54 protein-coding genes and 2 riboswitches (2 of these 56 running past the window's edge) are annotated in these 57,671 nt (G+C 33.7%); of the genes, 45 read left to right on the top strand and 9 right to left on the bottom strand.

From position 1 onward, the window contains the following. Nucleotides 1-675, bottom strand: the start of a protein-coding gene (locus ID741_RS04365; RefSeq protein WP_218327346.1) for a helix-turn-helix domain-containing protein. The gene continues 837 nt to the left of window position 1, outside the view; the window shows 675 of its 1,512 coding nt (coding positions 1-675); its start codon is at nt 673-675; the stop codon falls past the left edge of the window. Nucleotides 676-833: 158 nt separating this feature from the next. Here ID741_RS04365 and ID741_RS04370 point away from each other — a divergent pair, with 158 nt between their 5' ends. Further along, on the top strand, nt 834-1,490 hold the full coding sequence (locus ID741_RS04370; RefSeq protein ID WP_438719173.1) for an HAD family hydrolase: 657 nt from the start codon (nt 834-836) through the stop codon (nt 1,488-1,490). Between the two features lie 42 nt (nt 1,491-1,532). Here ID741_RS04370 and ID741_RS04375 read toward each other — a convergent pair whose 3' ends face one another. After that, entirely contained in the window at nt 1,533-3,896 is a 2,364-nt protein-coding gene (locus ID741_RS04375; RefSeq protein WP_438719174.1) for a phosphoketolase family protein, read from the bottom strand. Nucleotides 3,897-4,391: 495 nt separating this feature from the next. Between ID741_RS04375 and ID741_RS04380 the strand changes: the two genes are divergently transcribed. The 18 genes from ID741_RS04380 to ID741_RS04465 all read left to right on the top strand — a co-directional run bounded on the left by ID741_RS04380 (nt 4,392) and on the right by ID741_RS04465 (nt 22,496). Beyond that, nucleotides 4,392-6,473, top strand: coding sequence for a BglG family transcription antiterminator (locus ID741_RS04380; RefSeq protein ID WP_438720447.1), 2,082 nt, complete (start codon nt 4,392-4,394; stop codon nt 6,471-6,473). Continuing rightward, nucleotides 6,466-6,942 (top strand): PTS sugar transporter subunit IIA, encoded by a 477-nt coding sequence (locus ID741_RS04385; RefSeq protein ID WP_438719175.1) that lies wholly within the window; start codon nt 6,466-6,468, stop codon nt 6,940-6,942. The genes ID741_RS04380 and ID741_RS04385 overlap by 8 nt, the downstream gene beginning before the upstream one ends. A gap of 15 nt (nt 6,943-6,957) precedes the next feature. Beyond that, nucleotides 6,958-7,254, top strand: a complete 297-nt coding sequence (locus tag ID741_RS04390; RefSeq protein ID WP_218327342.1) for a PTS sugar transporter subunit IIB — start codon at nt 6,958-6,960, stop codon at nt 7,252-7,254. 45 nt (nt 7,255-7,299) lie between these two features. Beyond that, complete coding sequence (locus ID741_RS04395) at nt 7,300-8,571, top strand: PTS galactitol transporter subunit IIC (RefSeq protein WP_218327341.1); 1,272 nt, start codon at nt 7,300-7,302, stop codon at nt 8,569-8,571. Between the two features lie 69 nt (nt 8,572-8,640). Further along, nucleotides 8,641-9,702: a galactitol-1-phosphate 5-dehydrogenase gene (locus ID741_RS04400; RefSeq protein ID WP_438719178.1), complete on the top strand. Its 1,062-nt coding sequence runs from the start codon at nt 8,641-8,643 to the stop codon at nt 9,700-9,702. Then, nucleotides 9,699-10,757 carry a zinc-binding dehydrogenase gene (locus ID741_RS04405; RefSeq protein WP_438719179.1) on the top strand — a complete coding sequence of 353 codons (1,059 nt, stop codon included), beginning with the start codon at nt 9,699-9,701 and terminating at the stop codon, nt 10,755-10,757. Before ID741_RS04400 ends, ID741_RS04405 begins: the two co-directional genes overlap by 4 nt. A gap of 38 nt (nt 10,758-10,795) precedes the next feature. After that, the gene (locus tag ID741_RS04410; RefSeq protein WP_438719180.1) at nt 10,796-11,593 is read left to right on the top strand and encodes a sorbitol-6-phosphate dehydrogenase subunit; all 798 of its coding nucleotides are present in this window, start codon (nt 10,796-10,798) and stop codon (nt 11,591-11,593) included. A gap of 16 nt (nt 11,594-11,609) precedes the next feature. Then, a complete protein-coding gene (locus ID741_RS04415; RefSeq protein WP_438719181.1) occupies nt 11,610-12,284 on the top strand; it encodes a fructose-6-phosphate aldolase in 675 nt (224 codons plus the stop codon). A gap of 479 nt (nt 12,285-12,763) precedes the next feature. Next, nucleotides 12,764-13,303, top strand: coding sequence for a YagU family protein (locus tag ID741_RS04420; RefSeq protein WP_218327336.1), 540 nt, complete (start codon nt 12,764-12,766; stop codon nt 13,301-13,303). Between the two features lie 438 nt (nt 13,304-13,741). Next, the gene (locus ID741_RS04425) at nt 13,742-13,870 is read left to right on the top strand and encodes a hypothetical protein (protein WP_438719182.1); all 129 of its coding nucleotides are present in this window, start codon (nt 13,742-13,744) and stop codon (nt 13,868-13,870) included. Nucleotides 13,871-14,738: 868 nt separating this feature from the next. Continuing rightward, entirely contained in the window at nt 14,739-15,845 is a 1,107-nt protein-coding gene (locus ID741_RS04430) for a tyrosine-type recombinase/integrase (RefSeq protein ID WP_438719183.1), read from the top strand. A gap of 469 nt (nt 15,846-16,314) precedes the next feature. Beyond that, nucleotides 16,315-16,542, top strand: coding sequence for a hypothetical protein (locus ID741_RS04435; protein ID WP_438719184.1), 228 nt, complete (start codon nt 16,315-16,317; stop codon nt 16,540-16,542). A 50-nt stretch (nt 16,543-16,592) separates the two neighbouring features. Then, on the top strand, nt 16,593-16,844 hold the full coding sequence (locus tag ID741_RS04440) for a helix-turn-helix domain-containing protein (RefSeq protein ID WP_218327734.1): 252 nt from the start codon (nt 16,593-16,595) through the stop codon (nt 16,842-16,844). An 86-nt stretch (nt 16,845-16,930) separates the two neighbouring features. After that, the gene (locus ID741_RS04445) at nt 16,931-19,114 is read left to right on the top strand and encodes a hypothetical protein (RefSeq protein WP_438719185.1); all 2,184 of its coding nucleotides are present in this window, start codon (nt 16,931-16,933) and stop codon (nt 19,112-19,114) included. A gap of 311 nt (nt 19,115-19,425) precedes the next feature. Continuing rightward, entirely contained in the window at nt 19,426-20,043 is a 618-nt protein-coding gene (locus ID741_RS04450; RefSeq protein ID WP_438720448.1) for a recombinase family protein, read from the top strand. A 299-nt stretch (nt 20,044-20,342) separates the two neighbouring features. Then, the gene (locus ID741_RS04455) at nt 20,343-20,900 is read left to right on the top strand and encodes a 5-bromo-4-chloroindolyl phosphate hydrolysis family protein (RefSeq protein WP_438719186.1); all 558 of its coding nucleotides are present in this window, start codon (nt 20,343-20,345) and stop codon (nt 20,898-20,900) included. Then, nucleotides 20,897-21,694 (top strand): hypothetical protein, encoded by a 798-nt coding sequence (locus ID741_RS04460; RefSeq protein WP_438719187.1) that lies wholly within the window; start codon nt 20,897-20,899, stop codon nt 21,692-21,694. The genes ID741_RS04455 and ID741_RS04460 overlap by 4 nt, the downstream gene beginning before the upstream one ends. Further along, nucleotides 21,687-22,496 (top strand): hypothetical protein, encoded by an 810-nt coding sequence (locus ID741_RS04465; protein WP_438719188.1) that lies wholly within the window; start codon nt 21,687-21,689, stop codon nt 22,494-22,496. The genes ID741_RS04460 and ID741_RS04465 overlap by 8 nt, the downstream gene beginning before the upstream one ends. 415 nt (nt 22,497-22,911) lie before the next feature. On the opposite strand, the gene ID741_RS04470 is transcribed toward ID741_RS04465, so the two are convergent. From ID741_RS04470 to ID741_RS04480, 3 genes are all read right to left on the bottom strand, one after another. Further along, nucleotides 22,912-24,006 (bottom strand): ABC transporter permease, encoded by a 1,095-nt coding sequence (locus ID741_RS04470; protein ID WP_438719189.1) that lies wholly within the window; start codon nt 24,004-24,006, stop codon nt 22,912-22,914. Then, a complete protein-coding gene (locus ID741_RS04475; RefSeq protein WP_438719190.1) occupies nt 24,003-24,731 on the bottom strand; it encodes an ABC transporter ATP-binding protein in 729 nt (242 codons plus the stop codon). Before ID741_RS04475 ends, ID741_RS04470 begins: the two co-directional genes overlap by 4 nt. 155 nt (nt 24,732-24,886) lie before the next feature. Beyond that, a complete protein-coding gene (locus ID741_RS04480) occupies nt 24,887-25,450 on the bottom strand; it encodes a TetR/AcrR family transcriptional regulator (RefSeq protein ID WP_438719192.1) in 564 nt (187 codons plus the stop codon). A 541-nt stretch (nt 25,451-25,991) separates the two neighbouring features. On the opposite strand from ID741_RS04480, the gene ID741_RS04485 reads away from it, so the two are divergent. Both ID741_RS04485 and ID741_RS04490 read left to right on the top strand, forming a co-directional pair. Further along, a complete protein-coding gene (locus tag ID741_RS04485; RefSeq protein WP_438719193.1) occupies nt 25,992-27,008 on the top strand; it encodes a linear amide C-N hydrolase in 1,017 nt (338 codons plus the stop codon). A 306-nt stretch (nt 27,009-27,314) separates the two neighbouring features. Further along, complete coding sequence (locus ID741_RS04490) at nt 27,315-28,031, top strand: hypothetical protein (protein WP_438719194.1); 717 nt, start codon at nt 27,315-27,317, stop codon at nt 28,029-28,031. Nucleotides 28,032-28,286: 255 nt separating this feature from the next. On the opposite strand, the gene ID741_RS04495 is transcribed toward ID741_RS04490, so the two are convergent. Next, a complete protein-coding gene (locus ID741_RS04495; protein WP_438719195.1) occupies nt 28,287-29,315 on the bottom strand; it encodes a hypothetical protein in 1,029 nt (342 codons plus the stop codon). A 752-nt stretch (nt 29,316-30,067) separates the two neighbouring features. Here ID741_RS04495 and ID741_RS04500 point away from each other — a divergent pair. The 5 genes from ID741_RS04500 to ID741_RS04520 all read left to right on the top strand — a co-directional run bounded on the left by ID741_RS04500 (nt 30,068) and on the right by ID741_RS04520 (nt 35,984). Beyond that, the gene (locus tag ID741_RS04500; RefSeq protein WP_438719196.1) at nt 30,068-30,769 is read left to right on the top strand and encodes a potassium channel family protein; all 702 of its coding nucleotides are present in this window, start codon (nt 30,068-30,070) and stop codon (nt 30,767-30,769) included. 846 nt (nt 30,770-31,615) lie between these two features. Continuing rightward, the gene (locus ID741_RS04505) at nt 31,616-31,870 is read left to right on the top strand and encodes a hypothetical protein (protein WP_438719197.1); all 255 of its coding nucleotides are present in this window, start codon (nt 31,616-31,618) and stop codon (nt 31,868-31,870) included. A 62-nt stretch (nt 31,871-31,932) separates the two neighbouring features. Further along, a complete protein-coding gene (locus ID741_RS04510) occupies nt 31,933-32,235 on the top strand; it encodes a hypothetical protein (protein WP_218326705.1) in 303 nt (100 codons plus the stop codon). A gap of 266 nt (nt 32,236-32,501) precedes the next feature. Further along, entirely contained in the window at nt 32,502-33,845 is a 1,344-nt protein-coding gene (locus ID741_RS04515) for a hypothetical protein (RefSeq protein WP_438719198.1), read from the top strand. A 363-nt stretch (nt 33,846-34,208) separates the two neighbouring features. Then, nucleotides 34,209-35,984, top strand: coding sequence for an oleate hydratase (locus ID741_RS04520; protein ID WP_438719199.1), 1,776 nt, complete (start codon nt 34,209-34,211; stop codon nt 35,982-35,984). A 554-nt stretch (nt 35,985-36,538) separates the two neighbouring features. Here the strand turns inward: ID741_RS04520 and ID741_RS04525 are convergent. Further along, the gene (locus ID741_RS04525; protein WP_438719200.1) at nt 36,539-37,681 is read right to left on the bottom strand and encodes an FtsW/RodA/SpoVE family cell cycle protein; all 1,143 of its coding nucleotides are present in this window, start codon (nt 37,679-37,681) and stop codon (nt 36,539-36,541) included. A gap of 109 nt (nt 37,682-37,790) precedes the next feature. Then, a riboswitch (M-box (ykoK) riboswitch) is annotated at nt 37,791-37,958 on the bottom strand. Nucleotides 37,959-38,566: 608 nt separating this feature from the next. Next, nucleotides 38,567-38,733, top strand: a riboswitch (M-box (ykoK) riboswitch). Nucleotides 38,734-38,829: 96 nt separating this feature from the next. On the opposite strand from ID741_RS04525, the gene ID741_RS04530 reads away from it, so the two are divergent. The 7 genes from ID741_RS04530 (at nt 38,830) to ID741_RS04560 (ending at nt 46,102) form a co-directional block, all read left to right on the top strand. Further along, complete coding sequence (locus ID741_RS04530; RefSeq protein WP_438719201.1) at nt 38,830-40,440, top strand: phosphatase PAP2/LCP family protein; 1,611 nt, start codon at nt 38,830-38,832, stop codon at nt 40,438-40,440. A 915-nt stretch (nt 40,441-41,355) separates the two neighbouring features. Beyond that, nucleotides 41,356-42,606 carry an NAD(P)H-dependent oxidoreductase gene (locus ID741_RS04535; protein ID WP_438719202.1) on the top strand — a complete coding sequence of 417 codons (1,251 nt, stop codon included), beginning with the start codon at nt 41,356-41,358 and terminating at the stop codon, nt 42,604-42,606. A gap of 75 nt (nt 42,607-42,681) precedes the next feature. After that, nucleotides 42,682-43,071 (top strand): transcriptional regulator GutM, encoded by a 390-nt coding sequence (locus ID741_RS04540; RefSeq protein ID WP_438719203.1) that lies wholly within the window; start codon nt 42,682-42,684, stop codon nt 43,069-43,071. Between the two features lie 12 nt (nt 43,072-43,083). Beyond that, a complete protein-coding gene (gene srlA, locus ID741_RS04545; protein ID WP_218326698.1) occupies nt 43,084-43,632 on the top strand; it encodes a PTS glucitol/sorbitol transporter subunit IIC in 549 nt (182 codons plus the stop codon). A gap of 12 nt (nt 43,633-43,644) precedes the next feature. Beyond that, the gene (gene srlE, locus ID741_RS04550) at nt 43,645-44,688 is read left to right on the top strand and encodes a PTS glucitol/sorbitol transporter subunit IIB (RefSeq protein WP_438719204.1); all 1,044 of its coding nucleotides are present in this window, start codon (nt 43,645-43,647) and stop codon (nt 44,686-44,688) included. Between the two features lie 27 nt (nt 44,689-44,715). Beyond that, a complete protein-coding gene (locus tag ID741_RS04555) occupies nt 44,716-45,072 on the top strand; it encodes a PTS glucitol/sorbitol transporter subunit IIA (RefSeq protein ID WP_438719205.1) in 357 nt (118 codons plus the stop codon). 67 nt (nt 45,073-45,139) lie between these two features. Then, the gene (locus tag ID741_RS04560) at nt 45,140-46,102 is read left to right on the top strand and encodes a sugar-binding transcriptional regulator (RefSeq protein ID WP_218326695.1); all 963 of its coding nucleotides are present in this window, start codon (nt 45,140-45,142) and stop codon (nt 46,100-46,102) included. A gap of 63 nt (nt 46,103-46,165) precedes the next feature. Here ID741_RS04560 and ID741_RS04565 read toward each other — a convergent pair whose 3' ends face one another. Continuing rightward, nucleotides 46,166-47,083 carry an alpha/beta hydrolase gene (locus ID741_RS04565; protein ID WP_438719206.1) on the bottom strand — a complete coding sequence of 306 codons (918 nt, stop codon included), beginning with the start codon at nt 47,081-47,083 and terminating at the stop codon, nt 46,166-46,168. Between the two features lie 110 nt (nt 47,084-47,193). Here ID741_RS04565 and rbsR point away from each other — a divergent pair, with 110 nt between their 5' ends. From rbsR to ID741_RS04625, 12 genes are all read left to right on the top strand, one after another. Continuing rightward, complete coding sequence (gene rbsR / locus ID741_RS04570) at nt 47,194-48,198, top strand: ribose utilization transcriptional repressor RbsR (RefSeq protein WP_438719207.1); 1,005 nt, start codon at nt 47,194-47,196, stop codon at nt 48,196-48,198. A 94-nt stretch (nt 48,199-48,292) separates the two neighbouring features. Continuing rightward, the gene (rbsK, locus tag ID741_RS04575) at nt 48,293-49,201 is read left to right on the top strand and encodes a ribokinase (RefSeq protein WP_438719208.1); all 909 of its coding nucleotides are present in this window, start codon (nt 48,293-48,295) and stop codon (nt 49,199-49,201) included. Nucleotides 49,202-49,212: 11 nt separating this feature from the next. Next, entirely contained in the window at nt 49,213-49,608 is a 396-nt protein-coding gene (gene rbsD / locus ID741_RS04580; protein ID WP_438719209.1) for a D-ribose pyranase, read from the top strand. Nucleotides 49,609-49,626: 18 nt separating this feature from the next. Next, nucleotides 49,627-50,508 (top strand): ribose/proton symporter RbsU, encoded by an 882-nt coding sequence (gene rbsU, locus ID741_RS04585; RefSeq protein WP_218326688.1) that lies wholly within the window; start codon nt 49,627-49,629, stop codon nt 50,506-50,508. 57 nt (nt 50,509-50,565) lie between these two features. Further along, complete coding sequence (locus ID741_RS04590; RefSeq protein ID WP_438719211.1) at nt 50,566-50,721, top strand: hypothetical protein; 156 nt, start codon at nt 50,566-50,568, stop codon at nt 50,719-50,721. 3 nt (nt 50,722-50,724) lie between these two features. Then, entirely contained in the window at nt 50,725-50,964 is a 240-nt protein-coding gene (locus ID741_RS04595; protein ID WP_438719213.1) for a hypothetical protein, read from the top strand. A 23-nt stretch (nt 50,965-50,987) separates the two neighbouring features. After that, nucleotides 50,988-51,296, top strand: coding sequence for a DUF5960 family protein (locus tag ID741_RS04600; protein WP_218326685.1), 309 nt, complete (start codon nt 50,988-50,990; stop codon nt 51,294-51,296). 262 nt (nt 51,297-51,558) lie between these two features. Continuing rightward, nucleotides 51,559-53,574: a BglG family transcription antiterminator gene (locus tag ID741_RS04605; RefSeq protein WP_438719215.1), complete on the top strand. Its 2,016-nt coding sequence runs from the start codon at nt 51,559-51,561 to the stop codon at nt 53,572-53,574. Continuing rightward, a complete protein-coding gene (locus ID741_RS04610; RefSeq protein WP_218326683.1) occupies nt 53,574-53,855 on the top strand; it encodes a PTS sugar transporter subunit IIB in 282 nt (93 codons plus the stop codon). Before ID741_RS04605 ends, ID741_RS04610 begins: the two co-directional genes overlap by 1 nt. 77 nt (nt 53,856-53,932) lie before the next feature. After that, nucleotides 53,933-55,297 carry a PTS ascorbate transporter subunit IIC gene (locus tag ID741_RS04615; RefSeq protein WP_218326682.1) on the top strand — a complete coding sequence of 455 codons (1,365 nt, stop codon included), beginning with the start codon at nt 53,933-53,935 and terminating at the stop codon, nt 55,295-55,297. A 17-nt stretch (nt 55,298-55,314) separates the two neighbouring features. Further along, nucleotides 55,315-56,160 carry a transketolase gene (locus ID741_RS04620; RefSeq protein WP_218326681.1) on the top strand — a complete coding sequence of 282 codons (846 nt, stop codon included), beginning with the start codon at nt 55,315-55,317 and terminating at the stop codon, nt 56,158-56,160. Further along, entirely contained in the window at nt 56,161-57,117 is a 957-nt protein-coding gene (locus tag ID741_RS04625) for a transketolase family protein (RefSeq protein WP_438719216.1), read from the top strand. An 80-nt stretch (nt 57,118-57,197) separates the two neighbouring features. On the opposite strand, the gene ID741_RS04630 is transcribed toward ID741_RS04625, so the two are convergent. Beyond that, a protein-coding gene (locus tag ID741_RS04630; RefSeq protein ID WP_281419034.1) for a CatB-related O-acetyltransferase crosses the window boundary here: on the bottom strand, nt 57,198-57,671 show its 3' portion. Its footprint extends 303 nt past the window's final position; only the last 474 of its 777 coding nucleotides appear in the window; the start codon falls outside the window, past its right edge; the stop codon is at nt 57,198-57,200.

The following is a 57,671-nucleotide window of genomic DNA, read 5'->3' on the forward strand; positions in this document are numbered from 1 at the left end:
TAGGTCGTCTAACAAATCATCTTCAATCAAGTGACCTTGCAAATAACGAATCCGTGAAATCGTCAGTACCATCCATTTTTCTTTGAAGACAATGTGGTCTAACCACTCGTTATTTAGTTTTTCTAAGAAAAGTTTTTCGTTCTCTGGGTTTTCATATGTTGTTATTAAATCAAGACCAAATTTTCCAGTCCATAAGAAACAAAAATACAGCATTCGGATACGAACTTCAGAACCAATTAAAGTCATTTTTGAAAGATTCATCCGAACGCCAAATTTCCGCACATAGCTACCAAATTTAGTTAAGCGTCGAGCTAGTGTAGCACGGCTAATCTGATGTTTTTTACAAAACTGATCGGTAGTTAATTTTGGTTCGATTAAAGTCGAAAGTAAAAATTGATAAGGCATCGAATGATGAACCAACAATTGTAAATAATTGTTGGGATTATAATTTTTAGGTTCCCAAAGAATTTTGTTTTGAGGGCTTAAGAAGGCACCGTATCCTAGTTCTTTAAAATCGCGGTGGACCCCATTGACTAACAATAAAGTTGCATCATAAGAAAAATTTAAGGCAGCGCTTAATTTATGAATCGTATATTGGCCCTCCGGCAATGTGCTTAAATAACCTACTAGAACCACTTTTTTTTGGGTGTTTTTATCAAATAAAATAGTGTTCAAAACGATCCCCTCCTTTTAATCAATATTATCAAAATATATTGCGTAAAGCGATAAATAATTTCAAAAAAATGCAATTTTATTTTTAATGAATTTAATTTTTTTACAATTAATTGCGTAATTTATATGGTAAAGTGAGATAAAGGTGAAGGAGGAAATAAATGATAACAACTGTAATCTTTGATATGGATGGTGTTTTGATTGATTCTGAATATATTTATTTTGCTAGTAAGACACAGGTTTTAAAAAATGCCGGAATAACCGTGACTGAAAGCTATCACTATCAGTTTATGGGAACCACTAAGACATTTATGTGGCAAAAGATGAAAGAAGAGTTCAATTTACCAAAAGAGATCGACTTTTATATTACCGAAATGGATAAATTACGAACAGAATTTACGGAAAAAGATGGTGTACGACCGATTCCTGGTGCGCAAGATTTGGTTCGTAACTTACATCAAGCAGGGCTAAAACTTGCAGTTGCCTCTTCTTCTTCACTCCATGAAATTAAAAGTAGTTTATCCGCGCTTCAGTTAACAGATCTTTTTCAAGAAGTTGTCAGTACCGAAGAAGTACCTCACTCAAAACCTGCACCCGATGTTTATCAAGAAGCAATGAAACGTTTAGGTGTGACACCAGAAGAAACGGTTGGGATAGAAGATACTTTAAATGGTAGTCGAGCTGTCAAAGCTGCTGAGATGTTTTGTATCGGTTATGCTAATCCTAGTTTCCCAACGCAGGATTTAAGTGCAGCAGATGTGGTGATTAATGATTTAGCGATTTTAAGTCGCGAAAAAATTGAAGAATTAAGTAAGTAAAAAAAGCGTCGCAGATTTTTTTCTGCGGCGCTTTTCATATGCTTATTTTTGTAAATCTTCCCATTTCCAGTCTAGAACTTCTGGTGTATCCATTCCGTTTTGACGGATGTAATCATGGTGGAAGTTTAATTTGTCAGTCATTTGTTGATCGAAATCACTTGCTTTATCGCCAAGAACAGCATTTGCAGCAGCTTGAGCTAAGTGGAAGCGATCAAGTTCACTGAAAACACGCATATCAAACGGTGTAGTAATGTCGCCTTCTTCACGGTAGCCATGAATTAAAACATTATGATTATGACGGTCAAAGAAGATGTCACGAATCATTCCTTCGTAGCCGTGGAATGCGAATAATACAGGTTTGTCAGTTGTAAATAAAGCATCGAATTGCTCATCTGTTAAGCCACGAGGGTCTACATTTGGATGACGCAATTTCAATAAATCTACGACATTGATGAAACGAATCTTCATGTCAGGAAAAGCTTTATTTAATAAAGTGACCGCAGCTAAGGCTTCCAAGTTTGGTTCAGTACCAGCAGCAGCAATAACTAAATCTGGTTCTTCACCATTATCGGTACTTGCCCAATCGATCACTTTTAATCCTTCGTTTACTAAAGTTTCTGCTTCATCAGCAGAATAAAATTGAGGACGAGGATGTTTAGATGAAACGATTAAGTTAATCACTTCTTCATCTTGCAATGCTTTGTCCATGACAGCCATCAAACTATTTGCATCAGCTGGTAAATATTCACGAATGAATTCAGGTTTCTTTTCAGCTAAGTGAGTTAAGATACCTGGATCTTGGTGAGTATAACCATTGTGATCTTGTTGGAACACGGTAGATGTTGAAATAATATTTAATGATGGATAATCTTTACGCCATGCTTCATTTTTAGCTTTGCGCATCCATTTGAAATGTTGTGTCAACATTGAATCTACTACCCGCAAGAATGATTCATAGCTGGCGAAGAAACCATGACGACCAGTTAAAACGTAACCTTCTAAGAAACCTTCAGCTTGATGTTCAGATAATTGGCCATCAATTACGCGACCCACTGAATTTTGCCATTCATCATATGAACGTTTTGGTTCTAACCATTGACGATTGGTTGCTTCAAATACTTTGTTCAAACGGTTTGATTTGGTTTCATCAGGACCGAAAATACGGAAATTATTTGGATTTTCCTTGACTAAATCACGGGCTTGTTCGCCAAAGATAATCATATCTTGCGCTTCAACAGCACCTGGTTTAGAAGTGTCAATCGCATATTGTTTCCAGTTTGGCATGTTTAAAGGTTTTGGATCAATCCCACCATTGGTAATTGGGTTCGTAGACATCCGACGATCGCCTTTTGGTGCCATTTCTTTTAATTCATCAATTAGTTTTCCATCAGCAGTAAATAATTCTTCAGGACGATAAGATTTCATCCAAGAAACCAATTTGTCGATGTGTTCCATATGATCTGCATCTACTGGAATTGGCACTTGGTGGGCACGGAAAGTACCTTCAATTTTTTCATTATCCCAAACTTCTGGACCAGTCCAGCCTTTTGGTGTACGGAAAAGAATCACTGGCCAATGAGGCATTTCTGCATCTTCAGCTTTACCTGCACGTGCTTTTGCTTGAATATCTTTAATTTCTTCAATTACTTTATCAAGAGTTTCTGCCATGATTGGATGAACTTTTTCAGGATCAGTACCTTCTACAAAATAAGGTTTCCAGCCCATACCTTCAAAGTATTTAGTCAAGTCTTCATCAGATTTACGTGAAAGAATCGTTGGGTTAGAAATTTTTCCGCCGTTTAAATAAAGAATTGGTAGCACTGCACCATCATTTACAGGATTGATAAATGTATTTGAGAACCAACCTGCTGATAATGGACCAGTTTCAGATTCACCATCACCAATTACAGTGGCTGCGATCACGTCAGGATTATCTAAAATCGCACCTGTTGCATGAGATAAAGAATAACCTAATTCGCCGCCTTCATGAATTGAACCTGGTGTTTCTGGAGCTGCGTGAGAAGCAATTCCGCCTGGGAATGAAAATTGTTTGAACAAGTTTTTCATTCCTGCTTTGTCCGCCGAGATATTTGGATAAATTTCTGAGTAGCTGCCATCTAAATATGAATTTGAGACCATAACTTGTCCGCCATGACCAGGACCAGAAATGTAGAACATATTTAAACCGTATTTATTAATTACTCGGTTTAAATGAGCATAGACAAAGTTTTGTCCCGCAATTGTGCCCCAATGGCCGATTGGATGATGTTTTACATCACTTGCTTCAATATCGCGGTCCAATAAGGGATTATCTTTTAAGTATAATTGTCCAACAGAAAGGTAGTTAGCTGCACGCCAATACGCGTCAACTTTGTTTAAATATTCTTTTGATGAAAAGTCTGTCATGATAGAAAACTCCTTTTAAGTAATTTTTACTTTTAAAAGTACGCACTCATATTATACTGAAATGAAAAATTTGTAAACTAATTTAGGTATTTTCTACAAAAAAGATTTTTACAAAATCAAGCAAAAGCTCCATAGAACGCTTTCAAAACAAGGTTAATCAATTTTTTTATAGTTGTTTATTTTTTGAGCGGAAAAAGTGACAGATTGATGGAGAAATTCAATCTGTCTTTTCATTTGTGAAAAATGAAAAAATCAAATATTTCCATTTTTTTCGATAACACCATGTTGCAAAAATAAGTGCAAAAATTTTGGACTTAAGGTTTTTTAAATGCCTAAAAACAGCTATTTTTTGTTACTGTGATAAAATTATAGATTAGATTCAATTACATATTGAGTCTCATGTTGCAGAAAATGTATTGAATAATTTGTGAACAATGATAGTAGAATTGAAAGCGATTTCCAACTAAACTAAAGGAGTCAAAGGGAATGAAAAAAATGAATTTAACTGAGAGAACCAATCAAATTTTTGTAGAACTAATGACTGATCCACAAATTGCTAGTCGTGAATTATGTAATAAATATCAGCTAACTCGTGGACAGTTAAATTATGCATTGCAAAAAATCAATGATTCTTTACAAGCAGAAAATTTACCAAGTATTCAACGAACCAAAAATGGTCATTTTATCATTGCGCCAGCGGTCTTTAATTTTTTCAGAGGAGGACAGACTGAGACGCCTACTAAACGAGATGACTATGTTTTTTCCACTAAGGAAAGGGCTGATTTGATTCAGTTGATGTTGTTAAGTAAAGAGGAATATTTATCTTTAAATCATTTTATTGATGATTTGCAAGTCAGTCGTAATACCATCTTAAGAGATTTGAAAACAGTTGATAATCAGCTTCAGCATTATGATTTGACATTAAAATATACCCGTCAAAAGGGCTATTTTGTTAAAGGGGATGAATGGAATAAACGACAACTGTTGGCAGACTTATTAAGTAATTTAGCTGACATGCATCACGGCATCCAATTCATTGTTCAATTTGCAAATCTAGACAGGCAGCAAATTGAAATTTTTAAAAATCGGGTGGAGTTGGTGGAAGAGGAATTAAATGTGCGTTTCACTGGTGAGCGCTTAAAAGTTTTACCGTTGCTCATGATTCTGCTCATTCGTAGAGCGCAAAAAGGCAAGCTGATTTCTTACAACTACAAGATTAATTATCGCGAATTGGCCGATACCAAAGAATATTTAGCAGCTGATCGGATGATTTGGGATGTAGATGGTTTGACGGAAAATGAGCGAGTGTATATGACATTGCTGTTGTTGACTACCAATCTTTCGCGAGGCGATATTTTATCGGCAAAAGAGATCAATAAATTGAAAGAAGCATTAGAGGCAGTGATTTCGAATTTTGAAAAGAGTGCTGGTGTCATTCTAGAGGAAAAATCTAAATTGTTAGATCGTTTGCTGATTCATATGCGTCCGGCTTATTACCGAATTAAATATCATTTGAATTTGCAGTCTAAGTTTTTTCAAGAAAATAAAGATGCCAGTCTCTTCTCTTTATTTTATTTAGTAAAAGAAGCCAGTGGTCCATTAGAAACCTTTTTTGAGAAGAAAGTACCAGATGCTGAATTATTTTTAATTTCTTTGTTTATTGGTAGCCATATTGTTGAAAGTACCGAAATTATTCATCCGGAAAATCGTAAAAAAGCGATCATTGTCTGTCCAAATGGTGTTTCAATCGCTGTTTTACTGGAAAATACTTTAAGTAATCTATTTCCAGAGCTTGATTTCACTTTATTAGTTTCAGAAAAAGATTTCTATAAAAGTGATTATCCAGCCGATTTGATTTTTTCGGCAGTTCCGTTAAAGACCGATCGAAAAGTTTTCGTAGTCAAAAGCTTCTTATCAGAAAAAGAAAAAAGGCAATTACGAGAAAAGGTGATTCGTTCAACAGCGCTTATTCAGCAAGACCATATCACACCAGAAAAAATCATGGCGATTGTCAAAAAAAATGTTGATGTATCAGATGAAGCCAAACTTTACGATGATTTATTAGGTCTATTTAAAACCAAAGAAAATAAATTATTGGAAAAGAAGAAGCTGCGTTTGTTTGACGCATTGTCAGAAGATACGATTCAGATTTTTAATGAAGAGATTTCTTGGGCTGACTTACTAGATCAATTAGCCAAACCGCTGGAAGAAAAAAATATCGTTACAGCTAATTATGTACAAGCACTAAAAGAAGAAATGCCATTAATTCCAGCATACAGTGTTTTGAGAAATAAGATTGCTTTGCCGCATACTGTTCCAGAAGCTGGTGCCAAAGGTGTTGGGCTTAGCCTAGGGGTAGTCAAAAAAGGGGTAACTTCTGCAGATGGCATCAAGATTAAGACAGTCATTCTACTGGCGTCTAATGATAAAGAAGAACATATCGATTTGATATTTGAAATGATGAGTTTAACTGGTTCGGAAAAATTGGCAGATCTGGAAGCTGCTACTAGTTCTACTGACATTCGAAAGATATTACTAGCATTTAATCAAGAATATTGGGGGGAAAGCCATGAGTGAAAAAAATAGTTTATTAGATTACATCAAAGAACCATTGGTATTTGTAAATGCAACATTTGATTCTCATGGAGAGTTGTTTGAAGAGGTATATCAACAAGCAGTCAAAAGAGATTGGGTAACAACAAATTTTATCGACAAGATTAATGAACGAGAAACAACTTTTCCGACAGGTATCCAGTTAGAAAAAAGAGGAGCCGCCATCCCTCATACGGATCCTGAATGTGTCAAACAGGAGTTTATTGCGATTGTCACCAACCAAAAACCGGTCTCCTTTATGCGAATGGATGATGCCAACCAAAGTGTTGCCGCTGAGATAGTTTTTGTCTTAGGTCTAAATCAGCCTCATGCGCAATTAGAAATGTTGCAGTCGTTAATGGGTTTATTACAAAACGAGACTGTTTTAACCCAGCTAATCAATAGTCAGGATGTTCCATCATTAATTCAAATTGTTAAACAATATAGTTTGTAGAAAAGAGGAAAAATAATGAGAAAAATTAAAATTTTAGTCGCTTGTGGTGCCGGAATCGCCACTTCAACAGTAGTTATGAAAAGAATTGAGGATTTAATGAAAGACAATCATATTGATGCAGATGTGCAACAAATCAAAATTGCCGAAGCGACCTCAAAGCAAGCTGGTGCGGATATGTTAGTGTCTACAACAATCTTACCAACAGAATATGATATTCCAGCAGTCACAGCGTTAGGCTATATCACTGGTATTGGCGCAGATAAATTAGATCAACAGATATTAGAGACTGCCAAAGTAGCTGGCGAGAATTAATTGATATCAACAATAAAATTTAGATAAAACAAGGAGGATTTTTAAATGAAAGCTGTGAATGATGTCGTACAGTATATCCTGAATTTGGGACCGACAGTCATGTTGCCGATTATGATTTTAATTATTGCACTCATTTTTAGAGTACCATTCGGCAAAGCGTTACGTTCGGGATTAACGATTGGGATTGGATTTGTAGGGATTAACTTGGTTATTGGGGTGTTATCAGATAATTTAGGCCCAGCAGCCCAAGCAATGGTAGAAAGATTTGGTTTTCATTTAACTGTAATTGATACCGGTTGGCCCTCGGCAGCTTCTGCTTCTTGGGCATCACCAGTGTCAGCTGTATTGATTCCCATCTGTTTAGTAGTGAACGTCGTTTTACTATTGTTAAAAGTGACAAAAACCTTAGATATCGATTTATGGAATTATTGGCATTTTATCGCAGCTGGAGCGACTGGTTATGTTGTAACTAACGGAAATTGGGTATTCGCAATCTTATGTGCGATTATTTATGAAGTTGCTTGTCTATTAATTGCGGATAAGACCGCACCTTTAGTAGCGAAATTTTATGGTTTAGAAGGTGTTAGTTTACCAACAGGCTCAACTGCTGCTTTTGGTTTAATCGGGATTCCGATTGGGATGTTAATTGGTAAAATTCCTGGTTTGAATAAATTACATGCTGATCCAGATTCGATTCAAAAACGTTTTGGGATTTTTGGTGAACCAATGATGATGGGAATAATCATCGGGGCGGTTATCGCTGCATTAGGTGGTTATGATATTGGCGGTATTTTAACTATGGGTATCAATATGGGAGCGGTAATGTTCTTAATGCCTCGGATGGTTAAAATTTTGATGGAAGGTTTAATTCCGATTTCAGAATCTGTGCGGGATTACTTACAAGAACACTATGGCGATCGTGAAATTTACTTAGGTCTTGACGCTGCTGTAACAACGGGTCATCCAGCCAACTTAGCGACTGGGCTATTGTTAGTACCGATTACTTTATTTATCGCAGTTATTTTACCTGGTAATCGAGTATTACCATTTGGAGATTTAGCAACTATTCCGTTTTATGTGTCGTTGATTGTAGCCAATCGTAAAGGAAATATTATTCAATCTGTGATTACTGGTGCAATCGTGATTGCCTTAGCTCTTTGGATGGCAACCAACTTCGCACCGGTTCATACAGAAATGATGCGTGGCGTTTATGAATTCCCAGAAGGCGCAACAATGGTTTCTACCTTAGATATGGGTGGGAATTTCTTAAACTGGATTATTTTGAAATTCTCACAATTGGTAAGCGGTATTCTTTAATTTTTGAGTATTAATGAAGGAACATTATTCTAGTTCCTTCATGATGTTCAAATCAAAGGAGGAAAAATTTTGAAAGCGGCCTTATTAACAGATTTGAATCAGTTTGAAATAAATGAAATTACAAAACCGCAACCGGCAAAGGACGAAGTATTGGTTCAGGTAAAAGCAGCGGGGATTTGTGGCTCGGATATTCATAAAATGCAGAGCAGTTGGAAATATGAGTTGCCGATGGTTATGGGTCATGAATTCTCAGGTGTAATTGAAGCAATCGGAGAAAATGTTAAAGAAGTAAAGCTAGGTGATCGGGTAGCAGTCGCACCGTTGATTCCTTGTCATGAATGTGAATATTGTCGTGCAGGTAAATATCAACTATGTGAAAATTACACAATGATTGGCTCTCACCGCTATGGTGCTTTTGAAGAATATGTAACCGTGCCCAAAGAGAATATTATCAATATTGGCGACAAAATTACTTTTGAAGAAGCCGCTATGATTGAACCTTTGGCTGTTGCTGCTCATGGTGTTATGGGATTGGATCCCAAATTAGGAGATGTGGTGGCCATTTTTGGTTTAGGAACGATTGGAATTTTGACCGTTCAATGGTTGCGTCTAGCCGGAGTGAAGAAAATTATAGGCATTGATATTGATGCCTATAAATTAAGCAACTCTTTAAATTACGGGGTAACTGATACGATAAATTCTTTAGAAGAATCTCTTCAAGAAAGAATTTTTGAATTTACCAATGGTAGCGGGGTTGACATTGCAATCGAATGTGCCGGTTCTAAGATTACCGAAGAACAATGCCTATTAATTACAAAAAAAGGTGGTTTGATTGGTTATCAAGGAATCGCTTATAGCGATGTATTATTACAAAGAGAAGCTTTTGAAAATATTTTTAGACGAGAATACACTATCAAAGGTTTTTGGAATTCTTATTCAGTGCCGTTTCCGGGAGCAGAATGGTTTCATTCTGTGGACTTTATTGAACAAGGAAAAATTGATTTGAAAAGTCTAATTTCTCATCGTTTTGCTTTAGATGAGGTGCAACAAGCCTTTGATTTAACGGTTAATCGGGAAGAATCGTATAACAAAGTGATGATTTTTCCGGAAAGAAAAGAGGATTTACAATGACAAAAACAATGCAAGGTGTGTCAAAGCAAGCACCTGGTTATGATCAAATGAGTCTAATCGAGCTGCCGATTCCTGAAGCAACTGGCGACAAAGTATTAATCAAAGTTGCCTATACTGGCATTTGTGGTTCAGACATCCATACTTTTAAAGGTGAATACAAAAATCCAACAACTCCTGTTGTTTTGGGACATGAATTTTCTGGTGAAGTTGTCGCTATCGGTGAAGCTGTGAAGGAAATTAAAATTGGCGATCGAGTTACTAGTGAAACGACATTTTATGTTTGCGGTGAATGTGAGTATTGCCAGCAAAAGCAATATAATCTTTGCCCTTATCGTAAAGGATTAGGTACCCAACAAAATGGCAGTATGGCAAACTATGTCTTGGCAAGAGAAGAAAGTATTCATGTATTACCGGATCATTTAAGTTATCAAGGAGCAGCGATGACAGAACCATTGGCCTGCTGTATCCATGCGATGTATCAGGAAAGTCAGTTGAAATTGCAAGATAAAATTATCATTATTGGCCCTGGTCCAATTGGTTTGTATCTATTGCAAATTGCGAAAGAAATTGGTTCTTTTGTTATTATGACTGGCATTACTCAAGATGCTCATCGTTTGGAATTAGCTAAAGAATTAGGAGCAGATGTGATTGTCGATACGATGAAAGAAGATCTAGCAGAAGTGGTGATGAAGCATACTGATGGTTACGGTGTAGACAAAGTGTATGATGCATCAGGTGCAGCAGTCGCTGTAAATCAGGCTTTGCCTCTAATTAGAAAAAAAGGACAATTGATTCAAGTAGGTTTGTTTGCGACAAAAAAAATTGAATTGGATACTGAATCAATTATTCAACGAGAAATCGAGTACATCGGTAGCCGCTCACAAAATCCTTTTGATTGGCCGATTGCGCTACATTTATTGGCTAAAGGCGCTATTGCGATCGATCAAATGATTACAAAAAAATATGTCTTAGCAGACTGGCGTGAAGCTTTTGATAAAGTCATGGCAGGAAATGAAATTAAAGTAATGATTGAATCTAATCCAGGTGAATTTTAAGAGCAGATATTTCTGCTCTTTTTTAAGGAGGAGACTGTATGAGTTGGTTGGCTTTAAATGGTCGCGTAATTATTGTAACTGGCGGTTCTTCTGGCATCGGGCAAAGCATTGTTGAAAACTTACTAGTAAATGAAGCGATTGTCATAAATTTTGACTTGAAAGAAAATTCAGCTATTCAAGATGAGAATTATTTCTTTTACCCAACGGATGTCTCAAATAAAAAACAAGTGGATCAACAAGTGAATCAGGTATTTGATAAATTTCGCAGAATTGATGGTCTAGTGAATAATGCAGGGATTGCTTTACCGGGTATGCTAGTCAATCCTGATGGTAGTGGCAAACATCAACTGACAGAAGAGATGTTTGATCGCAGCATTGACGTGAATCAAAAAAGTGTCTTTTTAATGAGTCAGGCAGTTGCCAGTAAAATGATTAAAAATAAGTTTGGTGTGATTATCAATATGTCGACCGAAAGTGCTCATGAAGGTTCTATCGGACAAGGCTTTTATGTTGGTACGAAAGGTGCAATCAATAGTATGACAGTGACCTGGAGCAAAGAATTGGGTAAACATAATATCCGAGTCTTAGCAGTTGCACCAGGAATCATGGAAGAGACAGCTTTGCGGTCAGCGGCTTATGAAGAGACGTTAGCCTTTGTTCGTGGAACAACAGTTGAAAAGTTGCGGCAAAACTATCAAAAAGCTACCAGTATTCCTTTAGGTCGAGCCGGGAAATTATCCGAAGTAGCTGAAGTGGTAAGTTTTTATTTATCAGATCACGCTAGCTACGTCAGCGGTATCATTACGAACATCGCTGGTGGAAAATCCCGTGGTTAGTAAGGAGGAACATCAGATGGAATTTATGTTGGATACAACCAAGCTTAGTTTAATTGAAAAATATATGAAAGTTGCCCCAATTCAAGGAATCACCTCAACACCGAGCATCATCAAACGAGAAGGAAAAATTAATTTTTTTACCCATATGAAAAAAACATTGGAATTGATTGGTCCAGAACGCACCCTGCATATGCAAGTACCAGCAAAAAACAGTGAAGGAATGATTGCTGATGCCAATACAATTTGGCAAGAAATTGATCCAACTGTTTATGTCAAAATCCCTACGACTGAAGCAGGTTTTGTAGCTATCAATTATTTGAAAAGCCAACAGCGGGATTGTCGGATTACGGCTACTGCTGTCTACACCAAAATGCAGGCTTTTTTAGCGTTAGAATCAAAAGCGGATTATATTGCTGTCTATTCGAACCGTTCTGAAAATATCGGTGTGAACCCTTTTGACATTATTCATTCCGCTAGAAAATATGTTGACAGTAATCACTTAAAAACTAAAATTATGGCCTCCAGTATAAAAAATGTCAGTCAGGTTACCGAAGCAATCGACCACGGTGCTCATGCTGTAACTTTCGCTCCCGAAATTTTAGTCAGTAGCTTTAAGCTGGCTAGTGTAAAACAGGCAGTTGATGAATTTACGGCAGACTGGGTGGACTTATATGGGGAAGAGTGGATTTAATCATATTTAGGCAGATAAGAGACAACCTCTGGAGTACCGCCCCAGAAGTTGTCTATTTTTTTAATCATTATAGGTATATGGTTGATTTTGAATTCTACAAAGCGGGTAGAGAAAATTTGAGTTCATTTGCTGGAATTGTTGTTTCAGTAATGTGCTGTATTTTTAGATTGAGCAAATATTTTATTAGGATATACTCATAGGTAACATTTTTTGTTTTTTAGAGAATCCTAATCTACAAAATTTTTAGAAGCGCTAATTAATGTAACTTTTGAATGGATATTATATAGATCCTCTTAGTTAGAAGCATATTTAAAGAACGCTATATGAGCCTGATTAATTAAGTACGATACCATGTAACATCTTATCCCAAATGGTACTTATGTTAATATTCATTGAAAAAATTTAATTGCTAATCTAATATTGACAAAACGGTTTTAAAAGGCCTAAGATGTTAATCTAATAGCAAAAGGGGGTTGATTATGATTAAACTACAGAAACCAGTAGCTGATCTTAAAGAAATCATTGTTAAAAGCGTTTGGTTTGGATTTATTGCAGGTATGATATCAGGTATGGTAAAAATTGGATGGGAGAATATTTTGCCTCCAAGAACTATTGCACGAAATATGACAAATCCACCACAACATTTGGCTGAACAAATTGGTATTCCTTCCGATATAGTACACTCATTTTTCTATTATTCAGAAGACCAAAAAGTATTTTGGTTCACATTAATACTTCATTTTTCATTTGCGATTGGCTTCTCTATATTGTTTGTTTTCATTTCACAATACTGGTCAAAAATTGGACTTTGGCAAGGTACGTTATATGGGGTAGCACTGTGGGTTATCTGGCATATCATTCTAATGCCTGCACTTGGAACAATTCCCGCTCCATGGAACCAACCATTTGATGAACATTTATCGGAGTTTTTAGGTCACATTGTATGGGGTTGGTCTATAGCGTCAACTGTATACTATCTTATTGCAAAAGACAAAAAAGGAAATCTTGACAACATTTAAATTTTAACTAGTGATAAAAGTGTTACTTATGTATAGACGCATAAGTAACACTTTTTAGTATGTTTGCAGTGATTTTTGTTGTCACTTTTAAAATTATATTGCAATTTTTTCAACTACTAAATTGTACAAATGCAAAAAAAATTTCCTTTGTCATAATTTTATATCCTTTCATAAACCCTATTATTGTCTATTTAGAGCGTACCCATAGGTGACGCTTTTTATTTAATCAGTAAAATTGCTATAAGGGCTTATATCGAATTTTTTTAATGTAACTTTTGAGTGCATTTTAATTATGATTGAAACTGTCCGTTATAGGTATGCCCAAGGGTGAGAATTTTTATTTTTTAAGAGAAAACTATTGTATAGCATTTTTTTTAATTTTATTATGTATATTATGGATGTATTTTAAATAGAAATGTCAACAATGGAGGTAATTCAATGCGAATTTTTATTGATTTATGTGGTTTTTTTGGTATGTGGAGTTTATTTTCATTTCCCTTATATCAAGCTGTATTGGAATTATCTGAAAATTTTTTAACATTTGAAAAAAACTACCAGAAGAATTAAGAGAAAAAAAGTGTCCCCTATCTATTGGATACTACCACCTTTAAAAATACATTTAGAAAAACAGAGATCAAAGCAGCTATTAAATGCGATGAAATTAAGTGATGAAGATACTAAGAAAGTATGGCTATTCCTAGATAAAGCAACTGCATGGTTTTATGTTTCGCTAGCAGGATTTTTCAATGCAATCTACTTTACTTATGACTTAATGAACTCTTTTTTCAAGAGGAATTTTATTCCTTATCTTATAGTAGTTATTATCTTAATGTCTTCCCTTTCAATTTTAAATGTTGTTTATAGGACAAGTAGTAAAAGAATGCAAAATAAATATGAAACATTTTCCACTAAAACTAAAAATTAGTGGAACTTTTATTCCTTGAATTTGCATTTATCCAACGTTACACAAACACATTATGTAATGTTGGTGCTTAAGTTTGAGTCATTTTACATTATTTTTAATTGTTATTTAAAATAGTGTAAGATTTACGTTTGATTTTTATAAGTATTTTTGAAGTTGATTTATCACAATGGTTATTTAGTTAGCCTGTTTATAGGTACCATAGCTGCGAAAAAAAACTTGCACAGATATCTACTCTTTTCAGGAGAAGGTATTTGTACAAGTTTTTTATTTTTCTTCACTGCTTTTTAACTTGGTATAGTGAATACCAAGTATAAATCAATATACACTATTTAAAAGCAAATATAACGCTAGCTTATATTGGTATGTTAACCAAAATTCATATTAATTTCAATCTTTTTTCAAATAAAAATAATTGTTAGTTGAAAATTAACAAATAAATTTGATTTTTTTTGTTTTTTTAATATTTTTAACAACCGTCAATTAAGCCGTCAAAAAAAAGGAGTGTTTTTAATGCCTAAACGAGGCGAAAATATCTACAAAAGAAAAGACTTACGGTGGGAAGGCCGATATAAAAAAGGGATCAAAGAAAATGGGAAAATCCATTATGGCTATATTTATGGACGCAGCTATAAAGAAGTAAAGGAGAAGCTTTATTATTACAAATTGACTTATCAAAAGGTCTGTCAACAAAATGGGTTAAGTGCGCAATCCTATGAAGAATGGATATATCAGTGGCTAAAAGAACGAAGAAAGACGCTAAAGGAAAGTACCTATGCCACATATTTTTATAAGTTAAAGCATTATGTCTTCTTTCATATAGGGAATATTCCTTTAAATCAGTTAACAAAAGAGAGTATTCAACAAGTTATTGATACCTTAAGTGACCAAAACCTTGGCGCTTCAACCATTCACGTTATCTATCAAATTGTTAAAAAGAGCTTACAAGATGCTCTTACAAAAGGAAAAATTAATCAACAACCTTGTCATCATATAGACTTACCAAAAAAACAAAAAAAGATGATTCGATCTCTGTCTACTGAGGAAGAAGAAAAGGTTGAAATTGCTGCCAAGCAACTACCCCTGTCTAAGGGATTACCTATTATTTTAGCGCTAAATACTGGGTTAAGGATTGGAGAAATATCAGCTTTAAAGTGGTCAGATATCGATTTTAAGGCAAAAACACTTCGTGTTACTCAATCTTACCAACGGGTTCCTTTACAACAGGAACAACAGAAAACAACTTTATTATTTACATCGGCAAAGAGTGCACAATCAATACGGGTTGTTCCTATCGGTCGAAATCTTTACAAATGGTTAAAAAAGGGTGCACGAAAAGCAATGGGACCTTACGTTTGTTCCTCTCGGGAACTACCTCAAGAGCCTAGGCAAATTACTTACTATTTCCACCAAATTTTAACGAAATGTGACTTGAAAAATATTCATTTTCACCAATTGCGTCATACTTTTGCTACGAGGTGTATTGAAGCTAATGCGAGTATCACAGCAGTAAGTGCAATTCTTGGTCATGCATCTACTCAAATGACCCTGGATGTCTATACTGATGCAAATTTAAAAAGTCGCCAACAAGCAATCTTAAAAAAAGAACAAATCGCCTAACGTCATTTTTCTTCAATATTCATTTAAAAAATGAAATGAGAAAACTGAGGGGGGCTTTTTTTGTTTTTTTTTAGATTCTTCCTCTTTTAAGACTGTGACATTTTCCGTTTATGTTATCGCTAGCTTTCAAGATAAAAAGTACCTCGTTATTCCGTAATAGCCGTCAATGGTCGTCAATGAGCTTATTCAAAAACTATTGATATCAAGGTTTATAGTCTTGTGCTTGGTATTCACTATACCAAGTACAAATTAATATAAACGAATATGTTGATTATCTTTTTTAAGAATGAAAAAAATTGGAAAGGGGGGTGCAAAGGTGAGAGTCCTTATTATAACAAATAATATAGAAAATGAGATGACTCTTCATGAGCAATTAAATTGATTGAATCATGATATATATATAACTCGTGATTTATATGTAAATTTGTTGCAGAGTGGAAGATTTCCATATTGGAACAGTAATTTTCCAATGATTGTTATTAGTGAAACAACTTCAAAAAAGGAAGCTCTGGAAATTCTTGAGTACATTATTAGTTGGGAAACTATCTGTTTATTAAAAACAGATGAAGTATTAACTATTGAGGAAGAAGGAATTCTATGTGATGGCGGCTTTGATGCTTGTATTTCAACTCAAGGATTTTTTTCAGAACTTAGAGAAACAATATTTAATTATTCGACAAAAGAAAAAAAGAGATAAATATTCAAAAAAAGCAGTTAATATTACCTTTTAAAAATTTCCAAGAGCAATTGGCTCCCAAATATCAACAAATTATTTCTGTATTATTAAAAGCTAGCGGTAGACCTATTAGTAAAAAAAAGTTGTCGAATGTATTGTGGCATAAATGTACAAATGCTGCTTTAAGTCAACTCTCATTACGAATAGGTAAAATTAATCAAAAGATTTCTAACGAATACGGTATTGAAATTGCTATCCAAACATTATGGGGTAAAGGGTATTACTTTAACGATTTATTCTACAACACTATAGTTAAAAATTGATACTTATAGTAGACATACTTGTATTTGATAGATTTTATATTGACAGTTATATTACTCGTCAAGAATATAAAAAAGGAGATTTTAAAATGAAGAAACAAATATTTTTATTTTCTACATTAGCATTCTTAGGAATCGCTGGTTCGCTTCCTGCAACAGCCTTAGAAACAAATCCCAATGAACAAACAAGTACTGAAACAGTATCTTCATCCAGGAATCGGGTATCAACAAATTTAGAAAGTTCTGACGACTCATCTATTCAACCTATGGAAGAAACAGAATCAAATTCTATAAAAGATTACACATCTGTTAATATGTTTTCAGAAAATATCAGTACTTTGGATAGTCCTTTTAGGCCTAATGATTCTAATAATAACATGTTAACTTACAAAACAGTATTGATTAATTCGAGTAATTCTGGAGAAGTGATTCCTGCAGGAACTAAAGTATCTATAAATTTTTCTTCTCCATCTGACAGTATAGCCCCTGTATCGTTTAGAGGTATTCAATCTAGTGAGTCTCTGAAGGGCTATTTCTCTATGTCAGGCAGCGGAAATTCCTATGAATTAACTATTAATCAAGACTTGTTGCCTGGTGAGTATAATATTTTTAGTTATTTCGCAATAAATAATCCAGGATGGAATTGGGATGGTCTGAATAATTCTTCCGATCCCGCAATTTTTACATCAGATGTTACCTCCAATTTAATCGACTCGCAAAACTCTATTGTTGCTAACGTCCCTATCACCCCAGCCACAATATATATAAAGCCTGTACCAAATTCTCCTGTGGGTGGTCTAGCAGGTTTTATGAATGGTGGATATAATAATACCAATGTAAACAGTGATGGAACTATAGGTGTTGAGAATGGTTACCCAACAAATTTCATAACTTATAACAATGGTGTAGAGTGGTTTAATCCATCTGTCGATAAGGTCAATGGTAAATATTATCAAACTTTTGTTGGAGCGTATTTACCTGCTCAATTAGGAGTAGGTAATCCAATCGGATTGAGTCAAGGACAAATAAGTTTTACCTTTGACAAACCTGTTGACCAAAATAGCCTACGTTTAAATTTAAGTTCATTCGATAAAGGTGATTCTAAGGATATAACGAAAGAACCTGGTGTCAATTTATCAATTAGTAATGATAAAAAAAATGTAACGGCTGAATTCAGTCAATATATGCAAAATAGCGCTCCATTTTTAATTAACCAATGGAGAACTGTAAGTTTAATGGTTGCTGTGCCAGTCGATGATATTAATACTATAGTAAATGGAACTTTTAACTTACAATACCCGAATGTTAATTGGAATTCCAGTTTTAAAGGTGCTTTTACTAATCCAAATAGTAATGACTCTAGTTATCCTTACTTTAGAGGAAATAATGCTACCGTCTATACTACAGATAATCCTTATAATCCATTGACTGATGTTAATTCTTACGTTGGATATAAAAATAACAATGATAACATGACAATCACAAATTTAAACGGATATCCCATTGATGGAGTAAGCCCTGATCCAGGAGTATATACGATTGAATATAAATCAACTAATAAGGATACTTCTGGAAAAGAATTCGACACTACTTTTTCACGAAAAATAACAGTTATAGAAGATAAATCGTCTATTTCGGGAGAAAATTATACAATGTTTATTGGAGATAAAGATGCCACTATATCTGATTTTAAGGCTTCAGCTACTGATAAAGACGGCAATGCTATTAATGTTACTGCGGATCTTTCTTCAATTGATTTTTCTAAAACAGGTTCATATGATATCATTCTTACAGCCTCAGATGGACAGACAAAGACTGTTAAATTGATTATTGAAGAAAAGGAGAATCAATTAGTCCCAATTTATAGAGCATACAATCCAAACGACGGTGATCACTTATATACTATTAGTGAAAAGGAATATGACTGGATTACAGGGCTAAAATGGTCTGCAGAAGGTATTGCCTTTAAGAGTGTCCTTTCTGACTATAAAGATGCTGTTACAATATATCGCTTATATAATTCAAATAGTGGCGAACATTTTTACACTTTAAGCGAAAAAGAATATAACAATGTTGCTTCTAAAGGATGGACAAAAGAAGGTATTGGATTCTATATGGTTCCTAAAGAAAAAGGAGAAGCTGTCTATCGAGTCTTCAATCCAAATGCAACGGGTCCGGGCTCTCACCTCTTTACTAGTAGTAAAGAAGAAGCTGCTTGGTTAGTTGGACTTGGTTGGAAAGATGAAAAAATTGCTTTTTATAGTCCTAAATAACCTCTATAAGTGATGTGATCTCGATTAATACTAAAAGCCCTGGATGCGTTTGCTACCAGGACTTTTCTTGTAAGTGCCAATTAGTCTAACAGATACTGAATCCATAAATCTTGAATTCTAAAGAATTGTAAATAGCTATATTTTGTGAAATGAAAATTTTGCAAGTAAGTCTTATTGTCAAGATCAACAAATTATTGCTGTGAAAAAAGCTATACTAATAAAAATATGTAGTGAAGGGTCAGAAACTTAAAAAGTTTTTGACCCTTTAATTTTTTCTTAATATACTTGATTTTGAACGGTGTCAAAAATTTATATTCAGAAAGAAAGTGGGAATTTTATCGATTTATGGGTATTCTAGAGTAAGTACTAGTAACCAAGACTATAAAACACAGATTGCAAAACTAGAAAAAGCTGGAGCAACTGAAATTTTCAGTGAAAAATATACTGGAACGAAAAAGGAAGGGAGAAAAGAGCTAGAAGAGTTAATTTCTGTTGTGAAAAATGGCGACCAAGTATTAGTCACTAAGATAGATCGTCTTGCAAGAAGTATTGTTGATTTGAATGAAATAATTTCTTCTTTCAATCAATCTGGTGTCACCGTCATATTCTTAGAAAATTCATTGATATTTGAACCCAATAAAAATGATTCCATGCAAACATTGATGATGAATATGTTTGGCAGCTTTGCACAGTTTGAAAGAGACTTAATTGTTACACGCACCCAAGAAGGAAAACAATGGCAACATGCGAACAACAAATATTACAAAGAAGGACGCCCTAAAAGAGTTATAACAGAACGATACAAGCATGCACTTGAGTTAATGGAATCAAATAGTATGAGAGAGGTTGAGAAGAAAACCAATATTTCATTGTCTACGCTAAAAAGGATTAAAAAGCAGGCAAGAGAAGAGGCTCTAAAAAATAAATAGTTTTTATAGAAAACTATTTATGATAAAAAAAGCTATTCTACTATATAACACGATAACACGGAAAAATTTAGTAGAAGGTTGAATAGATGCAAATTGAAATCGGTGAATCGTATGACGTAAAAGATTTTTTTCTGAAAAATAATCAGAATTTAAAGATGTATCTTTATTATTAATTCCGGCTCAAACTTTTTTTCTTAAATAACAGATGCTAAAAAAATATTGAATAACTCTAAATAATATTAAGGTAAAGATTTTAATTTGGTATAATTTAAACAAGAAGTCTATTAGGATGTGATTGAATGGTAACGGTTGTTATTATATTGAATATGTTGGTTTTAGGAATTGTTTTTTTTATATGGATTGTAGTACGTACTTTAAGCAATTATAGTATAAACAAAGTTTTTATTGACCGACAAAAAAAATTTAAAACTGAACATCAAATGTCAGATCAAGATCTTCGTTTATTTCAACAAACTATGGAAGAATTAAAAAAACAAATTATATATATTGAACAAGTAACTAATATGAATAATCATTTAAAAAAAATAGAAAAAAAAGAAGCCGGGATAGTGTCAGCTAAACAGATTTTTCAAGAGTTAATGAATGAACCTAAAGATCTAACTAAGTATGGGGATTTCATCTATAAAAAATTACCTAGTATGGAACATGCTTGTTCCAAATTAATGAATATTGAAGACTCAAACCTGAATACACCCGAGATAAAAGACTCAAAGAATAATATTTTGCAGACCATTAATTTTATTTCGTCCAGTATTACCGATGATTATGAACGTTTAGTAGAGGAAGATTCTACAGAAATCGCATTATCTAAGAAAGTAATTGGTGAGAAAAAGTGAGTAAAAAAAATTTTCATAAAGAATATGATAATTTGTTCGATATGCAAGATAACAGAGCAAAAAAACAAAATCGTGTGTTCAAAATTATCTTGTCAGTAATACTAATATTAACTTTCGTAGAGTCGGTATTTGTAAAAATAGTTGAAAGTCACGATGATACTAACAGCGAGTACACATATACTTATCCATTAGAGGAGGCGGGCATAAAAACTACAGGAACAATAGATTACAGTAAGTCTTTATCAGCAACCATTAAGGATAATACATTTATTTTTAATCGAGGTTACCAACTAACTATAATGGGAGATTGGGATAATTCTACCAATAAAAAGGCTCTGTCTTTATTGCCTGAGGATAATGATGACCCGGATTATGTTGTCACTAAAACAATCGCTGACTTAACATTTTATGAAGGACGTTACGTTTCAGACTACGCCACGATTTCTCTTTCGGGCAATTTACTGCATTCATTTAGGTTTTCTGATCTATTCAACAAAAAATTTGTCAATATTTATCCCCAGAAAAATTTAGATGACGTTTTAACAGGATATATATTCTATTCTGAAAGTAAAGAAGATTCTACAATTTATCGTTACTTCTTATTTCCGGATAAAACAGGTATTTTGATAGAAGGTTTTACTGTTAATGAACCACTAAAAACGTTAACAAATAAAAGTAACTTTGAAGAATTTACAAGTGCTTTCCCTAAAGACTATAAATTTTTAAGTGAAGATTTTATATTTGAAAAGAGCAAGATACAGGTAACTTCTAGTGAGGTATTTGATAGTGAATAATAAGAATTTTCATGCTGAATATGATCAGATGTTTATCAAAAAAAAACTTAACAAGAGTAAAAACAAGTATCGGTGTGTTCTTATATTCTGCGTATTAGCCTTTTTGAATATGATACTTTTAATGGTTTTCAATAGTACTGGCAAAGAAGAGGCAACGCAAAATAAAGAGGCGAGTACCTCAAGTACAATAGAAAGCGATTTTAAATCTTATACAGTTCCAAAAGAGATATTCCTTTTAAAAGATAATAATATTCGACCGAATGGACCTATTGATTATAACCTTCCACTAAGTGTAACATTTCAAAATGAAACAATGATTTTTAACCGTGGTTATGAAGTTAAAGTTAATGGGGATTGGGATACCACATATACAGATAACGAACAATCTGTTCTACCAGGAGTTGATACTGACTCATTAGTGGATTTAGCAACCTTGACGTTCTATGAAAATAGAAATATGACATATATTGTAAATGTAAATATAACAGGGGATATGGTAAACGGTGTAGTTTCTTATGAACACTCGAATAAAGATTTTATGAAATTATATCCTCAAAATCAAATTGAAGATGTACTAACTGGCTATATTTGTAAATGTATGAGATCAAGTACATATGCTTATTACTTCATACAAAAATACTTTATTTTTCCCGACGGTACTGGATTTATGATAGCTATAAATATTTCAAGCGAACCGAATAAAAAAATAAATAAAGATAGCACTTTTAGGGATTGGAATAATGCCTTTAAAAGTGAATTTAAATTTATGGATAATACTTTTTTGTTAAGTAAAACAAATTAATAACTAGATGATCAATTAACTATAGATACAACGTCCTCATCAAAAATAGACAATCACTCACTACTCCCGTTTTAAACGAGAGTTTTTTTATTTCATACTAAAGAGGTATATCATTTAACTGAATATTTCCAGCATACTCATAGGTAACGCTTCTTTATTTTTTTTAAGACTAGTTTGAAAGGATTTTTCAAATCTCCGTCACTTTAAAAGGTAATTCACTAAAATTTTAAGTGATAAATTTCATAATAATAGCTCTTGCCTCATCAGAAACAAGAGCTGTTATTAGCGGGTTAATAGACTTTTATTCATCATAAAAAATAGACTACATAATGTTATACCAAGTAAGTCTCTATAAATTGAAGCCAAACTCAAAACAGGAATCTAACAAAAAACAGTTTACGGTTTTAATATTAAACTAAACTTTTCGGTACCTTTTCATCCCTATAATATTTACGAATGTAAAAACAATGATGAATACAGACAGAATACTTAAATCAAACCGAATATAGCTCCATCCTTGCCCCTTTAACATAACTGAAGATAAGGCGTCTGCTTCATAGGTTAGAGGGAAGATATAACTCAATCCTTTTACCCAACTAGCCATTGAATCTAGTGAAATAATGCCCGAGAAGAAGATTTGTGGAATGACTACAATTGGTAGAAATTGCATCATTTGAAATTCTGAGCTAGCAAATGTAGAGACAAAAATACCTAAAACTAATGCTGAAAAGGCAATTAGAATGTTAGATAAAAAGACCCAGCCAATGTTTCCAGCGACATGAATATTTAGGATATATAATGAGAAGGAGACAATTAGTAAAGTTTGTAAAATAGCAAAAACTCCGTATCCAGCTAAATATCCTAGAATAATTTCGCTTCTTCTGACAGGCGTTGCCAAAATTCGCTCTAATGTACCTGAAGTTCGTTCTTTTAAAAGAGCAATCCCTGAAATTAAGAATACAAAAAAGAAAACGAAGAAACCCATTAAAATTGGGAATATTTTATCAAAGAAACTAGTACTACTATTTCCATAGATATAAGAGTTATTAACTGAATAACTTGTGACAGAATACATTTGTCCTGTAACAAGAGCTGCTTGTCGCAGTTCGATGGTCATTTCTTTGATGGTATCCTTTGTAAGGACATTAGATAAAATAGTTTTGACTGCTGTGGTTTCACTGGGGTCACTATTTTCATAAGAGACTTTGATTGTAGAATCTTTTACACTGATAAAAGCAGATAGGTTATCCTCCGTTGCTTTCTTAGAGATATTCGTATCAGTATTATATTTTTTTATTTTTACATGGTCAGTTTTTTTTAAATTATCTGTAATAACTGTAGGGACGCTTTGATCAACACCAATTGTAACGGAAACATCACTACTGGAGGTAAATAAAACATTCATCAAGGTTAAAATGACTAAAGGGGCGATAAACATTAAAGCAAGTGTCCGTTTATCTCTGAACATTTCTTTTAATACTCTTAAAAAAATCGCTTTAAACCGAATCATTTTACTTTCACCTCTGCTTTTAAAAAGACATCTTCAATTGTATCTACGTTGAATTGTGCCTTTAATTCTGTAGGTGTCCCTATAGCAAATACTTGTCCGTCAATAATAAGTCCTACTAAATCACATTTTTCAGCTTCGTCCATCACGTGAGTTGTAATAATGATTGAATTATCTTCACTCGCAATTTTCCGTAACTGATTCCAGATTTCAACTCTCAGGCTAGGATCAATACCGACTGTGGGTTCATCTAAAACTAGTAATTCTGGTTGAGCAAGTAACGCTGTTGCTAAGGAGAGTCTTCGCTTCATACCACCAGAGAAATTTTGAACTAAAACATTTTCAGAGTCAGTAAGATTTACTAAAGATAGATTTTCCTGGATAGCCACAGTGAGATTACTTTTTTTCAACCCCATAAGTTTGCCAAAAAATTGAAGATTTTCTTTGGCAGTTAAGTTTTCATAAAGGGCATCACTTTGCCCCATATATCCAATTTTTTCTAAAATTTTCCGATTAGGCATCGTGGTATTAAATATTTCTGTCGATCCTTTATCCAATTTTTCCATACCCATCATACATTTAATTGTCGTGGTTTTTCCTGCACCACTGGGACCAATTAACCCTACAATTGTTCCTCTTTCAACCACAATTGAGACGTCTTGTAATACGGTATGTTTGTTAAAGCTTTTATGAGCATGCATCATTTCAGCAATAATTTCATTTGACATTTGCTTCCCTCCAATTTAATGAACACAGTGTTTATTATCTTGTGCTCCTTGAAGTATAAACTTATTAAATCGAATTTCAACTAACTAAATTGGATAATAGACATATCAAAAAAAGTGATTACTTACTATGAAAAAAATAACCGCTATGCGGTTATTTAGACTAAATCAAAATTCAAAAATTTATTGAGAATTAAAACGAGCTCCTCTGGAGAATCTTTCTGCCCATCATTTACCCATTCTTGTAAGAAGCCAAATAAAGCATTACTCAAAAAAGTGATAAAATATTTTCGTTCTAACTCAGTTTTGACCTGAAGACTTAAGTGAGGTAACACATTTTTTATGGCATTTTCTTTAAAAAGGTTCTTCACTTGCCGCTGTATGTCAGGAGATCCGTTATCAGAAATTAATAAGGCTAACAGTAAACCGTCTCCCTTAAGAAAGTTCATCATGTATAACATCAGTTCAGCTTTTGGCCGACCTTCTTCTGAAAATACTTTTAGCTGTTCGTTGGTGTGGTCTATTAATTCTAACTGATACTTTTCTACTAAATCGAATTTATCTAAATAGTGTAAATAAAAACCACTACGACTCACTTCAGCTTCTTTGCAAATATCCTTAACAGTAATTTGAGCAAAAGATTTACTTTTCAACAATGTAATCATAGCGCATATAATTCGATCTTTAGTGCGATAAAAACGAATATCCTTCTCATTCTTCATATTAGTATCTCCTTTTAGTGGGCAATTTAATAGAATTGTTCATTATACATTCCAGATTCTTAAAATATCTTTACATCTGTCTATACTGCAAAGGGTACAAAATAAAAAACACCGTGTCTACTAAAAGTACTTTGTAAAATATAGAGAGTACTTATCATTAAATTTATAACCAGTAATTGGCACTATGTTGATGCAGTTTTTTTTCTTTTTAGTTTTTAGATTAATTATATTTGGATAGTCTTTAGATTTTAGACAATAATAGAATTTATAAGAGATGATAAATTATGACTAAAAAATATTTTGTGTAATTTGGCGGTTGAAATAAGTGTAAAATAACTTTAAAAGTGACAGTAAAATAGGGTTCTTGAAAAAATATAAAGTGCCGCCCATGGGTATACCCACAGGTGCCGCTTTCATTTTTTTTTATTATTTTTATTGCTTTTTCTTTTGAAACAATATTTCAGATAAATTTTTTATAACCACTTAATATTTAACCAGTGTTATACTAAAAATATCCTTTAGTAAAGAGAGGCTGTTGAGAATGTGTACAAATATTAAATTAACCGCAAAAAATAATGATATTTTTTTTGGACGTACAATGGATTTAAATATGTCAATGTTTGGAGAAGATCCAGGAATAGATCTTGATGTAAAAATCGTATCTATGCCGAGTGGAACTACCGTAGAGAGTCAGCTAAAACCTTGGAAAAGTAAATATGCTACATTAGGTATATGTACCAAAGATACTGCCATCATGTATGACGGTATTAATGAGTATGGGTTAACCGGTGATTGCCAAGTATTAGTAGAAACAACTAGAAGTAAAACTTCTGAAATTGAATCTTTAGGGAAAATCCCCGTAATTGGCGAGGAGTTTGTAACATATATACTAACTAATTTTAAAAATGTACAAGAAATTCGGAATATATACTCAGAATTTATGTTGACAGAGCAATCATTTGTATATAAAGGAAATGACTTACAATTTCCTTTGCATTATGCTTTTATTGATAAAACAGGCGATGGCATCGTTTTGGAACCAGTAATATCTGGAGGTTTTAAATTATATGACTATATTGATGTGATGACAAATAGTCCTGAATATGATTATCATACTGTTAATATTAGAAATTATATAGGTTTAGAAAATACCGGAGTATCAGAAAAGAAGATCAATAATCAGTTGGCACTGAAACCTATCGAAAATGGCACAGGGTATGGTCTCCTAGGGATTCCTGGAGATTATACTTCACCGTCACGATTCATACGTAGTTTCTACTACAAGAATATGATAGATAGTTTCGATACAGACAAAGGTATCAATACTTTATACTCGATTTTTAGACCACTAATAATCCCTCGTGGATTAGAACACGCACATGAAGATAAACAAATGACAGATTATACGCGTTACTGGTCAGGATACGATGTTAATAATCAAACTGTTTATATACAAACTGGTGAAGGTTTGGCTATTACCTCAAAAAAAATGGATACATCATTAAAAGAAATAACTTATACAGATATTCAATTAGATGATCATGTATATATAAAATGATGAAATAATTGTCCGATAACTAGCTATTTTTTTCATGGATATCTCAAACCTTTAAGTGAATCCATGTAAATGTGGCAGCTCAAAGAAATTAATAGTTCTTATAGAATTGGTCTATTAATTTTTTTGGAAGGAACACTCAGAAGGAATTAAATCAGATAAACCAACGACAAGACAAATAGATGTGCCAGTTGAATTCGAAATTTTTTTCATTTAAAAGTGTTGATTTTGGGTGTTTATTATGTTGTTTAAGTACAAATAAATGAAGTATGTTATTATTATTATTAACGCTTACAAAGGAGGGGTTTTATGAAAAAGTTTGTATTAGGATTAGGACTGGTATTAGGATTAGGACTAGGTATAATTTATAGTTCACCAGCAGAAGCAGAAGAATTAGGGTTAGAAAATTTACTACTTAGAGTTTATAATCCAAATTCGGGGGAGCATTTTTTCACAGCTAGTTACGATGAAGCTAATTGGTTATCATCTCAAGGGTGGACTGGTGAAGGTACAGCTTGGGCAATCCCAGATAAAGGAGACGAAGTATATCGATTATATAATCCAAATGCAGGTGATCACTTCTACACAAAAAATTTAGTTGAATATGATTGGTTAAGTAAACAAGGATGGGTACAAGAGGGGAAATCATTTTTAAGTGATACACGAGACGATGTTCCAGTATATCGTAGTTATAATAAAAATGCTCTTGCTGCAGGATCACATATGTTTACTACTGAAAAATTTGAACATGATGGACTTGTTGCTGCAGGTTGGATTAATGAAGATGTTCAATTTTATGCAGAATCAGCATATTCCCGCCTGGATAAAAGAGTTGCTTATTGCGACGAATATATAAAAGAATCAGACTATGCAGCGTCTGATTATGCAGAATTTAAAGTTGCCTTAGATTCTAGTAAAACACTATTGAATGGTTCCAATTCAACGGTAGATGATTTAAATCAAGCGGAAAAGGATTTATATAATGCTATTGTGAAATTAAGAGAATCGATAGCTATTGAGGAATAATCTATAAAAGAACTATCCATTTATTATGGATAGTTCTTTTTTGTTAGAAACTTTATTTGGAAAATATTTGTTGAATTTTTTTTAGTTTAAATTACATTTGACCAACGTTATACCACCATGTTGTGTAACGTTCATTGAAAGGGAATGATTTTGTTAAAAGTGACTAAGATAACTACCACTAATAATGAACTAAATAAAGCTAGCAGAAGGAAAAAAATACCGCATAAAATTTTATGTGGTGTTTTTTCTAGTTAATTATTTAGCACTGTAGAATGCGATACCTTCATCTTTCCATCCCTGGTTAATTAGCCAAGTTGATTCTTCTTTGCTAGCGGTGAATAAGTGAGATCCAGGACCAGTTGCATTTGGATTGAAAACACGATAGACAGTATTCCCTTTTTCTTTAGGAACCATATAGAATCCAACTTGTTCTTTTGTCCAACCTTTTAAGGCTACATTATTATATTCACTTTCACTTACAGTATAAAAATGTTCTCCAGAATGAGAGTTGTAAAGGCGGTATACTGGAATAGCACCTTCATAATCAGAAAGGACACTTTTAAATGCAGTTCCTTCAGCATTCCACTTCAACTCAGTAATCCAATTATATTCTTCTTGACTTAACGTGTACAAATGATCTCCATCATTTGTATTATATGACCTTAATACAGGTATTAACCTAGTACCTTCATCATTATTTTGTACCATAACATTCATAGTTTTATCTAAAACTGCACCTGAAGGATAATGCAAACGGTAGATCACTTTATAATGTCCTGGTTTAGAAGTATCTACATCATTGTAGATAGCAGTAAAGTCATTACCGTAAGGTACTTCTTCATTATCACGATAAGCAGTAGCATAATTTTCTGGATAAAAAATATCTCCAATATTTAAGGTGATACTGTCATTAAGCAAGTCTATACGATCATTATTTTGCACCATAACATTCATAGTTTTATCTAAAACTGCACCTGAAGGATAATGCAAACGGTAGATCACTTTATAATGTCCTGGTTTAGAAGTATCTACATCATTGTAGATAGCAGTAAAGTCATTACCGTAAGGTACTTCTTCATTATCACGATAAGCAGTAGCATAATTTTCTGGATAAAAAATATCCCCAATATTTAAGGTAATATTATCATTAGGCAAGTCTATAAAGTCTTTATTTTTATCGACTGTCCCAGAATCCAGTGTCTTTTGTTCTGCAAAAGCAGGAGTTGAAAAGATAAACTGTGGAAACAATAATACAGAAATCAAAAGAACATGTAAGTATTTCATAGCACACTTCCTTTCATATGATTAACATAATATAACACAAATAACGAAAATTATTTATTTATTTTCTTATAAATTCTTTCATTTAATGAAGTTTAAAAGATAGTCATATCTGTTAATGAATAACATTAATTTATTAATTTATATAAATTACGATAGATTGAGGAATTTTTTATTTTTTAAATAATAACTTCAGAATTATTTATTATTTAAATTTAGTATATGACAACTTAAAGTAATTCGATTGTGTTACAAAATTTTAAAATACATTAATTTAAAAACTAAAAGAACAAAATATAACCGAAAAACTTCTGAAAAAGAGATACCCCAACATTACACAAGTAAGTTGTGTTAACTACAGCCAAAATTATTGATTAATATATCAGCTGATTTATTAATCCTATTGACTATTTCTCAGTTCCCATTATACTTTTTGGAAACGTTTAAAAAAAGGAGTGTCATTATTATGGAAGAAACTTACAATAAAGAGTCAACCAAAAATATTGAACTATTCTTTTGGACAGAGTCGTTCAAATGTTAAATCGTGATTTCCCTGTATTCATGATTGTGTGAGAATTTTCTGTTTTGTTCCCAGTTAAACTAAGACTACAATAAAAAATAGAAATCAACAGGACCATGAATAAGAATAGTAAAGTAACTGGAAATTTTCTTTTTAATCTACCCGTGGTCGATTTGTTAAAATTTTTATACTTATTAAAGGACAATTTTTTGACAAAAATTTAGAGGAGGCGACAATGAAATCAAAACATTCTATTTATTCATTATTTGATTTTATTTTAACTATTTTTTGGATAATGCTTTTTATATTAAATTTAGCCAGAGTAATTGATTTAAGTTTATTCCCATACAATCTCTTAGACATGGTGATTACTTTATATTTTATTATTAGCTACCTTACTAGATTCTTGATGTCTGAGAAAAAAAAGGAGTTTTTTTTAGAAAATATATTTGATTTAGTTGCTATACTCCCATTTAATTTACTTACTGGCAATCTCTTATTCAGCACCAATAGAATTTTTAGAATCATTAATTTAATGCTTAAGTTAGGGAAAAAAAAGAATAGTTTTTTGTATGAAAATGTTTTTATATACGGACTTTATGCAAGTGCTTGTATTATATTTGTCGGTAGTGGTTTTTTTAGCTTTTTTGAAAATAAAAATTATGGAGAAAGTATTTGGTGGAGTATTGAAACAGTAACTACTTTGGGTTATGGAGATATTATTCCAAAAACAGCCTGGGGCAAACTAACTGCTTCAATAACTATGCTATTTGGATTAGGTTTTATCAGTTTGATTACTTCGACGATAACAAATTATTTTAGTAAAAATAAGATACACAAAAAACATTCTTCTGAAATAGAAAAATTGCATGAAAAAATTGATTATCTTACTAAGCAAGTTGAAATTCTAACAAATAGTAAAGAGAAAAAAGATTAACTGGTGGAGGATTGGTAGAACAATTTCAGCAATATGTTGGAGATTACGGAAGATACTTTAGACAAATCAAAATTAACAAAAATATAAGAATAGAATAAGCAAAGCTTTTCTTTACTCAGTCATTGTATTGGCATTAACGTAAGAGAGTTGAATTTGCCAAGAAAAACAATTCATGCCATTAAAGAAAGAAGCTACTAGTTATTAGGTGATATTTATGAATAAATTACTGAAAATGAGATTACTTACTGTTACAAATAGTAATCCCGATTGGTCAAGTAATAAAGAGGAATTACAAAAAATATAAAAATCTAGTTGAACTTTTATTTGATTCAAGTCATCCCCTTCCGTCAATTAAAAATGATTGGGCTAATTTCAAACGTAGTGATTTTCTGTTTTTATTGTCATTAGGTTATGATACAAAATATATACCAGAAATATATGTAGTAGGATCTCAAAAAATAAACCTTTGGAAAAAAATTAAGGTTTACATGGTAAAACAAAAGATGAAGTTGTCAAAGTGAGAAAGCAGAAAATACTTTCTGATTATGACATAAATGTTGGATGAGACAATATGCAAGCAACAGATTAAGGAACACATGTTGGCATTAATGGATCAAGATGAAATTAGATTAACAATAAAATACTAGTAAAGAAAATCTATTATTGACTGTTCTTCTCTACTTCCTAAGAATCAAAAAAATGGGAGAAACAAAGGATATCCGATTTTTTATTTTCAATTAAAAAATTACTTATTTAGCATGGTTACTAAGTAAATCCAATTATGATTAGACGTAAAAATTATTTCGGAGTATTATAGACCTACAAATAAAGAAAGCGGTGTTTATTATGACGGATTATGAAAAAAAAGAAGAAAATGTAGCCAATAATGTGACTGACACAGTAGTTAAATTAGATAGTGAGTTGGATAAACTTAATTCACTTAATGAAGATACTAGCAAGGAACATGAATTTAAGAAATGGTATGCAGAAAAGAAAGCAATTCATGAAATTAAACATATTTTATATGATGCTGGTAAATATGATAAATATGATGAAGATGAAATGAATAAAATCGATACTTTTTTTGAAAATTTGAAGTGACATTGAGCTATAAATGTTTACTTATACATTAATCATAGCTTTTTATAAAAGGACGGATGTTTATGAAAAACCGAACTAAAATTAGTATAGGAATTGGTTTACTGGCAATAACAGGGGCATATGCTACAGTTAATTTTTCTGAAAAAATATTAGGGAAAATTGAGAGTGAAGTAACTCGTTACAAAACAAAAAAAGTTGTCAGAGATAAATTTAACAATAATGAAAAATTATTAAATATTGTTGATGATTTATCTGATAGTGAATTAAATTCTCTTAACCAAATTGCTAAAGATGTAAAAAATAGTAGAGAAAAAGTAAAACAAATAGGAAAGAAAATTAAAGATACTACGGGAAATGTATTGTAATCATAAAAATTCAAATCTTTTTCGGAGTAGAGCATTCTACTTCGATTTTTTATTTTTCTATTGAATTTAATTCCAATTATCAATAGCAATTTATAACTAGTTACTTTAGCTATGTTTCAAAGCACAGCCTGTGATTATAAATGTAATAAGTTAGAAACTAACCGTTCAATATCACCTGGGAAAAATAGTCAAATTATCAGTTTCAATTTTATATTCTGAAATTTAAAAAATCAAATTAGAACATATATTACAAAAAAGGAGAAAAAATGAGAAGAAATTTGAATCTTATTGGACAATGTGCACTGTCTATTATTAGTACGACCATAATCATTATTCCATTTATGCTTTTTATTCAGTTAAGCAATGGATCTAACTGGAGTACTATACTTCCCTTCATTCTTTTTTATATTTTTAGGATGACAGGTATTTTTTTTATTCGTGGAATAAAAACTACGTTGAATAGTTATAGCCTTTTGAAAATCTCTTTGATAAGCGGGCTACTGGGATGTATTTTTAGTGTATTGGGTAGCACTTATTTTCCCATGTACATTTTAGGTGGATTTTTTTTAGGGCTAAGTGGAGCGTGGCTACCACCTTCAAATACAAGTTTAAATATTTATTTAAAAAAACAGAATGAAAAACAAAAAAGTAGCAATATTATATCACTGATTATGATTGCGATATTAGGCATTACTATGTTCTCACCCATAAACTTTCGTTATAGTTTGTGTTTCTCATTCTATGGTTTACTGTATATCATCTCATTATATATGGTTTATCAGTATTCAGGATATAAAATAGCATCCCACGATTTAGAAGAATCCAAATATAGCTATTTAGTTTTATTTTTTAGTTTCTTATTTCTATTATTTTTGTTACGATCTAGCAGACTAATGCTAAACTCAGAGGAATTTGATTATTTTATTTATGGATATATTTTTTTAATTATTTTAGGTGTTATAAGGTTATTTATTTTTAAATCTCACGAGGAAAAAAGACTACCGCGTTCTTTATCTTTTTTAACCATAATTAATGGATCATTGGGAAATTATTTATTTTTATTTTGTTCCTTATACGCTAGTGGATATTATGGAAGAGAGGCAGTAGCTTTTAAAGTGTATCTCCCTTATGTTTTAGGCATGTTTTTAAGTACTTCAACAAAAAAATTCATCTTTAAAAATATGAAAAATTATTCATTGTTAGGTGTGATAGTGGGATTGGTAACTATTTTAGCAACTCCCTTTTTTTCATTGGGAATTTTTTTAATTAGCTTATTTAAGAGTATTTTAAATTCTTGGTTGACAATCCAGTATAGTGAAACAGAGTCTCTACCTATGGATAAAAGAATATGGGTAAAATATACAATTCAAAATATTGGTAGTATATCACATCAGTTTATTTTAATGATATTAGCGTCTGTAATTTTGACCAGTGACAAAAAGACTGTAAAAGAATTTTTTATATATAGCAGCAGAGCAGTATCAACTCATAATAGTATGGTGATTATGCAATCGTGGAATCATATTGCCACTGCACTGATATTATTGCTAGTTGCTATGTATTATTTGATCATTTTAAAGATACAGTATTCTACAAAAGATATCCTTTAGTTTACGTCAAAAATTAAGTCAAATAGAAAGTCTATTTCATTGTTCAAATTAAAATATTAGCTTAATTTGAATTCCTTTAAATTTTTAATCAAATTAGTTGAAAAATCAAAAATATTAATATAGCAGTATTCACGAGTAGCTTAATCTCTCGTGGATACTGTTTTTTCAATAGTAACTATACGTCGAAAAACATTCCAATTTTAGACACAAAAAAATTGGATTTAGTTACTAGAATAATATATAGAAGTACTTTATATTTTGGACAAATCTCAATGTTTGTCTATTTAAAAAAATCGAAAAAAAATGTAAAGTACTCTTGTATCCAAGTCTAAAAAAATAATTCTTTTAAAGGAATGATGACAAATGTATTACTCAAATGGAAACTATGAAGCTTTTGCACGTCCAAAAAAACCTAAAAAAGCTGATAAGGTATCTGCCTACTTAGTTGGTTCTGGACTGGCTTCACTTGCAGCAGCAGCATTCTTGATTCGTGATGGTCGTGTGGCTGGAAATAGAATTCATATTTTCGAAGAATTGAGTCTTGCCGGAGGCTCATTAGATGGTATTTACAAGCAAGAAAATGGTTTCGTTATACGAGGTGGTCGAGAAATGGAAAGTCACTTCGAATGTCTTTGGGATCTCTACCGTTCCATTCCTTCATTAGAACAGGCAGATGCTTCTGTTTTAGATGAATTTTATTGGTTGAATAAAGAAGATCCCAACTCTTCGCATTGTCGTTTGATTCATAACCGGGGAGAACAAGTAGCTACCGATGGTCAATTTTTATTAAGTGAAAAAGCCATAAAAGAAATAATTGCACTTTGCTTAATGGAAGAAAGTCAGCTACAGAATAAAAAAATTAGTGAGGTCTTTTCTGATGATTTTCTTACTTCAAATTTTTGGGCTTATTGGTGCACAATGTTTGCCTTTGAAACTTGGCATTCAGCAATGGAAATGCGCCGTTATTTAATGCGGTTTATCCACCATATAGACGCTTTAGCTGATTTTTCATCATTAAAATTTACTAAATATAACCAATACGAATCATTAGTATTACCTCTGTTAAGCTTTCTAAAAAAAGCTGGTGTTCACTTCCAATATAATACGCAAGTGGAAAATATTTTAATTAAATCAGATAAAAGCGGTACAAAGCAGGCGCAACAAATTCTACTAAAAGTAGATGGATTTCCTGAAACAATCGATTTAACTGAAAATGATTTAGTTTTTATTACTAACGGTTCTATTACTGAAAGTTCAACATATGGCGATAATGATACTCCTGCACCTATTTCACATAAGCTAGGTGGTAGTTGGAACCTTTGGAAAAAACTAGCAGCGCAAGACATAACTTTTGGTAGACCAGAAAAATTCTGCGAAAATATTCCAGATGCTGCGTGGGTAGTTTCAGCTACCATTACTACATTGGATAAAAAAATTGCACCTTTTATTGAAAAAATAAGCAAACGAGATCCTTATAATGGAAAAGTCGTTACTGGCGGAATTGTTCACGTAGAAGATTCAAATTGGAAATTAAGTTATACGTTAAATCGTCAACCACATTTTAAAGAACAACCAAAAGATCAACTAGTCGTCTGGTTTTATGCACTGATATCTGATACTGATGGAAACTATACAAAAAAAACAATCACTGAATGCACAGGTAATGAGATTGCAGCTGAATGGTTATATCACATGGGAGTTCCTAATGAAATGATCAACGATTTAGCGATCCATTCATGCAACACGATGCCTTGCTACATGCCTTATATTACTTCTTATTTTATGCCGCGTGCAAATGGTGACCGACCACTAGTTATTCCTGAAGGATCTAAGAATTTAGCCTTTATCGGAAATTTTGCAGAAACAAAACGAGATACTGTTTTTACTACTGAATATTCAGTTCGGACAGCTATGGAAGCAGTGTACGGTTTATTAGAGGTGGATCGAGGTATTCCTGAAGTTTTCGCTTCTTGCTATGATATTAGAACATTGATGAAGGCTACTTATTATTTAAATGATCAAAAGAAATTAATTGATCTAAAAGTTCCTTGGTTTACAAGTCTAGTGGAAAAGCATGAACTAAAAAAAATTAAAGGTACATTCATTGAAGAATTATTAGAAGACAGTGGTTTGTTATAATACTAAGTAATCTTTAGTGTATAAACAAGCATCGATGTGTCCTTCTATAAAAAAGATTACTATCTAAAAAGTAGATCAAAATGAACAACCGAGAAGGATTTTTCTTTTCGGTTTTTTTAAAAGTAACAGGGAATTTTTTTAAAAAAATTATTGATGGATTGGGCAGCCTCCCATGTATTTAACCATTCAAACTGTAATATTTTAATCTTCCACAGTTAAAAAATACAATCACATGATAGATTATTATTACTTTTAGTTCTCGTTTGAAACGAGAACTATTTTTTTCAAAACAAACATTAGTATACTTTTTCTAATTACAGTGGTTACCCTTCCCATTCCCAAAATTAACACTTTTTATTCCAAATAAAGCATTGCCAATACGGATTTATTCTATTCTCTACAATGTAACTCATAGGTGTATATTAAATAATAAGTAATTTCTCTTTTTTGTTCAGATTACTGCCATAGGAGACATTCAAAAAAGTAAGCTTTTAGAATTGAAACTACTGACTAGATTTCTAGAGATCTCTTATGGGTGATAATTATGGTTTATATTATTTTAGAAGATAGAGATTTTTGCGAGATATAATATTTAAACAAATACCCAAGGCAAAAGATAGGATTAAATAACTAGTTCCTCCATAACTTACGAAGGGTAATGGTACTCCTGTCATAGGAATTAATCCTAAGACGCTTGCGACATTGATACTAGATTGGATAAGTATCAGCGTCCCAAATCCAATAAGTACTAAGCTCAGTTGCTGATCTTTGCATTGAATGGATTTCTGAAAAATCCTTAAGCAAACTACAAAAATTAAAAATAAGACAAATATAGCGCCTAGCAACCCCAATTCTTCACTAATAATTGAAAAAATAAAATCTGTCTCTGCTTCTGGTAGATATCCCTGCTTAGTAAGACTATTGCCTAAGCCAAGTCCTAAAAAACCACCATTATATAAAGCATAGTAAGAATTAGCCATTTGATATCCGTATCCATGCTCATCTAAGAAAGGATTGTGAACTATAGAAATGCGATTATAAGCATGAGAAAAAAATGTTGGCAACAAATTGTTTTCGCCTAAAATTAATACAATAGTGGCTATTAAAATTATCCCCATTAAAAATAAGCCTATCCCTATTATTCCTTTTTCAACAGGAATTGCTGCCGCCCAAATGATTACTGCGACTATCACTATAATCATAAATGCTCCAGAAATTTTAGGTTGCAATAATACTAAGCCAGTAGCTAACCCTGTAATAATAAATGGTTTAGTCAATTTTACATTGGTAATATTTTTATTTTTAAAATAACTTGCTAAATATAAAATTAGAAATATAACAATGATTTCAGATGGTTGAAACTGAAATCCCCCTATCGAAATCCATCTCTGTGCGCCATTGACAGTTACAGCAAAAAAACCGACTTTTACCATAATTAAAAGGAGAAATGAAACTATTAAACCTCCCTTAATAAATAGTGGGTGTAGCAAATACTCAAGCTTTATAAAAAAGGTTACCCCTATTATTGTCAAACTTATTATAATAAATATAAATTGCCGATATAATAAGCTTAGCGAGTATTCATCTGTGACCATCAGTCTATAAGAACTGGCACTATAAATTTCTAAAAGCCCAATTACAGATAAAATAAAATATGGAACTAAAATAACAAGGTCAATTTTTCTATTCTTGATCATTCAATTTCTCCTCCTAAAACGATAGTTAGGTGGAATTGATAACCAATTCTACAAGTAACCCAAATAAAAAAGGCCTAAAACCTTTTTTGAACAGATTTTGACCTTTATAAGGTTGTCTCATCGTTCGAGTTTTAGCACTATGCAACGTAAAGAAAAAATATCTTAGTTATTTGAAAAAGCCTTAATTCGACAATTCCTGTTTGACCCATTGGTATCTTTCGATATTTCTGGGCAATAACCTATTTTTACATAGGAGCCTCACCTAACAAGTTTATTTAATTGCGTTCATATTAATTTATTTCTTTTGCCGATACAACGAATTGGAAAAATCTTAAAAAAAAGCTGATAAATTCTTATTAATTCTTTATTTAATCGGCTCTCCGTCAAATAGTGTTGCAAAGGGTTTTTATTTTTATATTAAGTTATGCTTTTCTATTAATTGCTATTACAATAAAATTTTTATTTTTTAAAAAAACTGGATATGGAATAAAAATTATAAAAACATAAATAAATGATCAAATAATAACAAAAAAATATTCTACAGACTTTAGATATATAACTGGTAATAACCATGAACTTGTTAAAAGATGAGAGTAAAGTAGTGACAATTCAGAATATAAGTGACCAAACAATTGATGATGTAAAATTCTTAGCAAAATTAAGTAATCGGAACTGTTTTACAGAATATTGAAGAACGTGAATGCATTCCCGTCAAAGTAAGTAACCATTTGTAAATATTTTTTTGGTGGACGGAAAATTGTTTTTTTTCAATATATTCATTATTCTTTTCCAATAATACGATTGAAATAATTAAAAAAAAAATAAACTTACTCAAAATGATTGAAAGCAATACAACCTTAATTCTATACTTTTGGCAGTTAGATAAAATAACCTTGTTAGGTGAGGCTCCTATCCAAATATAGGCTATTGCGCAGAAATGTCGAAAGACACCAATGTGTAAAACAGGAATTGTCGAATTAAGGCTCTTCTAAAGATAGCTAAGAGAAATCTTTACGTTGGATAGTGCTAAAGCTCAGACGATGAGAACCGATTGATGTACTGTTTGCTTTTTTAGAAAGTAGCAATTGCTTATTTACGATCAATGCTGGCTTAGTCTCCTCTTTCAAGGAAAAAAGAAAGGGATTCTCATGCAAAGATCAGAAAAAAAAATTCCACGTTACACCATAACAACCATTTGTTTTACTTGCCTCACGCTATTAGTGGCTGCCAGTCCAAATTGGTTTCAACAAATAGACGAGGCAATCTATCACATCAAATGGCAATTAAATACGTCACTTTTAACGATTATCAATCTGATGGCGAAAACAGCAACGATTGGCCCAATGTCCCTGTTCTTCTTGTTACTTATGATTTATCTTTTTCAGAAAAAAGAAAAAGTTCTTGCCTTTTGGGCCGTTAGTAACCTTTTAATTGTAGGCTTTTTAGGGAGCGTCTTTAAACATATTATTGGTCGAACTCGACCAGATTTAGGTGCTTTAGTCGATCGAAGTTCCGCGAGTTTCCCTAGTGGGCATTCTCTGTTAGCGATGTGCCTTGTCTGTACGGTTTTTATCACTTTAACTTATCTTAAAGTTGAAAAAGCTAAAGGGATAAAAATTTTTTTAGTTGCTTATCTTGTTCTGATTGTTTTAGGAAGAATCCTTCTCCGCGTTCACTATCCTAGTGACGTAATTGCGGGTATGCTTCTAAGCTATAGCTGGGTAAACTTTTCGTTCAGTGTTGTGAATCAACGTTATTTACAAACTTTCGCAGAAGAAGACATCACGCAACGGAGTAGACGACATCATCGTAAAAGAAAAAGTTTACTCCTAGTGTTCAGTTTGACTCTTTTATTTTTAGGAACTCTTTCTATATCAGCTTACGGCGTCAGCATGTATCATAATTTAAAAAAAACAGCGAACACAATGTATAAACCACGAAAATCGTCAACTAAAAGTCCAGATTTGGCTAAAGGTGAACCTGTAAGTTTCTTAATTATGGGAATTGCGAATGATTCAAAACGGAAGACTGATTATCGCTCCAATGCTTTAATGGTGGTCACGGTTAACAATCAATTAAAAGAGACAACCATTACTAGTATTCCGCGAGATTATTATGTAGAAATTGCAGGCACTGATGGAGAATATAATAAAATCAATGCAGCCCACGTTTTCGGAGGTGCTGATATGCAAATTAAAACGGTAGAGAATATTTTACACATTCCTATCAACCATTACTTTTCTGTTGATATGGATGCCATGAAGGACCTTGGCGATGCTGTCGGTGGTGTTACCGTGAATAATGCCTTTGCCTTTGATGCTGAAGGTATCCATTATCCAAAAGGTAAGCAACATTTAGGCGGATGGGAAGCTTTGCAGTACGCACGTATGCGGTATGAAGATCCAGAAGGGGACTATGGTCGTCAACGTCGCCAACGAGAAGTTTTAATTCAATTAACAGACAAATTACTTTCTTTTAACAGCTTACTAAAGTATCAAGAAATTCTGGATGTTATTGGTGAAAATGGAGAAACTGATCTATCTTTTGACCAAATGATGTCCATGTTAAAACAATACACGCCTGCACTAAAAAATATCAAAACCGATCAATTAAAAGGCTACGATTTCACAGGTGATGGTGAGACTGGAATTGAAGGAATTTCTTATCAACTTGTAGAAGAAAGCGAACGCCAACGTGTCGAAAATGCCATCAAAGAGCAGATGGATATTGATACAAATCAGGATGAACAAAATCAATAATTATATTCCATAGAAGAAGCTATAACAAAAGCGTTCAATCCCGATACCTGATAAGGAATGGCTCTGTAATATGATTATAAATAATTTTATCGACATAACATATTAGAGAAATTTTTTATGATGATGACTAAAGATACAAGGTATTCTACTGAATTTAAGAAGGTTCTGGCTTCTTTAATTTCAGATAACTTACTTTAAAAAGGGAAATAAAATGAGAGTATTAACTATTAATAACTTGATTCATCGAGCTAATTTCACTCATGAGCTAACTATGGATGTAGGATATAGATTGAAGAGGGGCCAAAAATTTTGGCCTCTTTATTTCACACTAAAGGACTTACTTTATACTGGAGCCTAAAATTTGTATTCATTAGACAAAAATAATTTCTTTGAATTTAGATGTGGATTTTTAATAATAAAAATTTTATGCGTGTAAATTAATAATTTTGTATATCCCAAAGGCGGGCAATAAAATCAATCTAACTATATATGTAATTGTTGTATGCATATAGAGATTCTAAGAATAAACAAGATTTAGCAAATTGAATTATTGGAAAATATAAGGTAAAAAATACGTACAGAAATATACTGAATCTAAAAGTTAGACTTTTAAGGAGTGGAGAAATCCACTCCTTTTTTTACGATTTTTTAGTTTGAATTAAGGAAATAACATTAAAATATTCATTAATCATTTAAAAATCCATCAATATAAATAATAATTTTTTACAAACTAAAACCCATTGAAACCCTTATTACCATCGATTTTCTTCAAAAATTTATGGCTTCTAAAAAAAGTTTGTGAAAAAAATTTAAGAGAAAGCGTTGACAATATTTTTAACGATGTTATACTAATCCATGTAAAACACATATGACAAACATATTGACATATGACAAAATTAGTTGGAGGGAAATATAATGACACTTTATGGCAAATTACTTGAACGTGAAAAAAATAACAATCCTATTAAAGTAGGTGTAATCGGCGCAGGACAAATGGGATCAGGAATGATTGCACAAATTTCGACAATTCCTGGAATGATTGTTGCTGGAATCAGTGATATTAATTTAGATAACGCCAAACGTGCGGCTGAGGCTTACAATGCGAGTGCAGCTCAAAAAATTGATATTTTAACTACGACAGATTTTAAAGAAGTCATTCACTCTGATAAAGTTGAAATCATTGTTGATGCAACAGGTGTTCCAGAAGTTGGCGCACAAATTTCTTTTGAAACTTTAATTGCGAAAAAACATATTGTACTATTAAATGTTGAAATTGATATTACCATTGGCCCATTAATGAAAAAATTATATGATGCAGCTGGCTTAGTTTACACTGGTTCAGATGGTGACGAACCGGCAGTAACAACTCAATTATTTGAATTTGCTAAAACAATGGGTATGGAAGTTTTAGTTGCTGGTAAAGGAAAAAATAACGCGTTAAAAGTCAGTGCAAATCCTGATTCAGCTCAAGCAGAAGCAGATGCTAAAAAGATGTCTAGTCATATGTTGGCAGCTTTCCAAGATGGAACAAAAACTATGGCAGAAATGAATCTGTTATCTAATGCGATTGGATTTGTACCAGATAAAGTTGGAATGCACGGAATTTCAGCTGATTTAGATGGTACAGTAGAAAAACTTGATTTAAAAGAAAATGGCGGAGTTTTAGATAACTTTGGTGTTGTTGAATATGTCGATGGTTTAGCACCAGGTGTCTTCGTAATTGTGAAGGGTCAAAACGAAGGTGTGCGTCACGAATTAAGTTACTTAATGAAAAAAGGTGAACGGGATCATCACTTGTTATACCGTCCGTTCCACTTAGCTAGTTTAGAAACACCATTGACGATTGCTCGAGCAGTTTTAGAAAACGATCATGCAATTGTGCCAATGGGAGCACCAATTTCTGAGACAGTAGCGGTAGCGAAAAAAGATATCAAAGCTGGTGAAAGAATCGATGGTATCGGTGGTTATTGTGTCCGCGGTGTGCTAGAAACACATGCTGATATGAAGAAAAATGGAAATGTGCCAATCGGTTTAGTTGGCGGTAGTTCTGTAGCTAAACGTGATATTAAAGATGGTACGTTCTTAACTTATGATGATATTGAAATTGATGAATCAACTACTGTTTATCGTTTACGTAAAATGCAAGATCAAACCTTTGCAGAATAAAAATAAGTTGAATTTCTGGTGAAGCAGAAGTGATCATCGCTTCTGTTTCATTTTTTAAAAGAAAAGAGGAATGTCATGAATTTATTAATGGTCGTCGTGTTGCTTTTGATGGTGCTACAGTCACTTGCCAGTTTTATTCAAGTCCGCAATTATAATCGTTTTATTAGTAAAATTACTAAAGAATATGCTGGACAGACAGGTTTTGAACTACAGACGGATGTATCAAAGGGTTGGCTGTCAAAGACAATTGTGGCAATCGTAATAAATGAAGCCGGTACAATTGAACACTGCTATATTTGCCGCGGGTTGACAATCTTTGCAGGTTTTAGAGAAATGAAAAATTATCAAAATATGCATTTGAAAGATTTTTATGAAAAGCAACAGACAGTGAAACATCTATCTAAGACAGAGAATTTATTGGGAAACATCTACCTACGGAAAATGGAAGCGATTACTAATAATTAGGAGGAACAAATAATGAAGTATATTGAATGGTTCGGAACAAATTTTATTGGATTATTTGAAGCTGGCGGGGAGCAGTTTACAAGTTTTATGACGGGGATTGTTCCGTTATTGATTGTTCTACTGACTTTCACTTATTCAGTAATTGCCTTTATTGGTGAAGAAAGAGTCGACCGAGCAATTCGATTTTGTTCGAAATACATGGTGTTACGTTACTCAGTGATGCCGATTTTGTCAGTCTTGATGCTGACTAATCCAATGGCTTATACTTTTGGGAAATTTGTTAAAGAAGAAGAAAAACCAGCTTTTTATGACGCAGTTGTATCTTTTTTACATCCGGTAACAGGATTATTTCCTTATGCAAATGCTGGTGAATTATTTGTCTTTTTAGGTATTGCTAATGGGGTAACACAAGCTGGTTATAGTCAATCGACTTTGGCTGTTCGATATTTTATTGTCGGTGTCATCGTCGTATTTATGCGGGGTGTAGTCACTGAGCAAATCACTAAGTTTTTAATCTCTCGTGAATCGAAAAAAAATTCAGCCAAGAGTGTGGCTAGCTAGGAGGATCTTGACATGTTTAAAACAATTTTTGTGGAACCAGGAAGTAATGGTTGGGGTGTTGGATTGGAATTGACACCAACTGATCAGAAAAATAAAGTTGTTTCTGTAACGGGTGGCGGGATTCATCCAGTCGCGCAAGCAATTGCAGATTTAAGTGGGGCAGAAGCTTGGGATGGTTTTAAAAACCAAGTACCAGAAGAAGAAATGATGTGTGCTGTCATTGATTGTGGTGGTACAGCCCGAATCGGAGTTTATCCCATGAAACGGATTCCAACGGTTGATGTATTGCCTTCCTCACCATCTGGCCCTTTGGCAAAGCATATTACTGAAGATATTTTTGTTTCTGGTGTGAAGCCAAATAATATAAAATTAAGAGATAGCGCTACTGTAGAAGAAGTTCAAAGTGCTGGAATTGCCCAAGCCGAAAAAGAGATAGTTAATGCAGCGGCTGAAACTGAAGAAATTGAAGAAAAATTTGAAGAGAAATATGCAAAAGCAAAGGCAGATCACAAAGCTAATAACGAGAAGAAAGATGGCTTTTTAGTTCGTTTTTCTCGCGGAATCGGTGGCGTGATGGGTGTCTTCTATCAATCAGGTCGTGATGCGGTTGATATGCTTTTGAAAAATATTATTCCGTTTATGGCGTTTATCTCAATGATGATTGGGATTATCAACTACACTGGTATTGGTGATTGGATTGCAAATGTGCTTTCTCCTTTGGCGGGATCTCTACCAGGAATGTTGGCTTTAGCATTAATCTGTAGTATTCCAATCTTGTCACCAATCTTAGGACCTGGTGCGGTTATTTCACAGGTTATCGGTGTTTTGATCGGTACACAAATTGCAAACGGATCAATTCCTGTACAGTATGCATTGCCAGCATTATTTGCCATTAATGCTCATGTAGGTTGTGACTTTATTCCAGTTGGGTTAACATTAGGTGAAGCAAAACCTGAGACGGTTCAAGTCGGTGTGCCGGCAATTTTATATAGCCGAGTATTGACTGGTGTAGCTGCAGTAGCGATTGCTTATGTCTTCAGTTTTGGTATGTATTAAAAATTTAAAAGAAATTGAGGGATTCTCATGGTAAAAACAAAAGTAACTGAAATTGGTTCAATGGTAGAAGCATTTGCCGAAGAAAAATTGATTATTTTATTTGGCCCAGAAGCAACGGCTGAATTGAGAGATATTTGTGTCATTCATGAATTTGAAGAAAAACCAGAGGATGCCTTGAAAGTTGGTGGCCTTATTAAATTTGGTAGTCAAGAATATAAAATTGCCGCAGTTGGCTCTCAAGCTAATGCAAACTTCGAAGAATTAGGTCATATCTCGATTTATTTCCGTGATGAGATTGGCGAAATTTTACCAGGTGCGATTATTATTAGTCCAAGTAGTTATCCTGAAACAGTTGAAATTGGCGAAGTAATCGAATTTTTATAAAAGAAAATATGGTGAGGTGAGGCAATCGTTGTCTCACTTTTGCTGTTTTGGAAGGGGGTCAATAAAAATGAATGAACAAATGAATCGGGATTTAGTTAGAGTTGCCACAATGTATCATAAAGAGGATTTGAAACAGTCGGATATTGCCAAGAAAATGGGGATTTCTCGGTCGCTGGTTTCAAAATATTTGAATGATGCAAAAAAAGAAGGAATTGTTGACATTTACATAAAAAGTGAAAGTGCTTACTCAGCAGAGCTGGAATTAAGCTTAGAAAAAAAATTCGGGTTAAAACGAGCAGTCGTGCTAGACACAAACAATATCAGAGAAAATGAAGTCGAGAAAATTTTGGTGCAAACGGCTATTTCCTCCTTTAAACGAGACATTGATCAAGCAAATAAAATCGGTATTTCGTGGGGGAAAATGTTGCGGCGTTTTGTGGATGAATTCCCTTATGAAAATAGTCCTGAAACGATGATCGTGCCATTAATTGGTGGGATGGGTCCTGATCATGTTGATGTTCACTCAAATCAGCTGGCCTATGATTTGGCTCGTAAAATTAGAGGTCGTAGTCTGTATCTTTATGCGCCGGCTTTAGTTGATAATCATGAAGTCAAAACAAGTTTAATCGAGAATTCTTTAATTAAAGAAGTTTTGGCTGAAGGATGCAAGGTAGATCTTGCGCTAGTAGGGATTGCAGATCCTTTCTCAACTAAAAATACGATGACGGAAATCGGTTATTTAAATCCAGCTGCTTTGGCGGATTTAAAATCAGTCCATACAGTGGGAGATATTAATTCTCGTTTCTTTGATCGTAATGGCGAGGAAGTAGATAGTCGGATCAATGAAAATGTTATTGGCGTAAATTTAACAGAGTTGAAAAAAATTGATAAAATCGCTGCAATTTGTCACGAAGAATCTAAAAAATCAGCGCTTTATGTAGCGATTCAACATCAATTAATCAATATGATTGCCGTAACAACAGAAATAGCTGAATTTTTACTAGAAAAAACTGACAGCAGCGAAGAATAAAATTTGATTCTATTAACAAAAAACATTGAAGCTGCAATATATAATGCTAGCTTCAATGTTTTTTTATTTGACATATTTGGTTAAAAATTCTGCAACTGTTGCTTGATATTTTTCAGGTTTTTTTGAAAAGGCTTGTGCATGGGCAGCGCCTTTCACTACATATTTTTCTTTAGGACCTTTAGTTGCTTGGTAATTTTGGTCTAACATGGAAAAGGGCACAAATTTATCTGCATCACCATGGATAAACAACATTGGGCGTTCATTTTTAGCCAGTTGTTTAAGGGCATCAGCTTCACCAAAAAAATAGCCTGCTCTGACTTTAGTTACTAAACTAGTCACAGGGATTAGTGGAAATGCAGGTAGATTAAACATATCTTTCAATTGATAGCTCAATTCAGCATTAGTAGAAGTGTAACCACAATCCTCAACAAATGCTTTTACTTGCTGTGGTAATTTTTCGCCACTAGTCATCATGACAGTCGCGGCACCCATGCTGATGCCGTGAAGAACAATTTCTTGATCTGCGCCATTTTTTTTCAGAACCTGTTGAATCCACTGTTGGTAATCTTTTCGTTCGTCCCAACCGAAGCCAATATAATCGCCTGCGCTTTTACCATGGCCGCGAGCATCTGGGGTTAAAACATTATAGCCTAAATCATGGTACATCTTGGCATAGTCAGCCATGTCTTCAGCATTTCCCATATAACCATGGGCTATAATTGCTGTTTTTTTAGCATTTTCAGCTGGTAAGTAAATTGCTGAAAGTTTTAAACCGTCGCTGGCTTTTAATTGCCAGGTGGTTCGATTTTCTTTATTGTCAAACCATTTTTGTGAGTCGCTTACTTCAGTGCTACCGCTGCTTAAAAAATCTTTTTCTGAAGGAACGACAGCGTAATTGTAAAAGTAGTTTCCGGCGCCAATTAAAACGACAACAATCAATGCAACTAAACTAATTAAAATAATTTTTATCTTTTTTTTCATTCGATACTCCTTTATGCTTCTAGCAGTATAGAAGAAATACCATCTTTTGACAAGTTTACAGACAAGAATATTCATGCGAAAATAAGGAGTATTTTAAGCGAGGAGAAATCATGACTAATAAAAAAATCACTATTAAAGACGTAGCCAAACAATCGGGCGTTTCGATTGCGACCGTTTCCCAAATATTAAATGGCAACGATGATAAATTTAGTCCTAAGACGGTGGAAAAAGTTATAGCTGCCAAAAAAGCACTAAATTATGAACCAGATTATTTTGCCCGTCGGATGATTGTAAAAAAGAGTAAAACCATTGGTGTTTTGGTCCCAGACATTACTAATCCTTTTTTTGGCACTTTACTTTCAGGTATTGAAAAAATATTATATCGAGAAAATTTTGTAACGATTCTATGTAATGCCGATTCTGATGATCAGCGGGAAAGTGCTTATTTAGAAGAATTAAGTCGTCGTGGCGTAGATGGTTTTATTATTGCCAGTTCAGCCATTTCAAATGAAGCGATTAACCAAAATTTACGTCAAAAAAATCGACCTTTTATTGTTTTGGATCAAAAAAAAGCTGAAGGATTTAGTGATGCGGTCTTGTCGGATGATTTTACTGGCGGAAAAATCGCCGCCCAGCATTTAAAAGACTTAGGGCATCAGCAAGTAGCGGTCGTGTTGCCTAAAACAGCAACAGAAAATATCCAAACGAGGTTAGCTGGTTTTCGCTCCATTTATGGAACCAATTTGGAAGTGATTGATGCCAGTTTATCAAAGATCGGCGGACAAGCGGCTGTATCAAAAGTTTTAGCCAGCAAAGTGACCGGTATTTTTGCGATTAATGATGAGATTGCTTTTGGTTTATATTATGGCTTAAAGGAAGCCGGAAAAAAAATCCCTGACGATTATAGTATTGTCGGTTATGACAATATTGATATGGCGGCGTATGTAACGCCTGAATTAACAACTGTGGCTCAGCCCGTTTTGAAGATTGGCGAAACAGCTGCTCAATTATTATTAGAAAGAATTGCTCATTCAGATAAAGCCTGGGACGAAATAATGTTACCTGTACAATTAAAAATAAGAAAATCTACAGCACCCTTGAAATCGTTCTCTTGAAATTGTTTTCAAGGTGTGTTATATTTTTGGCAACGAATTAAAACGTTTTAATAAAACGTTTTAATTCAAACTAAATAAAGGTGGTTTTTACAAAATGAATACGATTACGGTAGTTGGAAGTATTAATTTGGATACGAATTTACGAGTGGACCATATGCCAAAACCAGGAGAAACAATTCATACCAAAGAATTATATACAGCCGGTGGTGGTAAAGGCGCTAATCAAGCTGTCGCAGCTAAACGTGCAGGAGCGAAAACTAATTTTATTGGTGCAATTGGCAACGATGCAGCCGGTACTGTTATGAAGGAACTTTTGTCTGAAGAAGAAATTGAATTAACTGGGGTACAAGTTTTGGAAAATCACGTGACGGGTCAAGCTTTTATTACTGTTGATGAAACGGGAGAAAATAATATTATTATTCATTCTGGTGCCAACGATGCCTTTACGGCGGAAGATGTTCTAGCCCAAAGAGAACTGATTGAAGCAAGTGATTTCGTGATTGCCCAGTTTGAAAGCGCTGTAGAAAGCACTATTCAAGCTTTTGAAATCGCGCAAGCAGCTGGCGTGAAAACAATTTTAAATCCAGCTCCAGCGTTGGCAAAAGTACCGGAAAAATTATTAAAAGTTACTGATATGATTGTGCCAAATGAAACGGAAACAGAAATTTTGACGGGTATCACTATCACCGATGAAGCTAGCATGACTGAAGCAGCCAATCAATTACACGATTTAGGGATAGCTGTAGTGATTATTACTGTTGGCAGCAAGGGAGCTTTTTATCACTTTGATGGGAAAAGTGGGATTGTGCCAGCAATGAAAGTTAAAGCAGTTGACACCACCGCAGCTGGTGATACTTTTATTGGCGCTTTAAGCAGTATTTTGAAAAAGGATTTTAGTAATTTAGTCGAAGCAATTACCTTTGGAAACCATGCTTCAGCGATTACTGTGCAACGCTTTGGTGCACAGCCATCAATTCCATATCAAAACGAAATTGAGAAATAGGAGATTGAAAAATGAAAAAAACTAAAGTAATTAATTCAGATATATCACGAGTAATTAGTCAAATGGGTCATTTCGATACGTTAAGTATTGGTGATGCTGGGATGCCGGTCCCAATGACCACTGAAAAAATTGATTTAGCAGTAACCAATGGGATTCCAAGTTTTATGGATGTACTAGATAATGTCTTGGGGGAATTGGAAGTTCAACGAATTTATTTGGCTGAAGAAATTAAAACGGAAAATCCAACTGTGTTAAACCAAATCAAAGAACGCTTGCCTGAAATGCCAATCAGTTTTATTCCTCATAGTGAAATGAAGAGAAATTTACATCAAGTTCATGCCTTTATTCGTACTGGAGAAATGAGTCCGTTTGCCAATATTATTTTGGAAAGCGGCGTCGTCTTTTAAATTTAGGAGGAAATATTTATGAACACATTAGCAATATTAATTGGCTTAGGTCCGTTATTAGGTTGGGGACTTTATCCCACGATTGCTTCAAAAATCGGTGGGCGTCCTGTTAATCAAATTTTAGGTTCAACTCTGGGAACTTTAATTTTTGCCATGGTTTTTTCCTTAGTACAAGGGCTAGCTTTTCCAGGCGGTCGAGATTTATTTTTTGCAATTTTATCTGGTGTCGGCTGGGCAACAGCACAAATTATTACGTTCCAATCATTTAGGTTAATAGGTTCATCACGGGCGATGCCAATTACAACGGCATTCCAGTTGTTAGGTGCTTCTTTATGGGGCGTTTTTGCTTTAGGTGACTGGCCGGGAATGATGGCAAAAATCATTGGTGGTTTGGCTTTAGTAGTCATTATTGTGGGTGCTTATTTAACTGTTTGGTCAGAAGATCGGACTTCAGCAGATGCTGGTAAATTAAAAAAAGCAGTCATCATTTTATTAATTGGTGAAATTGGTTATTGGGCTTACTCAGCAGCACCTCAAGCAACTAACTTAGATGGGATGCATGCTTTTCTACCACAAGCGATTGGTATGGTGATTGTGGCAGTCGTTTATGCGATTTTCTTATCCTTTAAAGAAGAATCAGCTTTTAAAGAAAGTGTTTCATATAAACATATTTTCTCTGGCTTCTTCTTTGCTTTTGCAGCGTTGACGTATCTTATTTCAGCTCAACCAGATATGAATGGTTTGGCGACTGGCTTTATCTTGTCACAAACTTCGGTAGTCTTAGCGACACTGACTGGTATTTGGTTCTTAGGTCAAAAGAAAACCAAAAAAGAAATGCGAGTAACGATCATCGGGCTGCTTTTAATCTTGGCTGCAGCAGCGGTGACGGTCACGATTTAAAATTCAGCAGTTTTTCCTTCGATGATGCTATAATGACCATAAGAAAAGAGGGAATCTATGGAACTGACACTATCTTTCAATTTATTAGAAGCTGAATTTTTCTATGTTTCGCCTAAAAAACCTGTTTCAACAGTACCGTTAGTTTATTTGACATTTGCCTTTGATGAAGGACAAGTCGCTTATAATTTAAACAATCAAGCCAAACTAACGTGAAAAATGGAACGAATTGTCAAAACAATTTTAAAAAAATGGCAACAAGAAAATGCAGTCTATCAACAAGCATTAGATCAGGATTTAATTTTGATGCCCGATGAACACTTGGATTATCAGGCGGCTCTGGTCAAAAATTTGCTGATACTTTTAAAAGATAATGAACTTCCAGCGATTCGCCTAGAATTAGTCGGCAGTTGGCCTGTGTTTCAAACCAAAGACGGACAACTAGATTTAGCGAACTAATTAATATTTTAGGAGGAAAAACCATGATTTTAAATTATTTTGAAGGACAAGATGCTTTTTTTGAGGATTACAAAAAAGCAGTGAAAGAATTAAATTTCGATCAGCAAGCAGTGATTGATGATGTTTTGAAGCAGTTAAATGCAATTGATAATGCTGAAAAAGATGAATTAACTTATGTTTTGGAAGCTGATTTAACGATTAGTGGTAAAACAATTACTTTTCCTTTTAGAAAAGAGTTGGTGGCAAATGACATGGAAGCTTCTGTTTCCAACAAGTTTATTTACACTGGACAACCTTATGAAACGGATTTTGCAACAGAAGAACAATTATAATCATTGTATGACGGACTTTTGACGAGTCCGTTTTTTTTTGTGCAAAAAAACGTCTTTTTAAGTTAGTGAAAATAAGCTAAAATCACATTTGATGTAGCTTTTAAATTTAATAAATCAGTCATTTTTATGGTGAAAATTTTTCTTATTTATTAAATATTTTTATGTTCGGTACAATCTTTTGTTTTTTTGAAAAGCAATTTGTACTGAACAATCATCGAAATTCAACCGTTTCCATTTTATACTTACGTCAGGAGGTGAGGAGATGCATTACAAATTAAGTTATCTCCTATCCCAAAAAGCCAATTGTTACGTTACATTGAACGAAGCGCAAATTCAGACAGGCCTGTCTGCCAAAGAAGTTCAGCAGCAATTGAAGAAGTTACCAATTAAACAAGAGTCAACTGTAGAAGATAAATTTTTCGTACCAGCTGTCACACCAAGACAATGGGCAAATTTATTAAGCCAAGAACCAATGGAAGCTTACAGCGAGGAAGAACGGCGCTCTTTAATATTTTTAATGAGTTATTCCCAGTATGAAGAATTGTCGTTGTTTCACTTTCAAGACTTTCTAGAGATTTCCAAAGGGACAGCAATTGCTGATATAAAAAAATTGCGTAATCTATTGGAAAAGGAAAAATTGGCATTGACTTATTCTCGTAAAGAAGGATTTCTGGCTTCTGGTGAAGAAGAAGCAATTCGTCGTTTTGCCAAAAACTGTGTTGCCTTTTTATTACAAAGTAGCAGTGGTAAATTTGGCCTGCTGTATTGGCTGAATCAACAAGATTTAAGTCTTTATGCTGCTTGGCGCGATACCATTCAAGAAAAAAGTCAGCTAGTTGGTTTAGAAATCGTACCTAGTCGGATTGATGAAGTTGCTGTATTTTTAGCTTTTTCTGCTAAACGAAGGGCTGATTCACAATTAGCACCTTTAACCGATCGGCAATTGGTGCGCTCACTGACTGCGTATCATGCCAGTGAACAAATTTATCAAAATTTTTTTGACCAAGCCCATTTAAACGAGCTTGATTATTTAACCATTATTTTGATGACTGTCACTCAGGGCGAAATTCAAGACATTCAACTGGATCAATTATTAAGTTGCTCGGCTGAAATCATTCATCGGATGGAAAATTTATCAGCGATTGGTTTTTCAAATTTTCGCGAATTGTTGATGAATTTGTTTTATCACTTGGTACCAGCATATTTTCGTATCAGAAATGGGTTTTATTTACCAAATGTCTTAATTGAAAATATTCAAATGGAATATGCAGAAATCTATCGTTTTACTAAAGAAGCATTGCTACCACTAGAAAAATTAGCAGAAAGAGAAATACCTGAAGAAGAGGTTGGCTTTTTCTCGATTTTATTTGGTGGTGAAGTAGCTCGACAGAAAGAGGAAGCGGTTCAAGAAGAAATTCGTGGCTTGATTGTTTGTCCTAATGGCATCAGTTCTTCATTAATTTTGCAGACAGAATTAAATAAAATGTTTCCAACGATTCATTTTAAAGCATCCAACTCAGTCGATCAGCTGCAAAGTATTTCAGAAGAAAGTTACGATGTGATTTTTTCGACGATAAATATTGAAAGCAACAAACAAGTTTATGTCGTTAAACCTTTAATGTCGCAACTGGAAAAAAATCAATTGATCAATCGGGTGCAACAAGAATTATTGATTCCTGGTTTTTCACTACCTAGTGCAAAAGAAATTGTGGATGCGTTACTACCTTATATTGAAATCAAAAAAGGAGTAACCAAAGAAAAATTATACAAGGTTTTAAATAAAAAGATGAATCGAATGATTGAGAAGAAGGAGGACCGCCGCCCTATGTTAACAGAATTAATTACCGAAGACATGATTCAAATCAGTGATCAGCCATTAGGATGGGAAGAAGCGATTCGCTTAACGGCAGAACCATTATTAGAGAAAGAAAAAATTGAGGAAAGCTATATTACCGCAATGATTGATAAGGTAAAGCAATATGGACCTTTCATTCACATTGGTAAAGGTATTGCTTTACCCCATGCTCGTCCTGAAGATGGCGTGAAGGAAATCGGGATGTCTTTATTGAAAGTCAAAGAACCTGTTTTACTTGTCGATGATGAAAAACATGCGATTCAATTGTTCGTTTGTTTAGCTGCTGTTGATAACGAAGCTCATCTGCGGGCACTATCGAGTTTGACCAAACTATTGTCAGACAAAGAAAACTTAGAAGCTTTATTAAATGCCGAAACAAAAGAAGAAATACTAACTATTTTAGCAAAAGGAGAGAATGAATAATGAAATTTGCAGCAGTTTGTGGGTCCGGATTAGGATCAAGTTTTATGGTAGAAATGAATATTAATTCAGTATTAAAAGATTTAGGTGTTGATGGTGTGGAAGTATCTCACTTTGACATGGGTAGTGCGTCACCAGATATGGCAGATGTGTTCTTTGTTGCTAGTGATTTAGCTGACAGCGCGCAACATTTAGGCGAAGTTGTTGTTTTAGACAGCATCATCGATATGGATGAATTAAAAGAAAAAGTTCAAAAAGTAGTAACAGAAAAAGGCTTGCTTTAAAAATTAAGTAGGCTTGAGACGGCAGAAGTCCCAAGTCTATTTTTTTAGGAAAAAAACCAAACTTAGGAGGAAAAAAGATGAATGGATTTTTAGATATTTTAATTGATATCGCCAGTACCCCAGCTTTGTTGGTAGCACTGATTGCTATTTTAGGGAATGTCCTGCAAAAGAAAGATATCGCTTCAACCGTTAAAGGTGGGATTAAAACTTTTGTTGGTTTCTTAGTAGTAACTGCCGGCGCTGGTGTAGTTGAGGGATCGTTGGCACCATTTGGTGAAATGTTCCAAGCTGCTTTTAACATGCAGGGGGTTGTGCCAAATAATGAAGCCATCGTAGCGTTAGCTTTGACTAAATTCGGAACGTATACAGCACTTATTATGTTAGCAGGAATGGCTTTCAATATTTTAATCGCCCGCATCACTCGTTTCAAATACATTTATTTAACTGGTCACGCAACTTTATATATGGCTTGTATGATTGCGGTAATTTTAAGCGTAACTGGTATGGGAACAGTACCTTTAGTTTTATTTGGTGGTTTAGCTTTAGGTTTAGCCAATACCATTTTCCCAGCAATCGCTCAACCGTTTACCCGTCAAATTACTAAAAATGATACTGTGGCGTTAGGTCATACAGGTAATTTTGGTTATGCATTAAGTGGTTTAATCGGTAAATATGTCGGTAACAAAGAAAAATCAACCGAGGATATTAATTTCCCTAAAGGGTTATCTTTCTTAAGAGATTCAACTGTAAGTATTACGATCACAATGGCGGTTGTTTACGTGATTGTGGCATTATTTGCCGGAAATGATTATATAACGACTAACTTAAGTGATGGCACTAACTACATCATTTATTCATTACAACAAGCAGGTTCATTTGCAGCAGGTGTATTTGTTATCTTAGCGGGTGTTCGTTTAATCTTGGCAGAAATCGTACCAGCTTTCAAAGGGATTTCAGAAAAATTAGTACCAAATTCTATTCCAGCCTTAGACTGCCCAATTGTTTTCCCATATGCACCAAATGCAGTATTAATTGGGTTCTTAACTAGTTTCGTTGGTGGGATTGTCAGTTTAGTTATCATGGTCTTCGCAGGAACAACTGTAATTATTCCAGGAGTTGTCCCTCATTTCTTCTGTGGTGCGACAGCCGGTGTTTATGGAAATGCAACTGGTGGTTTGCGTGGCGCATTAGCCGGTTCATTTATCCACGGAATTATCATCAGCTTTATGCCGATTTTATTAATGCCTGTTATGGGTGATCTTGGCTTCCAAGGTTCAACCTTCTCAGATACAGATTATGGTGTAACGGGAATTTTCTTAGGAAACTTAGCTAACTTTGGCGGACAAATTGCAGCAATTGCTGGAATCATTGCAGTTTTAGCTGTTTTAATCGGCTTAACTATTGCTTTCAAAGGCAAAGACACAAAAGCAGCAGCTAAATAATGGAGGGAAATCATAGCATGGAGAAAGAAATGCTTGGCAAATTAGAGCGCTTAGCCGCTGAAATTCGCATCAACAGTATTGAAGCGATTCGTAAAGTTGGCGCAGGTCATATCGGTGGCTCGTTATCAATCGCTGATTTATTAGCAGTTTTATACGGTAAACAAATGAAATTTGATCCAAAAAATCCTCAATGGGAAGATCGAGATCGTTTAGTTTTATCAAAAGGACATGCGGGTCCAGCATTGTATAGTACTCTTTCAGCAGTTGGTTTTTTTGACAAGAGTTGGTTGGGTACTTTAAATGAAGGAGGTACAAAATTACCTTCTCACCCTGACCGCACAAAAACACCTGGCGTAGATGCTACAACCGGTTCATTAGGTCAAGGAACTTCGGTGGCCGCTGGATTAGCGACTGGTTTAAAAATGCAGCAAAAAGATAATTATGTTTATTTAATTGTCGGAGATGGCGAATTAAATGAAGGTCAATGTTGGGAAGCATTCCAATACATTGCCCATTTTAAATTAAACAATTGCATCGTTATCATCGATGAAAACAAAAAACAATTAGATGGTACAACCCAAGATATCCTAAATCCATTTGATATTGAAGCAAAAATGCAAGCTTTTGGTTTTGCGACACAAAAAGTTAAAGGTGATGACTTAGTGGCCATTGACGAAGCAATCAACGCTAGTAAAACAGTGACTGATCAAGCAGTTTGTATCGTATTGGATTCAATTAAAGGTCAAGGGGTACCATTCTTCGAAGAAATGGAAGCCAATCATTCAGTCAAATTTGATAATGCTGACATTCAAAAAGCAACGGACGAAGCTTTAGAAGTATTAAGAACAAAGGAGCGTGGCTAGATGTTTACATTAACTGATGATAAAAAAGTAGGTAAAGAACTACGCGCAACCGTTGTAGATGCTCTAAAAGACGTTATGGCTGAAAATGATCAAGTAATTGCTTTAGATGCTGATCTTGGTGGCGCAAGTAAGTGGACTGATATCGCAAAAACGCATCCTAATCGTTTTATTAATGTGGGAATTGCTGAAGCCAATATGGTTGGTGTGGCTGCCGGTTTAAACTTAGCAGGCTTTACGCCATTCATTCATACCTTTGGTCCATTTGCTACCAGACGTGTGTTAGATCAAATTTATCTATCAGGTGCTTATTCTAAAAATACGATTAATATTTTTGGTTCAGATCCTGGCTTTGCAGCTGGACACAATGGCGGTACGCATACAACTTGGGAAGATATGGCCTTACTTCGCTCGATTCCCGATGTAGTGATTTGTGATGGAGCTGATGAAGTTCAGTTAGATTGGATTATTAAAGAATTTAGCAAAATGACTGGCGTCCATTATGTTCGCGGTAATCGTAAAGGTGTTAAAAATGTTTATCAAGCAGGTTCAACCTTTGAAATTGGGAAAGGAAATCTTTTACGAGAAGGCTCAGATTATTTAATCGTTGCAGCTGGTCAATTAGTTTCAGAAGCATTAGAGATTGCTGATCAATTAGCAGATAAAGGCGTAATGGTAGATGTGATTGATATGTTTACAATCAAACCTTTAGATGAAGAATTATTGTTGGAACGTTTGATTGGTAAAAAAGGCGTGATTACGATTGAAAATCATTCGATTATTGGTGGTTTAGGTAGTGCCGTAGCAGAAGTAATTGCTGAAAATGGTATTGCAGTCCCACTTAAACGTATCGGGGTTGATAATCGTTTTGGACAAGTTGGTACACCTGAATTCTTGCAAAAAGAATTTGGTTTAACAACTGAAACAATGCTAGAGCGTTTGAAAAACTTTATTAAATAAAAACGAAGCGATGAACTGTGGAAGGCTTCCTAAAAGTTGGCATAACTAACTTTTGGATTACTTCCTCAGTTCATCGTTTTTTAATCTGTATAGTTTGACATATCCTCTGCCGTGACTATTTCCGGATGATATTCACTAATTTCTCCGGTAATAATCTTATGTTGTAATTTATCAATAAAAGATTCAATCTGTTCATCAGCTGTAATGCTAGAAAATTTCCAAACAGGATAATTCCACCACTTTAAGATTAATAATTGTTCAATAATTTTAAAGGGATACCGATAACGAATAATTTTTGCCGGCGAACCTGCAACAATAGCGTAAGGTGGTACATCCTTAGTGACAATTGAACGAGCACCAACAACTGCACCATCACCAACCTTTATATTTTTTTTGAACAAAACTTCTTGTCCTAACCAAACATCGTTTCCAAGAATAATTCCATCATTCATTTGCTGATCGTACGGGACTTGTTTGAATCCACCGATTTGACAGGCATCAGAAAAACCGAAAGAGTCTGACACACTTGTACCAGAGATCATAACAGACGAGGT

The sequence above is a fragment of the Enterococcus sp. AZ103 genome (genome assembly GCF_051714685.1).
Lineage (GTDB): Bacteria > Bacillota > Bacilli > Lactobacillales > Enterococcaceae > Enterococcus_A > Enterococcus_A alishanensis.

Coding starts and splice junctions, on each gene's coding strand:
- ID741_RS04370 (WP_438719173.1), top strand. CDS start 834: ATGATAACAACTGTAATCTTTGATATGGATGGTGTTTTGATTGATTCT.
- ID741_RS04375 (WP_438719174.1), bottom strand. CDS start 3,896: ATGACAGACTTTTCATCAAAAGAATATTTAAACAAAGTTGACGCGTAT.
- ID741_RS04380 (WP_438720447.1), top strand. CDS start 4,392: ATGAATTTAACTGAGAGAACCAATCAAATTTTTGTAGAACTAATGACT.
- ID741_RS04385 (WP_438719175.1), top strand. CDS start 6,466: ATGAGTGAAAAAAATAGTTTATTAGATTACATCAAAGAACCATTGGTA.
- ID741_RS04390 (WP_218327342.1), top strand. CDS start 6,958: ATGAGAAAAATTAAAATTTTAGTCGCTTGTGGTGCCGGAATCGCCACT.
- ID741_RS04395 (WP_218327341.1), top strand. CDS start 7,300: ATGAAAGCTGTGAATGATGTCGTACAGTATATCCTGAATTTGGGACCG.
- ID741_RS04405 (WP_438719179.1), top strand. CDS start 9,699: ATGACAAAAACAATGCAAGGTGTGTCAAAGCAAGCACCTGGTTATGAT.
- ID741_RS04410 (WP_438719180.1), top strand. CDS start 10,796: ATGAGTTGGTTGGCTTTAAATGGTCGCGTAATTATTGTAACTGGCGGT.
- ID741_RS04415 (WP_438719181.1), top strand. CDS start 11,610: ATGGAATTTATGTTGGATACAACCAAGCTTAGTTTAATTGAAAAATAT.
- ID741_RS04420 (WP_218327336.1), top strand. CDS start 12,764: ATGATTAAACTACAGAAACCAGTAGCTGATCTTAAAGAAATCATTGTT.
- ID741_RS04425 (WP_438719182.1), top strand. CDS start 13,742: ATGCGAATTTTTATTGATTTATGTGGTTTTTTTGGTATGTGGAGTTTA.
- ID741_RS04430 (WP_438719183.1), top strand. CDS start 14,739: ATGCCTAAACGAGGCGAAAATATCTACAAAAGAAAAGACTTACGGTGG.
- ID741_RS04435 (WP_438719184.1), top strand. CDS start 16,315: ATGATTGTTATTAGTGAAACAACTTCAAAAAAGGAAGCTCTGGAAATT.
- ID741_RS04445 (WP_438719185.1), top strand. CDS start 16,931: ATGAAGAAACAAATATTTTTATTTTCTACATTAGCATTCTTAGGAATC.
- ID741_RS04455 (WP_438719186.1), top strand. CDS start 20,343: ATGGTAACGGTTGTTATTATATTGAATATGTTGGTTTTAGGAATTGTT.
- ID741_RS04470 (WP_438719189.1), bottom strand. CDS start 24,006: ATGATTCGGTTTAAAGCGATTTTTTTAAGAGTATTAAAAGAAATGTTC.
- ID741_RS04475 (WP_438719190.1), bottom strand. CDS start 24,731: ATGTCAAATGAAATTATTGCTGAAATGATGCATGCTCATAAAAGCTTT.
- ID741_RS04480 (WP_438719192.1), bottom strand. CDS start 25,450: ATGAAGAATGAGAAGGATATTCGTTTTTATCGCACTAAAGATCGAATT.
- ID741_RS04485 (WP_438719193.1), top strand. CDS start 25,992: ATGTGTACAAATATTAAATTAACCGCAAAAAATAATGATATTTTTTTT.
- ID741_RS04490 (WP_438719194.1), top strand. CDS start 27,315: ATGAAAAAGTTTGTATTAGGATTAGGACTGGTATTAGGATTAGGACTA.
- ID741_RS04495 (WP_438719195.1), bottom strand. CDS start 29,315: ATGAAATACTTACATGTTCTTTTGATTTCTGTATTATTGTTTCCACAG.
- ID741_RS04500 (WP_438719196.1), top strand. CDS start 30,068: ATGAAATCAAAACATTCTATTTATTCATTATTTGATTTTATTTTAACT.
- ID741_RS04505 (WP_438719197.1), top strand. CDS start 31,616: ATGACGGATTATGAAAAAAAAGAAGAAAATGTAGCCAATAATGTGACT.
- ID741_RS04510 (WP_218326705.1), top strand. CDS start 31,933: ATGAAAAACCGAACTAAAATTAGTATAGGAATTGGTTTACTGGCAATA.
- ID741_RS04515 (WP_438719198.1), top strand. CDS start 32,502: ATGAGAAGAAATTTGAATCTTATTGGACAATGTGCACTGTCTATTATT.
- ID741_RS04520 (WP_438719199.1), top strand. CDS start 34,209: ATGTATTACTCAAATGGAAACTATGAAGCTTTTGCACGTCCAAAAAAA.
- ID741_RS04525 (WP_438719200.1), bottom strand. CDS start 37,681: ATGATCAAGAATAGAAAAATTGACCTTGTTATTTTAGTTCCATATTTT.
- ID741_RS04530 (WP_438719201.1), top strand. CDS start 38,830: ATGCAAAGATCAGAAAAAAAAATTCCACGTTACACCATAACAACCATT.
- ID741_RS04535 (WP_438719202.1), top strand. CDS start 41,356: ATGACACTTTATGGCAAATTACTTGAACGTGAAAAAAATAACAATCCT.
- ID741_RS04540 (WP_438719203.1), top strand. CDS start 42,682: ATGAATTTATTAATGGTCGTCGTGTTGCTTTTGATGGTGCTACAGTCA.
- srlA (WP_218326698.1), top strand. CDS start 43,084: ATGAAGTATATTGAATGGTTCGGAACAAATTTTATTGGATTATTTGAA.
- srlE (WP_438719204.1), top strand. CDS start 43,645: ATGTTTAAAACAATTTTTGTGGAACCAGGAAGTAATGGTTGGGGTGTT.
- ID741_RS04555 (WP_438719205.1), top strand. CDS start 44,716: ATGGTAAAAACAAAAGTAACTGAAATTGGTTCAATGGTAGAAGCATTT.
- ID741_RS04560 (WP_218326695.1), top strand. CDS start 45,140: ATGAATGAACAAATGAATCGGGATTTAGTTAGAGTTGCCACAATGTAT.
- ID741_RS04565 (WP_438719206.1), bottom strand. CDS start 47,083: ATGAAAAAAAAGATAAAAATTATTTTAATTAGTTTAGTTGCATTGATT.
- rbsR (WP_438719207.1), top strand. CDS start 47,194: ATGACTAATAAAAAAATCACTATTAAAGACGTAGCCAAACAATCGGGC.
- rbsK (WP_438719208.1), top strand. CDS start 48,293: ATGAATACGATTACGGTAGTTGGAAGTATTAATTTGGATACGAATTTA.
- rbsD (WP_438719209.1), top strand. CDS start 49,213: ATGAAAAAAACTAAAGTAATTAATTCAGATATATCACGAGTAATTAGT.
- rbsU (WP_218326688.1), top strand. CDS start 49,627: ATGAACACATTAGCAATATTAATTGGCTTAGGTCCGTTATTAGGTTGG.
- ID741_RS04590 (WP_438719211.1), top strand. CDS start 50,566: ATGGAACTGACACTATCTTTCAATTTATTAGAAGCTGAATTTTTCTAT.
- ID741_RS04595 (WP_438719213.1), top strand. CDS start 50,725: ATGGAACGAATTGTCAAAACAATTTTAAAAAAATGGCAACAAGAAAAT.
- ID741_RS04600 (WP_218326685.1), top strand. CDS start 50,988: ATGATTTTAAATTATTTTGAAGGACAAGATGCTTTTTTTGAGGATTAC.
- ID741_RS04605 (WP_438719215.1), top strand. CDS start 51,559: ATGCATTACAAATTAAGTTATCTCCTATCCCAAAAAGCCAATTGTTAC.
- ID741_RS04610 (WP_218326683.1), top strand. CDS start 53,574: ATGAAATTTGCAGCAGTTTGTGGGTCCGGATTAGGATCAAGTTTTATG.
- ID741_RS04615 (WP_218326682.1), top strand. CDS start 53,933: ATGAATGGATTTTTAGATATTTTAATTGATATCGCCAGTACCCCAGCT.
- ID741_RS04620 (WP_218326681.1), top strand. CDS start 55,315: ATGGAGAAAGAAATGCTTGGCAAATTAGAGCGCTTAGCCGCTGAAATT.
- ID741_RS04625 (WP_438719216.1), top strand. CDS start 56,161: ATGTTTACATTAACTGATGATAAAAAAGTAGGTAAAGAACTACGCGCA.